Here is a 57,671-nt window from a genome sequence, read left to right as displayed (position 1 = left end):
AGCTGTCCAAGATCCGCTTAGCTCTTGTCCCGGGGATGAAATGTATCCGTAATTTAACGAATACTGATAATGAATTCCGCCTGCTTGATAGGTTTTCGAATCGGAAAGCTGAAAAGTGTCTGGTGCGTTCGGATACATAACTTGAACGGGAGTATGACGATCATTCGTTGTGCCATCACCCAGTTGGCCATAGGAATTATCTCCCCATGCCCAAAGCGTTCCGTCGCTTGTAACCGCCAAATAGTGGCGGCTGCCCGCAGCAATGGCGGTGACCGATCGAAGGCCCTGCACCTGAACCGGAGGGTCTATCCTTCCGTCGGCTCCCAGTTGAGCACCCCACTCCCAGACCGTTCCATCGGCTTTGAGGGCCAAATTATGGCTTTCTCCGCTGGCGATGGCGGTTACCGAATCGAGGCCCTGCACTTGAACCGGAGAGTCTGTCGTGAACCCGCCCTTATCGTCATTCGGCAGATTATCTCCCCATGCCCAGACGGTCCCGTCGTTTCTCAGCGCCAAACTATGGCTGCCTTTAGCTGCAATGGCAATCACCGATTGAAGGCGGGGAACTTGAACCGGTTTTGACGGCTGCCATAAAGGTCCGACTCCGATTTGACCGCGGCTGTTGAATCCCCAAGCCCAGACGGTTCCGTCTTGTTTGAGGGCTAGATTGTGACTATCGCCCGAAGCGATGGCGACGACAGAATGAAGGTTATCATGAAACGAATCCTTTACTTGAACGGGGGTATGCCGGTCTGTCCTGCTCCCGTCGCCGAGCTGGGACCAGTTATTAATCCCCCACGCCCAGACGGTTCCATCACGCCTTAGTGCCAAACTATACCAAGTCCCTGCAGAGATGGCGGCGACCGAACCGAGACGCTGCACTTGAACGGGCGCGGCACGGTTTATCGTGCTCCCGTCGCCGAGCTGGCCGTTGTAATTTTCTCCCCACGCCCAGACGGTTCCATCCCTTTTGAGCGCCAGACTGTGCGAATAACCTGCAGCTAAATAGGTCGCATTCGTGACGCTCACCGCCTGAGCGGGCGTGACGCGGTCCTTCGTACTCCCGTCGCCGAGCTGGCCATACCAATTCTGCCCCCACGCCCAGACCGAACCGTCGCTTTGGAGAGAGAGCGTATGCTCCCCTCCTCCTTCAACCTGCTGAACCGTTTTTTCCGCGGCGGCCGCAGGATGGGATACAGATACGAGACCAAAGAGCAGGCTGATCATACTTATGAACCGATATCGTAATCTCATAATGGTTGCCTCCCAAAACGTTATCCGTTTTCCCGCTAAGGGTTCATAATTCTGACGGTCAGAATCATCATATCGATTGTTTCGATGAGAGAAAGGCAGTCGAGAAGTATATATCGCGATAAGAATTCCACTTGCTCCATGGGCTGAAATTTTCGAGGAGAATTGCACACAGCAACAGGTCATTGCGCCCGAAATGTCCTAAGTTCCATTGAGGATCAGGTGGGCCGGCATCCGATTAGCCAACTTCAAGGGACCTATCCCTGCACTTATGGGATAATCGTGTTCGCCTGAATCAATAGACGATATCGCTCACCATTATCTCACCTCCTTTACCAATGGCATCTGCAGTAATAACGGTCTCCAATTAAATATTCTCACCTCAGCCTAAATATCCTTCTTTTACCAGATTGACACTTTTGATCTAAATCTCCATTTTAAGATAATCTTTCCCTTTTTAAATAGCATCGAAGTGCGGCGGGCGTCATCCAACCGATTTCGACAAAAAAAGGGACTCGATTCTGTCATTTGTCCGGTTCAAAACTTGTCCTTGTTTCATTTACTAGATTGAAAGGAGGTGAGGAAAAGATGTCCTGTATATCATCGGTTACTCGTAGCGTATGTCTTGAAATTGTACCGGACGTATTAACCGGAACGATCGTCAGACAAACCATCAGCTGTGATGCCTGCACTTCAACGACGCCATTTATTGATGAGGAAGGACTTCACTTATTCGCATCCCTGGATGTCACGTACACGGTAGAAATTACGGATACGTTCGAAGTGATGTGTTCTCTGGAAAGCATTACTACGCCGGCAAGTCCTATGAGCCTGAAGATTTCAAAAAAATGAGTTAAGTTGTCAGGCGAAGCCCAGTCCCCTTAAGGGATTGGGCTTCTTTTTACGTTCACCATTCTGCTTTCTCTTAGCTTAGGTTCCGTATTGAGTACACTGATGCCCCGAGTTGCGGACTGTTGGTCACGTAGGTCACGGCTCCGAAACGACGAATACGACAACGTCGTAATCAAGGAGCTCCGGAACAACGACGGACTGAAAGGTCCCGTCTTCACTCACGGCCAGCTCCTGGCCGCTGGACAGCATGAACGCCCGCTTGACTTGAATGTCTTCGGCAAGCCCGACGGAAATTTCCCGGATAGGAACCAAAGATGTGAAAAATCTCCGTCCGCCGGCCAAATTGATCAGATGAACCATCCGGAGCCCCGGCTTGGTGCGAAGCGATACATTCAGGGAGTCGGGCCCTACAATTCGGAGCTGCTCTTCCCCGTGCGCCGCCCAACGGACGGTATTAGCGATCAGCCGGCCCAGATCGGGGAACCCGATTTTCAAATACGACTTATCCAATTGGTTGGGGAAATATGCCACCCTCCCGCCTTTGCCGTTCTCGGACAAAACCACCATCGGATATTCCGGGCCATCCTCCAGTGTATACGACAGTCCCTCAGGAAATACTCGAAACGGAGCAGACAGCTTCAATGGGGAAGCCTGTGCGGAACCGTCGGCTCGAACCGGACAGTATTGACCGTAGATCGGAATCACATCGGCATCGTCGATGCCGCGCAGAATGTCATGATCGCCGGCTATTTTGATATAGGCCTGCTTCAAAACTCCGTCCTGTTCCCCGTTAACTCGCTTACTCTCCCCTATGCTGGCGGCACAAAACAAGTCCCCCAGCAGGAAGTCGCTGCGCCGATTTCCATTTTCGTCATACAGGGAAGTCTCGAAGGTTGCGATCAGATTGCCCCCGCCGTTGACAAAATCCCGAATTCGGCTCGCTTCCTCCTCCGACATGCAGCACAGCGAAGGCAAAATCAAGGTCCGGTATTGACTGAGCTTCTCTCCACTCAGCGTCTTGGCAGAAAGGATGTCGAATGGAATATGCGCATCCAGCAAAGCCTGCTCAGCTCCGCGGATACTCTCCACGTAGCGCTCCATCCCGTTTTCCCGGCCGTAATGAATCAGGGTCTCCTGGGAGAACACAATGGCGGTAGCCGCGCCGGACCGGTCGTGGTCGTAATAGGCTTTATGCCGTTTCAGAAAACCGTATAGCTCCTTGATTGCCTGAAAGCCTCGACTGTCGTTATGCGTTGCGGGAGGCCCTCCCGACAGATTGACCTGCAGCGTGGCCCCGTTGGCGGCGATTTGGGCGAGATAGATTTTCTGCTCGACCGGAGGGACGGCAGTTCTTCTCCAAGGCCAGGCCAAAAAATAGGAGACGACGATCCACACCGGATTATCGCTTATTGTCGTCATGTATCTTGCTTCCTCATCCGGCCAGGTGAGCGAGTGCCAATTCTCCCGGTCGGCTGTTTCATCGATTTTTACGCGCGTCTGCGCCTCGATAATGACCGTATCCTGGTATTTTGAAATTTGCTCCATATCGAGAGAAGAATTCATCGTCCAGCTTGGGTCGCCGAAGCATACGCTGTTGCCGATTACCGGCATGTCCGGGTCCAGCCTTTTGACCATATCGTAAATCCGCTTTGCCGATTGTGTCGTTTTTTCCGTTCGCCATTTCAGAAACGTCCGCCACGCCGGATCATTCCAATCCTTCTTGACGGGGATCTCCAGGCCCGATACCGCCAGGAAATCCGCCCGGCATTTATCGCAGTAGCATATTCCGGAGCCATAAGCTTGAAAACCGTAGCTCGCCCCGCACCAATATAAGCCGTCGATCTCGTAGCGCGAGAGAACCTCTTCAACAAACCGGCTTCCGAGTTCGTGGTGGTACCCGCCCAGCGGACAGCAGGCGTACAGCTGCTCAGCTACTACGTACGGATTGCCGTCGATGTCCCGCGAGCACCATTCCGGATGAGCGTCACCGGCGGTAAGCGGCATAACCCCCAGCTCGATCGAAGGAAGCGCCTTGATTCCATAAGCGTGCAAAGCGGTTATGATCTCCCCGGTAATATCCCGGTTCCCGAGGAACGGGCTCTTGCGCTGCAGCTCGATGTCCGTCTGATAGGTGGTCACATACCCGCCCGAAAAGAAAGTCAGAAAGTTGACGTCAAGCTCGTGCAGGTCCTTCGCAAGACGCCGGGCGTCGAAATCCTTGCAATCGATATCCCGGATCGTTAAATGTATGCCTCGGTTGCGCTCCTGCAGCCAATCCCATTTCCCCATTCTAAGCCACTTCCTTCTCCATTTAATCATTCAATTAAATCGGCGTTAACCTTACTATCCTTTGATTCCGGTCATGGCGATGCCCCGTACAAAGTACTTCTGTCCGGCAAGAAAAATGATAAAGATCGGCAGCAGCGAGCAGACCGACGCCGCCATGATTAGAGTGTAACTCGTTCTGTTTTCGTCCTGGAACGTAAGCAGGCCGAGCGGGATCGTGAATCGCTCCGTATCCGACAGGAAGATGAGCGGGTTCTCATAGTCGTTCCACGACCAGACAAACGAAAAGATCAGGAATGAGACGATGGCCGGCTTAACGAGCGGCAGCGCGATGTGAAAGAAAATTTTGAAATGGCCGGCTCCGTCAATGCGTGCAGATTCGGAAAGCTCGCCGGGCAAAGTCATAAAAAACTGACGCATTAGAAACGTGCCGAAGGCCGAAATCATGCCGGGCAGGATGAGCGCCCAGTGCGTGTTGTAGATGTCGAGATATTTGTAAAAAATGAACCGGGGCACCAGCAGCGTCTGATCGGGAAACATTAATGTGGCTAAGTAAAACAGAAACAGCACATTTTTTCCGTCAAACTGAATTTTTGCAAACGCATAGCCGGCCATCAAGCTGGTTGCAATAACTCCCGCTATCGAAATTACAGTGACTTTAACAGAATTGATATAAAAGTGGTAAAAGGGAATTTCTCCAAACCAAACGTCCCGGTAATTCTGAAACGTAACTTTCGGCGGGATCCATTGGATGGGAAAGCTGAACACATCGGCATCCAGTTTGAACGAGGTCGACAGCATCCATAGGAAAGGCATGACCGTTATGACGGATAACGAGAGCATGATGATGGTCAAGATTGATTTTCCGAGAATGGCCCGCGATGCTTTCGTCATCGTTGGCACTCCTTTCTTCTTATTGTAAATGCACCCATTTCTTCTGCTGTCGCCACTGCCATAAGGTAAGCGCGAAAATCATGACAAACAGTACCCAGGAAATGCTGTTGGCGTAGCCCAGACGATTATAGTTGAATGCCACATTATAGATGTAATAAACGAGCACGGACGTAGACGTTCCCGGGCCGCCCTTGGTCAAAATGTTAACCTGGGCAAAGATCTGGAAGGAACCGATTACCGACGTAATCATCACGAAGAACAATGTCGGCGACATCAGCGGAATCGTGATCGATCGGAATCTCTGCAAGACGCCGGCCCCGTCTACCTCCGCGGCCTCGTAATAATCGCGCGGTATTCCCTGCAGGCCCGCCAGCATGATGACCATATTGTAGCCGACCGATTGCCATATGCTCATGATAATGAGCGAAGGCATCGCCCAGGCCGACGAGCTGATCCATCCCGGCGGATGGCTGATCCCGAGCGACTGGAGAAACATATTGATCGGGCCGTAACTCGGAGAGTACAGCACGGCCCAGACGATCGAGATCGCGACCATGGAGGATATATGCGGCGAATACAGAAGCAGCCGCACGAAGCCTTTAAAATAAATGCTCTCGTTCACGATCACCGCCGCCAGAAGCGACAAGGCGATCGATATGGGAACGCTGACGACGGAGAAATAGAACGTGTTGACGAGCGAATGCAGAAACCATGTATCGGACCACTGCTCGATGAAGTTTTCCAGTCCGGTGAACCGGATTCCGCGCAGGCCGGAAACCAGATTCCATTCGCTGAAGCTCAGGACAAAGGAGAAAATAATCGGGATAAACCGGAATAGAATATATCCGATGAGGCTAACCGACAAAAACAGCCAGCCGTCCAGGTTTTCCCTTCTGAATATGCCTTTGCCGGAGCGGGCTTTCCTCGGTAATTCCGTTCCGATGATCGGATTCGGCTGCAAAGCTGCATCAGCTCCCGACTGTTATTTCTGCGCTTTGGCGATCAGGTCGTCCGCCCGCGTCTTCATTGCTTTCAGAGCATCGTCGACACTCTTCTCCCCCAGGAATACCTTGGTCACTTCCTCGTTGACCGCAGCGGTGATTTCCTTTTTGGCAACAGTAATCGTGGTTTGATCGGACACCAGCGCCGTATTGGGATCGTTGAACACCTTATACACCTGATTGCCGTCAAAAGTCGGAACATTGTATAGCGTATTAAAGACGTTCTTCTTCACCGTCTCGTCGTTGATGACGCCAGGAGGCTGCATGCCTTTCGGCGCCGCTGTAATATCCGGCCGGTCAATCGCGAAAAATTTGACCCATTCAAAGGCTTCCTTTTTGTGCTTGCTATTCTTCGGAATACTGAGATCGCTGTAAGATATCGTCGATGTCGTCTTGGAATTGGCGTCATAGCGCGGCATATTCACGACGCCGATATCAAAGTCGTGTTTGTTCTCGGGAAACGACGAATAGAACGTAACAAACGACGGTCCCATAAACATCGCCGCCTGGCCTTTGAAGAACACAGTGGCGCGATTGGTAGTCGAGTCCAGCTTCTGCGCCGGAAATTCGGCCAGCGGCATGATGGACTTGTCGGTGAACTGCATATCATAGAAAAATTGCAGGCTCCGTTTAAAGTAAGGACTGTCGAAGTTGGATTCCTTATCGCTTTTATAAATTGCGTTCAGCCCCAGCTTCAGGGTGGCCAGCGTCTTCCAGTCGTCGATGACATAGGGGATGAAGCCGTACTGCTTGTTCGGCCCGTCGCCCTTTGTCAGCTTTTTGGCCGTCTCTCTGAAGTCGTCCCAAGTCCAGTCGTCCTTGGGGTACGGAACATGCGCTTCGTCGAACAATTTTTTGTTGTAAAAGATCGCATTGATCTTATTGCCGTACGGCACGCCGTATATTTTCCCGTTAATCGTCTCCAGCTTCGTTACTTCGTCACCGAAAGTTTTGGCATAGTCAATGTGATTATCCTCAAAATATTGATTCAGCGGCTCATACAGGTCGTTGTCGACCCTGGTTCTCAAATCGTCGGGCGACCACTGCGCAATCACGTCAATCGGCTCGCCGGAGGCCAAAAGCGTGTTGACCTTGAGCGGCAGATCGGGTGAATCCGGAATAAGCTTGTATTCCGCTTCAATATTCGGATGCGTCTCATTGAATACCTTGAATGCGCTTTCCATTCCTTCGACGGGCGTCCAGTGATACACTTCGATCTTCACTTTTCCCTGAGGTGATTCCCCCTGTCCGCCGCTTGATTGCGACTTGTTTCCGTCCGCTCCACCGCCGGATGTACATGCCGCGACAAAGACCAGCATCGCTGACGCCAAGACGGCAACCGCTTTTCTAAGCATACGTATTCTCCTCCCGGTAAAATAATTGTTGGAACACGTATTACTGTAAAGCATGATTACACGTTAAAAAATGGACGGTCTTGACTGCGATTTGTAAAAGATTACGGCTATCGGCCGCTCTTCTATTCTAAGCCCCCCGTCGCTCCTGCCTCATGTTGTCTTATTTACCGGACCTTTGCTATATTTTGCTTTTTCAACGAAAATAGAGAGCGTTAGCTCCGCTCCTTGCCTTGGGCGTTCCTGTACTGACTGGGCGTCATGCCCGTTACCTTTTTGAAAAGCTTGCTGAAATAATAAAGGTCCCTGTACCCCACCGATTCTCCGATTTCATAAATCAGGCTGTCCGTCGACCGAATCAGCGACTTCGCGTGCCGGATACGGATGCCGATCAGATAATCGATGAAGTTCTCGTCCGTTTCCCGTTTGAACACGTGGCTCAAATAATTGGCAGACAGATGAACATGGTCCGCAACCGTTTGCAGCGAAATGTTTTCATTGAAATGCTCGTGGATAAACTGTTTGGCTTTTGTGATCATCGTATGACAATCCAGCAGGCGCATTCGTTCGGCCGTATTTTTAACCTGCAATATCCAATCGGCATAGTCCTGCAGCTTAAGAAACTTGTCGGGCGGAATCACCGCCCAGTCCGGATCCTTCGGGGATACGTCTTTCCGCTTCATCAGCGCCTGGAACATAAAATAGATCGATGAACAGAAGCCCTGAATGCTCATCTTCGTAATTTGGGTACAACGAAGCAGACTCCGTCCCATCGTCTCCAGCAGATCAATGATTTTGTCCAGATCGTCAAAAACGAAAGCCTGCTCCAGAGCGGCGAATTCCTGATCAAACGCGGAGCCCGTCGAAGGCAAGGATGCCGGCAGGCGGCTGAAAAAGATCGTACTGCCCTTGGGAAGAGCAAAGCCGTGCTCCAGCGCTGTGGACGCCTGCCTGTAGCCGATGCGAATATCCGCGTACGTCTTCTGCCCCCCTCCGACTCCAATCGCTATGGAGATGTTGAGATAGGTTTTCAAGGCGGAATGGATCCTTTCTGCCATGTCCCGGATCTTCTCCTCGGGCGTCCCGACGCCGGAAACGGTGTCGTCCGCGTAGATGATCGCAAACTCCAGCGGATTAACGGCGAATACGTAGCCCCATTGAAATTCGTTTACAATTTCCTGCATGATATTGGAAATGGAGTAGCTGATCACATACAGATCGTTCTCTGTATATTTCCGGATGATCTCAATGCTGTCGACTTGTGTCAACAAGCAAAATATATTCCGCTGCGGCAGTACGACGTGCATCAGATCAAGCTGCTCAGCAATGTCTTCATTGCTCTTGAAGTAGCCGAATAAGATTCGGTTAAAAAGCGACTCCCTCAGCGATGGGAGATACGTCTGGTACTGATTCAGGTTCTGCTGCCGACCGGCTCTCTCCGATCTTTCCCGTTCGATTTTTTCCTTTATTTTGTTCAAAATGTCCAGCAGCTGTTCAGGCTCCATGTTTAATTTTAAAATATAATCCTCCGCTCCGAGCTGCATCGCCTCTTTCACATAGTTGAAATCGCCGTATGAGCTGAGAACGACAAATTTTGTTTCAAGCTGTTCCGCTTTCATCGCCTGGATCAGCTCGATCCCGTTAAGAAGAGGCATCTTGATATCCGTAATCATAATGTCGGGCTGCAGCTCTCTGGCAAGCGCCAGCGCCCGTTCGCCGTTCTCCGCTTCGCCTACGACCTCAAACTCGTACTGTTTCCAGGGAATAATCGATTTCACGCCGATGCGGACGAGAATTTCATCGTCGACAATCATGACTGTAATCATGCAAACACCGCCTTATTCTGTAGGGTATACCAGCTTTAAGCGCCGCCGCTGTCCTTTTGAATGGGCAGCACCAGCATAATTTCGGTAAATTGCTGCAGGGAGCTGTTGATCGTAATCCCGAACGGATCCCCGTACGTCAGTTTAACCCGCTCGTTGACATTGCGAATGCCAATTCCGCTGAAGCCAGTTTTATTTTCACAGGGCATGTTCAGCAGCTCGTTTATTTTGTGTGCATCCATGCCGATGCCATCATCCCGCACGATGAAAACCGCCCTGTCGCCGTCTTTGGCGATCCTGATCAAAATGGTGCCGAAGCCCTGTTTGGGCTCGATTCCGTGAAAAATTGCATTTTCCACAAGCGGTTGGAGAAGGAATTTAATGCATTTGCAGGGAAGCAGACTTTCATCCACATCATATTGCACATCGAACTTATCTTTATACCTCATTTTCTGGATGCTGATATAGTCCTTCAAATTTTGAAGCTCTTCTTCGATCGTCAGGTACGGATCGACTTTATTGGTGCTGTTCTGCAGCAGTCTTCCGAGGGCGTCGATCGTTTCTTTAATGTTGTTGGCCTTCTGAATCAACGCCATCCAGCGGATGGAATTGAGCGTGTTAAACAGGAAGTGAGGATTGATTTGCGCCTGGAGCGCTTTATATTCCGCGTCCTTCTTCATGGCCTGCTCCTCCAGAACACTTTGAAACAATTCATGAATCCGCTCGATCATGTAATTGTAGCTGGAGCTCAGAACGCCGATCTCATCTTTGCTGCGTATAGTGGATTTGACCGGCAGACGGTCCTCCCTGATGCTTCTCATCGTCTCGATTAGCTGTTTGACCGGCTTGACGATATTCAGGGACAAGAAATACCAGATCAGTCCGGACAGCAGCAGGCAGACGATAAATACGCTGGCGGTAATTTCAAAGATCATTTTGTTGTCTTTAACGAGTACATGGTATGGAATGGTTTCGATTACCCACCAGTCGTAACGGCTAATATAGTAATAAGCGACTAGCTGCTTAACCCCCGTTCGGTCAAAATCAATCAAGTAGCCGTGTTTGTTTGGCTGGAGTTTGATAAGCTTCAAATTGAGTGCGCTTTCATTTTCTTCGGGCGTTTCAGGCGCATAAACGGTTTTCCCGTGATTATCGATTATAAAAATGCGGCTCGCGCTGTTAACCGTTGAATTTCCGAGCATTTCTTTGAATACGGTGTTGTCGAGACTGATATAAATCATGCCTACATTGTCGTCCATATTGACATCCTTGATCATTCTAGCCATCGAAATCAGAACTTTGTTTTTCTCTCTAGAATTGGTGCTGTCGAAATTGGCGTCATTTCCGATCCAGTAAATTTTTCCGTTCAATTTCTTCACCTCCCTAAACCAGGAGGTCGATTCCAACTGCTTTAAATTTCGCCGGTCGAAATGATTGACCTCCTCGCCATAAAGCAGATTGACTCCGTTCTCCCCGAGCACCTGAATTGAGGAGATGTATGAGAAGTCCCGAGAGTGTATCGAATACAGGGAGAACGCCTCGTTGGCCTTGACCATGGCATAATACGACGCCGGTGTATTCTCTTTAAAGTCGGGCGCCAGAATCTGTTTAATATCGGAGCTGATGTACATATAACTGGAAATTTGCTCGACCTGCTTCAATTCATTCTCGATACTGTTGCGAATATAACCGAGCGATTCGACAATGGAATCGCTTACTTTCGCTTTTACAATATCGACCGAAATCAGATAGGAACTGATGCTGATAACAGCTGTTGGAAATAGCGCCGCCACGATAAAATAGACGAAAATCTTTCTTTGCAGACTTCGATTGATAAACGAAAAAAAGGGCAGAACAGCACCTCCGTTCAGAAAAGTAATAAGCCTTAAATAAATTAAAATCACTAAAAAATCCGGCGATATGACAGCCTTTCCAGAATAAGGGCCGCTTTCAGTTGAATTCTATCACACTTGTTCATTGCCGTTAACCGATTCCAGCGGAATCAGGGTCCTGATTTACGTTCACTCATATACGACGGGCTTATACTTTTGTCAGAGAACAAAAAAGACGGCTGTTGGCCGTCTTTTTCTTTATTTGTTTATCGCATTTTAGGCCGCTTTTCTATCGACACAAAGCACAATGAAAACCTGCGTACAAGCGGCGGCGAACAGGAAAATTTCCGCTGATACCAATTTGGCCATGAGGACGAAAATGCAGAAGAGCGAGATGGAAACCACCCTGCCCACGTTTAACATGCTTTCATAAACGACGACCGATTCGATTCGCAGCTGCCCCTTAAGCGGAAGCCGATCGGCCATCGAAAAATAATACGCCATCATCCCATTTTGCAGCCAAGGATTAAAGAAGCTTTGTACGATCATGAAAAAAACGACCGGCCAACCCGAATATCCGGTCAGCAGAACGGCCGCCGCAAGCGCAATGCCCGCCCCCGAGCTAAGCAGATAACGGGATACGGACGAGCGGGATCCGATTTTCGACTGCATGTAGCTGGATGCAACGGAAATAACCGAAAATAAAATCGTCAGATACCCTACAACATCTTCACGGGTAAAGGATTGATAAAGCAAAATGCTTGGCAGAAAAAACATCATCCCTTCGAGAAGGCCGATGATAAAAAATCCGAGGACCGCTCTTGCCCAAGGCTTATTTTTAGCGGCGAGCAGAAAGGTGTATTTCAGAAAATAACGTTTTTTGCGGGACTGTTTGACGGCAATCCGGAAGCTGCCGAATGCCGTGACAAGAAATACGAGCAGCGCAATCCCGAAAACGATAATATAGCCAGTCGTATTGCGGAAAGAAGCAATGATATTTCCCGATACGGCGGTACCGGTAATGCCCGCCAACGAAAAACAGGCCGTGCTTAAGCTGAGGAACCTTAATCGGTTGGAACTCGTCGTCGCATCGTACAGCAGGACCAAAAATCCGGACCAGTAAAAGCCCATTGCCAAACCGATCGAAACCGCAAAAAGAACATAATAGGCAGAAACATACGTACCGGCGAGTACGATGGATAAATAGAACAGCGAATAAAAACCGATTCCGAGACGGTAGGTCAGCAATCGATCCCGGCGCTTGGCGATTTTTCCCCCGATGACAAAACCTAGCGGAACGAACGTATAACAGATCAAATTATAAACCGCAATGACGGAAAGCTGGTGGGAAAGCCGCCACAAATAAATATTGACGAACACAAAAGACATGGAGCTGCCGAATTGAAAAAAGGAATGAAGAATGATCGTCAGTACCGCTTCTCTTGAAAACTTCCTCTCGAGCGGCGCCTCCTCCGTTCTTCGGGATAGGCTCGCAGATTCCCCGTTAAGCCTTGTTTTCATAGCGTCTCCCAGTTTATAAAGGCCGATTTCGCTTCGCTTTTCCTTCTGACTGTCAGGGTCCGGTAATCCGGGGTTGATCGCTCGGTATTCTCCTCAAGGTCAATGTCATGGGATGAGGATACAATCCGCACATTTCGTTTCACCTTAAGGGTAAACGAATCGGCTAATCCTGGAAGCTTATAACCGGACAGCTTGGAGAAATCCAGGAGGCAGCCGGATGGACCGGGCTGTAAAAATACGCCCCAGCGGTAAACCAATTGGCTGAAGCCCTCGGCGGTGTTGGCGGACAGCATGGTATCGAATCGGCGCTGGTACGGCAGCAAAAATTCGACCCAACGGCGGACCGTTTCCCCGTTCTTTTCCGGGTTCGGGTGAAGGAGATTGGGCCAATGCATGCCGCAGATCGGACCTTCAAGCTCCCCCTTTACCTCCGGGGCGATTTGATTCCAATTGCACAAATCCGATCCCCGGTTAACGGTGATCAGATCGCCGTCGATTCCGAACAGCTCCGATTCCGGTTGTTTTGATTTCTGCATCATCTGGAATGGAGTGGACATATATTTCACGCCGAATTGTTCCAGCAGTCCGGCAAGCCCGTCTTCAGCTCCGAACCGGTGATAAAATGCCGTTGGCACGAAGGATTCGGGAAAAGAACCAAGATCGTTTTCCTGAAGCAGCGCGGCAAAGGTCCGAAGGTGCCCGAGCACCGTTTCTTTCGGTCTCATGTTTCCGTGTCTGTCATGCCATTCCGCTCGTTCCATGGTGCCGTTTCCCCAATATTCATGGCCGATTCCGTGCAGAACGACTTCTATAAAACGATGTTCTTGCCGCACGATCGCCGCCGCCTCTTCCAATAAGGCGGAAGACTTCCACGGATTGCTCCATTGTCTCCCCAAATGCGTGGCTTCGGGCATCGACTTTAAACAATCGGTTCGATCCCATTCGCTTAAAATAAAAGCGGCCTGCGGGCGCATGTGAAGCCGTTTTCCCAATTCGGCTATCGCTTCATAATCCAGCGGATGATGATTGCGCTCAATTCCGGTACGAAACGGGCCGTTTTCCGCTGAACTGTCCCTCCCTGTCCACCAGCCTACATCGTCGATTACGATTTGGATCGGCAAAGGGATGTTGATTTCGTTCATTTGAAATCTCTCCTCTCGATTTTTAACCCTATGTACGTCCAACGCACTCCCATAGCAGTCGGATGACATCCCGTCAAAATAAGGTTTCAATCATCCTATTTGAATTTTACAATCATTTTACCATCATTCCAAGCGTTTTTTGAAGAATTAATCTCATTATATGAACTTAACGATCAGTTAGATCTAAACATTTTTTTGAGTCAATCAAAATTGTGTGAGCGAATTCCAACTTGGGACAAAAATAGGTGAGCGAAAGGGCGTCATCATTTTCGGCGCACGTGAAAAAACCGGCCTTGCGGCCGGCTGTCGTTCTCGCTCAATGCAATTATAACCGACTTAAACGGTCCTCATCTTCTGCAGCTGCGCCCCAAGACGGTCCAGGTTTTGTTCGTTGGCTTCCGGGGCGAATCTTTTGGCGGCGTTAAATTCAGCGGCAGTTTCAAAAAGCTGGCGGAAGGTCAATCGGGTTTTGCCGCCGAGCTGCTCAATAACGGCCGTTATCTGAAATCGTGGCGCGGAAAGATGCCGAAGCACGATTCGTTCAGGTGCGATTTCGACAAACTCGCTTTTGTTGGGATAATCGACGCCATTCGGTCCGTGCATGACAAACTGCCATGTCCCGCCCGGCCGTAAATCATATTCATGAAACGTACTTGTGAACCCGTTCGGTCCCCACCACTGCGCCAAATGCTCGGGGTTTGTCCACGCCTCGTAAACGAGATCGCGCGGCGCGTCAAAAACACGCGAAGCAACCAATTCGTACGTTTCCGCCGCGCTGCTGTTTCCTGCCTCGTTTTCCGCCATGTCTGTTCCTCCTCGCGGTAAGATGATCGTTTACCTGTTTTCCAGCAGCTCTCCCAGCTTGTCCAGCATCTCCTTGGTGCCGTGCTCTCGCTGGGCCGATGTATCGTGGCCGTCCAGGAAAATGCCCTGCTCCGTGAAAATCAGCTTCGTACCAGCGCCTTCTGACTTAAACTCGACCGTCGTCACGGAAACCGATAGGCGCGTCTCGTCCATATCCAGCGTGTAGGTGTATACGATGCGCTCCTTCGGGACAATGTCTTGGTACCGGGCATCGAAGGTAAATACCGGTCCGCCGGGAGGACCTCCTTGACTTTTTTCCTGACCGCCGACACGGAAGTCGAATGTATCCGGTTTCGAAAACCATTGCGCTTTCAGCTCGGGATCCGACCAGGAGGCAAACACCTGCGGAGGCGAGGCTTTATACACCCGTTCGATAACAAAGGTGTCGGGTATGGCAAATCGTTCGTTCATCTCTTTCAGCTCCCTTGGCTTGGATCGCCGGATTGTCCGTCTACAAGGTCGCCCAGCAAATTCAGGCGGCGTTCCCACGACATCCGGCGTTCGACGATATATTTTTCATGACTCTTTTTCATCATATCCAGCAATTTCGTAAAATCATCCACCGTCACGGGCTGCTTCAACTGCATTAAACGGGAGACATGTTCCAATTCGGATACAATCCTTTGCTCCATCCGAATATTTTCTTTCAGACGGGCGATTTGCAGCGATACAATCTCGAGCGGACTGAAATACCCGCCGTTAAGTACGGACTTCACCTCATCGAGCGATAAACCGAGCTCTTTTAACGATAAAATTTGCTGCAGCCGCGACAAGTCGGCTTCATTGTACAGCCGGTGTCCCGAATCGGAATGCGCCGAAGGCGAGAATAAGCCGATTTGATCGTAAAACCGCAAGGTTCGTATCGTGAGACCTGTCAGCTTAGCAAGCTGTCCCACTTTCCAAAGCTTCATAACCAACTCCTTTTCTGCTGCGCCAGCTCTTTACCGGTAACTATACTATAAAACATGACGTCACGTCAGGTTCAAGCGTTTATGCGCATTTAGTTGATGTTTATTTTCCGCCGCGAGATTGGAAAACGGGCGCCCCCATCCATCTTTTCCGGAACGCCGGCGAATCAAGCCGCCCACGGATAAAGAAAAAGACGGGACTTCCGCCCGCCGCGTGTGATACCGGTCCATCAAGCTGCAATGAGAGGATAAAGGAAGTGTTCGAGAAGCCGAGGGTTACGGGGGGAGAAACGCATCGTACGTAAAGAAAAGCAAATTCCCGGCATGGAGAACAAGGCCGATTTTGATCGCTGTGAATTACGGAACAAGTTCACAAACGGTGCCTCGATTAAGATCCGTCACATTCATTGAACCATACACACCCAGATAGAGTCCGGTTTGATCCCGGTTCGTTCCCAAACTCACATAATAAGCGGGCTGCGACCCGAACGGATGATCGGTTTCAATGACATGAAAATCACTCGTTTTACCAGCCGATCTTATTCGGGTATATGCTAAAGCTCCCCGGACCGGAGGCTGGGCTTGTTCTTTCCGGGCAAAATCGGTAAACACGACGCTTCCCGTTAACTGGGGAATTCCCCTTCCCATATACGGCTGGACGCCTGTTAGCGCAGTTCCGCTAAACTTATCGGGCCTTGAATCCTGATGAAAATAACTCGTTAAAGGCTGAAGACGCAAGACGGAGGTATTGACAGCTTCTTGATAATAAGCGATTGTTTTCTGATCCATAGCCGGATTGGCAGGGCAGCTTCTAGTGATGGAAGTCGGAAAAACGCCTTCCCATCCCCGCCAGCCAAAATTAACCGACCCGTCCAGGCCGTATTCGGATTTCATTTCATAAGCTTTTACAAGTTGAGTCACCGGTATCGGTTTATAATGCACGAACGAAAAAATCGACTCGACCAAATCCTGCCCGACATTTCCCGCATATTTGATCACCTGATGGTAAAACTTTTGAAAGGATATCCCCGGAATATTGCGAACCCCTTTGGCGATGACCGCAAGCGTTTGCTGAATGGGCGCGGGCAGTTCATGAAAACGTGTAGCTGCAGGCGGGTCAAGGATAAACGTATGCTGCATGACATCGATTTCAATGATTTTACCGGCGATTTCCATATCGTCCTGGCTCAATCGAAAGGGGTCATAGCCGGATCCGCCGTCTCCGGTCGTTAACACCAGCTTTCCCGATTCCGGTGAAAAGTTCAGGCTGTTCACCCCATTATGATTGAAAAAGGGCCTTCTCAAGTTCAGCAGTGTCCGTCTTCGTTGAGGCTGACCGTTCGATCGTAAAATCCATTCCTCGACGGTATCGATATGATCATATCGAGTCTCTCGATCGGTCCACTTGAGGTTTAAGGTGGCGGGGTCGCACGGGTCAGGCTGAAAAGGTTCGGAAAGCGCGCCCGGGCCTTGTGTTCCGGCAACCGAATAATGAAGATAAAACAGGCCGTTATAATAAAATTCCGGATGAAACGCCAGCCCCAGCAGTCCCCGTTCATCATATCCTCCGCCGACGGCGCCAAGCTTTAGGATTCGCGGGCGAATATCCAAAAAAGGTTTGATCGCTCCGCCGTTTCCGATATAAAAGATTTCCCCGACCTGCGTGGCCATAAATAATCGTTCGACGGAGTCGCCCGGAAGGATCGTTGTTTTCAATACAGTCGGCAAATTGATGCTGTTTACAATGGGCCGCAGCCTAACTTTAACGGTAGTCAACGAACGATACGCCCCTTTCTTCTTGTATTCTTGTACAAGAATATGACGGGTGCGTTCCTATTAGTACCCGTCCGATTTGGGCAGGGAATCTAAGCAGACACTGTCTCTGGCCGGAACAGCCTTCGGAGGACACGTACGAATAAGGGGGACGGAAGCTTCCTCCCGTCCCCCTGTCAGCCGGTTATTGCCCTGCGTTACGCTTCTGATAAGCGTCGGTCATTTCCTGGCTCATCTTGATCATATCCGGGTTGTTTTTCAGCTGGTTCACGAAGCTGTCCCAAGCGGTGATCGGCTCCCGGCCAATGATGATCTTCGTCTTCAGATCCTGCACCTGCTTCTCGATTTCGGGAAGCGCCCTGACGGCGGTATCCGAGTTCAGGCCGGTGCTGATATCCGCGACGCTCGACTTGGCCCGCTCGTCCTGAATTTTTGTATAAAGTTCGTTGACCTCTTTCGGGAAGAAAATCTTCGTCGAGCTGGCATACGGATCGGCCACGTAGACGATCTGGTTGAAGGTCGGGCCGTTGTCCTTCTGCAGCTGCTCCTCGTCGATCACCTTCTCGCCGTTCACGACCTTGTAGTCGGTGCCTTCGAAGCCGTACTGCTGGTACTGGAACACGTCGTCGTTCATCCAGGTGTCCATCATTTTCAGGATGCGCTTCATCTTCGCTTCCGGCACGCTCTTCGGGATCGCCATCAGCCCCGAGAAGCCCGGCCCCTTCGGGTTGTAGCCGTTGATGCTCGTCAGCGGGTAGAAGTCGATCTGCTTGAAATTCGGGTCGACGGTCTTCAGCTTGTTGTAATGGTCGGAGCTGGTGCCGGACTTATCGACGAGAATGCCCGCCTTGCCCGAATCGAACAGATCCTGGGACTGCGTCAGCTTCATCGATGCGACGTCCTCCGGAATGAGATTCTCCTTGTACACCTTCGCCAGGTACTCGAGCGCCGTGCGGGTTTCCGGCAGCAGCGCGGTATAGACCAGCTTGCCGTCCTGCAGCTTCCACTCGCCGTCGACGCCGGTAAAGCTTTGCTCCACCTGTCCGAGCGAGCCCATGTCGGTCGGATTGATATAGGCGGTCAGCCCGACGGTATCGTTCTTGCCGTTTCCGTCCGGATCCTTGTCCGTGAACACCTTCATGACGTTGTACAGCTCGTCGGTCGTCGTCGGCACCTGCAGACCCAGCTTATCGAGCCAGTCCTTGCGGATAATGAAGAAGGAATCCGCTTCGGACGGCCGCGGGCGCGGAACGCCGTAGTTTTTGCCGTCGGCCATCTTGGTCAGGTCCCAGGCGGTCTGCGAAATTTTCGAAGTCAAGTTCGGATAATCCTTGATGTACGGGCCGATATCCCAGAACGCGCCCTGCGCCACCGCGCTGCGGAACACCGACGAGAACGGATCGTTGATGAAGATGAGGTCGGGAATGTCGCCGGAAGCCAGCGTGACGTTCAGCTTGTCCGTATAATTGTTGCCCGACACCCAGTTGATTTTCATTTTTGAATTGGTCGCCTTCTCGATCGCCTGTTTGATTTTGTTGTCGTCCGTCGGCGCCGTCGGGGTCAGCAGAATCGCCATAATGCTGACCTCCAGAGGCTTCTCGGATGCGCCGCCTGCGTTCGAGCCGCCCGCGCTCCCGCTGTCCGCGTTCTGGCCGCCGCCGGATGAGCCGCCGCATGCCGTCAGCAGCAGCAGAAGCGACAGCAGCGCGGCAGCCGCCGCGAAGGCTCCTCTTGCCTTTTTCGTTCTTTCGTTCATGTCCTGGTCCTCCCTTTTTTATGTTCGTTCGAGACTACTTCAGACGGTAACCGCTCGGAAGCTTGCAAACAATCGGATTCTTTTGCGGGCGGCGTTTCGCCCGGATAAGACTTTGTTGCGCGAGTAAGACATCGATGGGCGGCCGCTTCAGGTGCGGTTCAGCTCGCGGTAATGACTTGGCGTAATGCCCTCGTATTTCTTGAATATCCGGTTGAAGTACGAGTGCTGATACCCCACCTTCTCCGCCACGTTATTGATCTTCAGCTCGCTTTCGCGCAGCAGCGATTTGGCCTGATCGATCCGGATCTGCGTCAAATAATCGATGAAATTGATGCCCATCACCTGCTTGAACGCCCGGCTGAGCGTGTAAGGGCTCGTACCGAACTGCTCGGCGCAGGAGTCCAGCGAAAGCGCATCCATATAGCGCGACTCCAAATAATGAACGACTTTTTCGACCATCTGCTTCAAACGGAACTCTTGGCGGTTGATCAGCTCCTGCACGAAGACGGCGACCACCTTGACCTCGAACCAGCGAAGCATCTGCTCCGGCTCGCGGATTTGCGCAAGCTGATCGAACAGGTTTACGCCGCCGAACAGCTGCACCGGATTCATGCCGGACTGCAGCACCGTGTAGCGGATCGCGGCGAGCAGCTGCAGCATCCCCTGCTGGACGAACAGCTCGGTCGCGCCGCCCTGCGAGAGCTCCTTCATAAACTGCCCGATCAGCTCCACCGCTTCCTGCTCGAGTCCGGTGCGAATAGCGTGAATAATTTCTTTTTCCAGTGAAAAAGGATAGCTGCATTCCATCGTGCTCGCCCCCGAGGGTTGTCCCGCTTTCATAATCTGCAAATCGTCGGACAGATCCCGAAACAGGAGCGCCTGCTGGGTTTCCTCGAAGATGCGGGGAATCATCTGGACGGCGTCCGTCGATTTGCTGATGGAGGCGGTCACCTGCATTTTGAGCAGCCGCTTCAAGGTTTGGACGGCGTTCGTGCAGAAAGCGTCCAGATCCTCCGCCAGCCACCCTGCCGGGTGATCGGCGGGGAACGACAGAAGCAGGCCGACCGAGAAGTTGTGAAAATTGATGACGCTCGCCTGCTCGTACTGCTCGCGCGTCAGCTCCTCGATGATGTTCGCGGCTGCGAAGGTAACCAGGTCCTCGTCGCCCGAGGAGAACCGTCCCTGAAGGCTGGAGAAGCCGTTCAGCTGAAACAGCAGCGAAATAAACTGCCGGTCCTCCGCATGCCAGCCGTACATTTTCATCTTCTCGCGGATGTCGTTTTCCGGATACGACAGGAAGTGGCCCTGGACCAGCTGCAGGAAGAAGCCCTCTCGCAGGAGAGGCAGCTGCTCATCCAGCTTCGTGCGCATCGATTCCCGTTCCCGCGACAGGTCGGCCAGCTGCTTCTCGAACAGGCCGAACTCGTCCTCGTCTCCTTCGTTTCTGCTGCCCGTCAAATTGCGCACCAGCCGTTCGATCGGTACATAAATGCGGTTGGAGACGAGCCAGGACAGGATTAGTGCGAGCAGCAGGCCCGAAAGGCTGATATAGACGATCCATTTGGACATCGTGACGACGGGGGCCGTAATCGCCGTGAGCGGCACCGCCGAAATGTAGTTCCACGTTTTGCCGAGCCGCGAGAGATGCCCGTAGGAAACGGAATACGTTTTGCTGTCGTAGGTGAACAGGAAGGACCCGGCGGATCGCTGCTGCTTTCCGATCTCCTGCCGAAGTGCCTCGTCGAGCGGCGATTTGCCGTCTCCGGTGCCGCTGCCCGACAGCACCCAGCTGCCGTCCGCGGCGTCGACGATCGTTTCGCCTTCGTTGTACGGGTTCAGCGTGCCGAAGAGCTGCATCAGCCGCTTCGTGTCGATGCTCGCCACGAGTACGCCGAACGGCTCGATGCTGCCGCCGGGCAGCTTGTTCACCAACGACAGCGCGGAGCCGGAATCCGCGCCGCCGGACGGCGCGTTCGTCCAGAAGACGGCCCTTTTGCCCGGGGCCATCAGCGACTCGTAAGATTTGATTTCACCCGGAACGGTCAAGTATTGATATTCCGACTTGTCGAATACGAGCGGCTTCGGCTTGTCGAGGTACAGCTGCACCCTGCCTATCAGCGGATGCGAGCTTTCCATAATGAGCAGCATCCGGTACAGCTCCTGCACCTGCTCGAACTGCTTGGATACGTTAAGGTGATTTAAATTATCGTCAAACGAAGGCTCGAATGCCCAGTGGGAGAAGGTCAGCTCCAAATAAGCCAGTTGATCGTCGATATTGGCGGCGCGCTCCCGGATCTGGTTTTGGTGAAGCCGCTGCAGCTCCCCCTCCAGCTTGTTCCCGGACACCAGATAAATACTCGCCCCGATAATCATCCCCGGAATGCTGGCGATCAGCAGAATCAGCACCAGACTTTTGCGAAAAAAACGCCGGTTGTATTTGTATTTCGCCATATCCCGGAACCAAAGCTTAATCGATCCGACCACGATTCTCCCTACCTTTCCAAGAGGATGCCTTATGGATTCGTCGCATTCGCCGCAAGCGGCCTATCTTTTCGCAGCAGCCGGCGTCCGCTTACCCTTTGACGGAACCGACCATAGCGCCTTTCGCAAAATGCTTCTGCAGGAACGGATAGACGCACAAAATCGGAATCGTGGCGGTGACGACGGCCGCCATCATCAGCGTCTCCGAAGGCGGCGTGGCCATGAACGAATCGGCCTGCAGCTCGGTGTTGTCGGCGTTCAGCAGCATGTTCTGCAGCATGACCTGGATCGGCCACTTCGCGGCGTCGTTCAGGTAGATCAGCGCGTTGAAAAACTGGTTCCAGTAGCCGACCGCGTAAAACAGGCCGAACGCGGCAAGCGAAGGGAGCGACAGCGGCAGGATGATCCGGATCCAGATCGACAAATCGTTGCAGCCGTCGATCGCCGCCGATTCCTCCAGCTCGGCCGGGATGCTGTCGAAGAAGCCCTTCATCAGGATGACGTTCCAGCCGCTCGCCAGCGCCGGAATGATCAGCGACCAGAGACTGTTGATCAGATGCAGCTGGCGCACGAGCATATAATGCGGAATCATGCCCGGGTTGAACAGGATCGTCAGCAGAATGAGCAGCAGAAACAGATTGCGGCCGCGCAGCCGCTTGCGCGAAAGCGCGTAGGCGAGCGATGCCGTCACCACCAGGCTGCACGCGGTGCCTACGACCGCCAAATACGTGCTGACGCCGAGCGACCGCGCGAACGCCTCGGTGGACAGCAGATACTTGTAGGAAGCGAGCGACCAGGTATGCGGGAACAGAATAAAGGATCTGCGGACATATTCGGCCGGATCCGTAAAGGACACGACCACCACGTAATAGATCGGAAAAATCGTCACGATGCCGATCAGGCCAAGCAGCAGCAGATTCAGGGCGGTAAAGACTCGATCTCCAAAGCTGACTCTCATAGCGGCTTCGCCTCCTTAGTAAATGCCGTCCTCGCCCATTTTTTTGGCAAGGCGGTTCGCCCCTACGACGAGGACCAGGCCGACGACGGACTTGAACAGGCCGGCCGCCGTGCTGTAGCTGAACTGCGCCTGCTGTATGCCGACCCGGTAAACGTACGTGTCGAACACCTCGGCCACCTGCGAAACCGCGCCGTTGTACATCAGGAACACCTGCTCGAAGCCGACGTCCATCATGTGACCGAGCCGCAAAATGAGCAGAATGACGATCACGTTGCGGATCGCCGGCAGCGTTATGCTCCACATCTGGCGAATGCGGCCGGCGCCGTCGATTTTCGCCGCTTCGTAAATCTGCGGATCGATGCCCGCCATGGCGGCCAGGAACAGGATCGTACCCCATCCGCATTCCTTCCAGATCGACTGCACCGTCAGCATGATCCAAAACAGGTGCGGATTCGTTAAAATGTCGATTTTGCCGGCGCCCGACGCCTCCAGTATTTTGTTGACGAGGCCGCTCCCTTTGGCGAACAGCAGAAACGTCAGGCTGGAGATGATGACCCAGGACAGAAAGTGCGGCATGTAAATCACGGTCTGAACCGCCCGCTTGTAAAACATGCTCCGCACTTCGTTCAGCAGCAGCGAGAGCAGAATCGGCAGCGGAAAGAAAAAGACCAGGTTCAGCAGGTTGATCGCCATCGTGTTGCGAAACAGCAGCATGAAGTCCGGGTTCGCGAAGAAGCGGTGGAAATTTTCGAAGCCGACCCAGGGGCTGCCCGAGATGCCCGCGAACGGCGAATAATTTTGGAGCGCGATCACGATGCCCCACATCGGTACGTACTTGAACACTAGAAAAAAGGCAAGTCCCGGGAGCGCAAGCATGTACAAATATTTGTCGCGCCGGATGTCGAGCGCGAGCCGGCGCAGCCAGTCGGCCCGGCCGCCCGTCTTCTTTCCCGTGCCGGGAGTTAAAACCGCAGGTTGTTCATTCATCAATTGGGCCAGCTCCTCTCTGTCGCGGACCGGTCTTACGGCATGGACGCGGCAATCGAAATTGCCCGCTGCGGCCGGCCGCGGGCGGCAGCCGGAAACGCTGCCAGTCAAACATCGCAAAGCTCCTCCTCGTTCTCGGCTGCCGCGCCCCCCCTTCCCGGCACCGGCTGATAAGCCGCAGCCGGCGGGGTCTGGACGGGGCAGCATGTTTTTAACTATACCTCGCGGGGCGTTTCCCCAAAATCATACTCTTTTGCCGGGCGGTTCCGGCCCGGGTTGCACTTCGTTGCATGGCTTGCACTTTTTTGCAACGCTGTAATACAGCCGCGCCAGGGTTTGCCGCTGACCCGTCTCCTCGGCTTAAGCCTTATCGTACGCACGGCAGGCTGTACGGCGCCTGTTTCTCACCCGGCCGCGCAATCGGCGGTGCAGCCAACGCGTCACGCGTTCGGCTGAGTACCGGCGAATTTCGTCTCAAGTGCCTCCGTTCCGTGCCGGTCGTAGAAGAACGGACCTTTCGCCCAAACGCACGCGAGATGCATCAGCAGCTCCGCGGTCATCCGCTCCCGGACGGCTGCGTGTTCATCCTCGCCGTAAAGGTTGTTCCATTCGTGCGGGTCGTCGGATAAACGGTACAGCTCCCCGCGGAAACTGCCGACCCGTTGGATGGCGTCTTCGATGGCGCCCGGCAAATAGAGGATCAGCTTCCAGTCCTTCTTCCGCCACATCAGCGCGGGAGCCGAATGGATCGATACTGGTCCCGAAGCGCCTTTGCCGTGAAATTCGCAAAACGTTCCGGCGCGCCGCTCCTCGCCGAGCAGATCGAGACCGGGCAGCCGCGGATCGCGGGGAAGCCCGGCGACCTTCGCCAGCGTCGGCACCAGATCGACGAGCTCGGCCGGACGATCGTCAAGCGTCCCGCGCCGGTCCGCCGGAATCCGCGAGCCGGCCAAAATCATCGGCACCCGGACACTGCTGTCGTACAGGCAGTATTTGCTGAAACGGTACTGCCGCTCGCCCAGCATCTCGCCATGGTCGGACACGAACACGATGAGCGCGTCGTCCAGCCTTCCCTGCCGCTCAAGCCTCTCCAGCGCCCGGCCGAAATAATGATCCAGCCAGGAGCAGTTCGCCCAGTAGCGCAGCGTCGTCCTTCTTCGCTCCTCCGGCGTCATTCGCTGCCAGATTCGTTTCTTGTCCAAATACTGCCGCCGGCTCGAATCGCTCACCTCGTCGGTCGCGGCCAGATGCGTATCCCGCTCATCGTCCCATGGAGGCTGCGGCAGATCGGGAATGTCGCGGATATCGTATAAATCCTCAAATTCCTTCGGCACGTTAAACCCGGCATGCGGCTTCAAAAACGACAAATACAGAAACAGCGGCCGCCCGGGGTCCAGTCCCCCGTCGAGAAAGGACAGGCACTGCTCCGCCACCCAGCCGTCGCGGTGCAGATGCATCGGCACCTCGCTCGTGCAGCCGATGTACCCGTTCGCATTTTCTTCGCCGCCGCCGTAATGCTTCGTCTCCTCGCTGTACAGCCTGAGCCCTTCCGGCTCGACATCGTCCATCATGACGGCTCCCCGCTCGTAATGGCCGCTGTTTCGGGCGAGCCCGACCGCCCGCACATCGAAACCGCGCGTTGACGGTTCGGCGGTGCGCTCGCCGTGATTCCAGTGCGTTTTGCCGAAGCCCGCCGTCTGGTAGCCCGCCTTGCGCATCAGCTCCGGCAGCGGGTCGGACGGAAGCAGCGACTCCTCGTACAGTCCGCCGTGGTTTGTCCGCACTCCAAGCTGGGACGGATAGTACCCGAACATCATCGAGCTCCGGCTCGGCACGCACATCGGCGCCTGACAGACCGCTTCGCTGAACGCGATCCCCTGCTCCGCCAGCTTGTCGAGCGTCGGGGTTTTGATGTGCCGGTTGAAGCGGTCGATGCAGTCCCAGCGCTGCTGGTCGGTCATAAAAAAGATTATATTGGGCTTCGATGCTTCCACTTTCGTCATCTCCTTAACCTCAGCATCCTTCACAAGCAGGACAGCCGGACCGCAGCCGTTAGGTTCCGCAGCCGCAGCGCGGCTCCTTCGGCGGCCGGTGCCGGATTTGATATCGACCGTTGCTGTGCCCTTCAGGCTGGTCGTCGCCTGCCGAAGTGAGTGTACACCCTGACGTACGATATTGATCCGATTACGTCAGGCCTCCGCTTCTTCCGGGTCTACCTTGCGCTGGCCCGATTTGCGCGGCGCGGCCGGTTCAATGACCGGCGTCCGCTCGCCGGCTTCGGTCATGCGGCGGACGAGCCGCTCCCGCAGCCGGTCGGCGACGGCCCGGTGCGAATCGAGCCCCGCCAGATTGGTCAGCTCGTACGGATCCGCATCCAGATCGTACAGAAATTCCTCCGCGTAGCGCGCGGCTCCCGCCTCGGTGCGGCCATCGGCGTCCGGAGCCTTGACGCTGTATTTCCATCGCCGCGTGCGGATCGCCCGGCCCAGCTGGCTTTCGCTGATCTGCACGAATACCTCCTCCGGCCAAGCCGCCTCCTCGCCCTTCAGCAGCCGCAGTACCGAGCGCCCCTGCATATGGGCGGGAACGGCAATGCCGGCGGCGTCCAGCAGCGTCGGCGGCAGATCGACCAGACTGACCAGCTCGGTCACCCGGCCGCCGCGCTCGAAGCCCGGACCGCAGACCGCCGCGGGAATCCGGATCGAGCTGTCGTGGCAGGACCTTTTGTACTCGCCGTTGCGGGTCTTGAAATGATTGCCGTGGTCGGAGGTGAACAAAATAATCGTATCCTTCGCCAAAGACAGGCTTTTCAGCGCATCCATGATCCGGCCGAGTCCTTCGTCCAGCCGCTTCACCATGCCATAATATCCGCCCAAATGCTGATGGGCCGTCCCTCCGAGGGCGGCCAGATCGGGCGGGACGTACCTGCCGTGGTAGCGGTCGCGGTACACATCCGGCGCCGGATAATCATCCCTATGATTCTGGTGATGCGGCTCAATGAACGACAGAAACAGAAAAAACGGCTTGTTCCTCCGCTTGGCGATATAGCGAATGGCGGCGTCGGTCATGGCGTCCGACCGGTAGCCGGGCAGCTCGACGGGCCGGTTGGCGTTATCGTACAGCAGCGTGCGGTACGCATCCGACGTGTGCTCGAGCGCATCGGAGGCCAGCCAGCAGGTGTACCCGCCTCTCAGCGGCTCCGGCACCGGCTCGGTACGGGTCGCGGCCAGATGCCATTTGCCGATGTAGCCGGTCTCGTACCCGGCGCCGTTAAAATAATGCGCCAGCGTCGGGAGCTCCTCCCGCAGCGCGATTCCGTTGCGGTAGCAGCCTGAGGCGGTCGCATACAGCCCCGTCTGCATGCAGGAGCGGGCCGGTCCGCACACCGGCTGGCAGGTGAACGTATGGAACAGATGCGTGCCCTCGGCCGCCATCCGGTCAAAATGCGGCGTCAGCCCGAGCGGATTACCGTGAGCGCCGGTCGTATCCCAGCGCTGCTGATCGGTGAAGAACACGATCACATTCGGTTGAGATTTCGCCATTGTCTTACTCCCTTCCGGTCCCGAATCCTACCCCACCATAGCCCATGCGCCTTTTGCACACAATCGTATTCTTTTGTAGCCGCGGTTCTCCATCCGCATGACCCGGCTTTTCCGGGCGTACTTTATTGCACCGTTAGGACATCCTTGCTTCCCCTTTTCCGATATTGCGCGACAAGCAAGCCAAAAAAGCCCCAAGCTAAGGCCGGGAGCCATATAAGGAGCCGTTCGTTCGTGACCGGGCGGACTGAAGCCAGCAATAGAACCATCGGATCCAAAAGCTTTCGCAGCCGGCCCCGGATTTGTAAGAATCGAAAGCGAATGGCTGTCGAATAACAAAGCCCCTTGACGCAGCCGGCGTCCGAAGACGCCCTGCGCAAGGGGCTTAAGCAGAAGAAGCATAACGTGCCGTTTTCCAAGTGACGGTTTTAAATTTTGAAAATCTTAACTAACTGCTGCAGCTCGCCCATCATGCTGTTGAGCGACTTCACGGAAGCGGTAATATCCTCCATAATCGCGGCCTGTTCCTCCGAGGATCCGGCGATCGTCTGGGCTTTACCGGCGGAATCTCTGGCGATACCGACCATGTTTTCGATAGAGGAGGTAATCTCCTCGGTTCCGGCCGACAGCTCCTCGGTCGTCGCGGAAACCTCCTGCGTCTGGGCGGAAACCTGCCGCATCGAGGCGAGTATCGTATCGAATGTGGTGCCGGCGACCTGGATGTTTGCGATGCCTTCCTCGATCTCGAGCACGTTCGTCTGCATAGCGTCCATGGCATTGGAAGACGTCGTCTGGATGGAGTGAATCAGCTCCGCAATGGTGGCGACGGACTGCTTCGTCTGCTCGGCCAGCTTTTTCACTTCGTTGGCGACGACGGCAAAGCCCTTTCCGTGCTCTCCGGCTCTGGCCGCCTCGATCGAGGCGTTCAAGGAAAGAAGCGCCGTCTGGTTGGAAATGTCCGAGATGACGTGCACGATCTTCCCGATTTCTTCGGAATGGCTGTACAGCTCGCCGATCACGCCCGACGTCCGGTTCGCGGACTGGCCGATGACATTCATCTGGCGGATCGCCTTCTTGATTTCGGTAAAGCCGTCCTCCACTTCCCTGGCGACTTCCCCGGCCTGGTCCGATACGGTCTCCGCCGCTTCGGCGATGCGCTGCACGCCCGAGGCCATCTCTTCCATTGCGCTGGCGGACTGCTCCGCGCCCTGCATTTGAATTTCCGTGCCTTGCGACATTTCCTGAATCGCGGAGGAAATCTCTTCGGAAGAGGCCGCGGACTGCTCCGCCGATTCCAGCAGCTCCCCGGAAGCGCCGGCGACCTGATCGATCGTCCGGTTAATTTGCTGCACGATGCCGGAGAGCGAGTCGATCATGTTGTTTACGCTGCCGCAGATTTGACCGATCTCGTCGCCCGACTTCACTTCCAGCCGGCTGCGCAAATTGCCGTCCGAAACCTCCTTGAGCGCGGCGGAGACGGATACGATTGGTTTCGAAACCAGACGGATCAGCATAATGGCGACCAGCGCGACTAGAAGAACAATGCCGATCAGCAGCCATACGCTCATCATCGTCGCTTTGTTCACATTGGCGTAAATTTCAGCGGTCGGAACGGTGATCAGCAGCTTCCAGCTCGTCTCGGGTATCGTTTGAAAGTACGTGATCACTTCTTTGCCGTTTTCACCCGTATAGGTAACGGAGCCTTCGGTATCGGCCAATATCGTTTTGAAGGCGTTCTGCAAGCTGTCGTTCACGGCATAATCGGTCACCTTCTTGCCGATCCGCGAGGAGTCGGGATAGGTGTAGTAGTCGCCCTGGCCGGAGATGATGTATCCGTAGCCCGTCCGGTTCAGCTTGATACGGTCGGTCAGCTGCGAAAAAGTCCCCGGCGAGGCCGAAGCGGAGATCATGCCCGCCACGTTCCCCGAATCGTCGAGAAAGGGAACGCCCATTGGCAGCACGTATGTTTTTGTCTTTTGGCTTAACACCATATCGGAGATGGCAGGCTTCTTCGTTGCCATCGCCTTCTTAAAATAATCCCGGTTGGCCACGTCGAACGCGGCGTTGCTGACATCGATCCCTTTGCCGTCGGGGTGAATCAGAATGTAATTATCGATTTGGCTGTCGCTTTCGTTCAGCAGCCGCAAAGGCGGCAGGACGACCTTGGGATCGAACGATTTGAATTCGGGATGCTGCTTGACGAGCTCTTCGATCGCGGACAATTTCATCTGCATCCAATCGCTGATTCGTGCAATACTCAGCTCTTCGATCATTTTGGCGTTCTGCTGATTGTCGGTTTTGGTCACACTGCCGAAGTAATTCACGTAAAAAAGGCAGGAAGCGGCGAGCGGCGCGATGCAGAGCACCAGAATGACGGCGGACCATTTTGTCCGGATGGATAATTGCGAAAGCTTCAACTTGGATATTCTGCTGGACATAACATTCCCCCTAAATTCAATTTCGTTTTTGTTATTATTTCGGTCGGAATTTGAAATTAATGAATAGCTGCAGCTTGAATTATCGCGAAAGATACGCCTTGTTTCGTGCTGCCTTTTTTATGGATTTCCGATGCAGAAAAAAAAAAGTACTTGGTCCATCGACCAAATACTTTGCCAAACGGCTGATATCAAATATGTGCTGTCCGAACCATATCCGCTACCATTTTGGATTCCAAGGATACGGGCAGCTTCGATGGTTTAATTTTGTCCGAATCTGCACCAGACAGCCGCAATATTTGCAGGTGCCTGCAAGCGTGTATCCCGAGCAGTTCATACAGAGGGAGAGCCTTTTGCGGCTCGTTTCCTCGTCAGCCAGTTCCATATGTCTCGACTCGGTTAACATTTCCAGCATCCGTTCGAGCTTTTCCGGGGTCACCTGAATCGTTTCCGAGCAATCCCTGCACGGGCCGCGGTCCGTCATCTCAGGACAAAGTCAGCGCGACAACGGACATCGGCGGAATTTGCGCCTCGAAACCGTCTGCATGCAGCTTTGCGCCGTTGAACGGCACAGGCGATACTTGATCCGGGTCATCAAATGTATTGTGACTGTTCATGGAGGAGGCCTTCAGCACTCTTCCCGAAATTTGTTTGCCGGCAAAGCCGCCTGTGCGGAAGTCCACCTCCGCGTGGCTTCCGGGGTCCGTATTGCAAAGCGTAATATTCAGCCTGCCTTCCGCATCGACGGAAGCCGAAGCGCTGACCTGGGGAACCGCCTCCTCGCCGCATCGGTAGGCTGCAGACTGCAGCTCGATCGGCTGCAGTACCGCGTCCTGATGGACCTTGAACATTTCGAATACATGGTACGTCGGCGTCAAGATCAGCTTCTCCCCTTCCGTCAGAATGACGGCCTGAAGGACGTTGATCGTCTGCGCGAGATTGGCCATTCTTACGCGGTCGCAGTGATTGTTGAAAATGTTCAGGCTGATCGCCGCCGACACCGCATCCCGCATCGTGTTTTGCTGATACAGGAAGCCGGGATTCGTTCCGGGCTCGACATCGAACCAGGTGCCCCATTCGTCGATAATCAACGCCACCTTCTTATCGGGATCGTATTTGTCCATGATCGCCGAATGCTTTTCCACCAGCTCTTCCGTAAAATAAGCCGCTTTCATGATGGCGAACCATTCGCTCTCTTCGAAATCGACGGCCTGTCCCCGGACCGCTTGCGGATCACGCAAATAAATCCGGTTGCCGTCCGCGCCTTCGACGATGATGCTGTGATCTTTAACCCGCGTATAATAGTGCAGCGCCAAACCGTCCATAAAAGGGCCGGCTTCCCTCATGAGCACTTCCGTCCAATGGTAGTCGTCCCCCCTGGGGCCGGCGGCGATTTTATAAATGGCGTTTTCGCCGTAATCCCTTACGTACGTGCTGTACCGCCGGTAAAGATCGGCATAATATTCCGCCCGCATCCGGCCGCCGCAGCCCCAGTTCTCGTTCCCTACGCCAAAATAAGTGAGCTTCCACGGCTTTTCTTTTCCGTTCGCTTTTCGCCAATCGGCCATGGGAGATTCGCCGTCCATGGTCATATATTCGACCCACTGCTGCATCTCGTAGACCGTTCCGCTTCCGACGTTCCCGCAAATATATGGCTCCGTGTCCAGCTGCTCGCACAGATCGAAAAATTCGTGGGTGCCGAAATGATTGTTTTCGACCACGCCGCCCCAATGCGTGTTAATCATCCGGGCTCTGCCCTCCTTCGGCCCGATGCCGTCCTTCCAGTGGTACTCGTCGGCAAAGCAGCCACCCGGCCAGCGCAGAACCGGAATCTTCAATTCTTTCAGAGCTTGAACGATATCGCTCCGAATACCGCGCATATTCGCAATCGGAGAGTCCTCCCCGACCCAAAAGCCCTCGTAAATGCAGCGGCCCAAATGCTCGGCGAAATGGCCGTAAATGTTGCGGTCCACCTTATGCTTCGCAGCTTCGGTATGGATTGTGATCGTCGTCTTCATCTGATCAACCTCCGGAAATTATTGGTATCCAAACAAGTAACAATTCGATGTAAGGGTTATTTATCCCTTCACGCCGCCTGTCGCAAGGCCCGAAATAAACGCCTTCTGATTCAGCAGGAACAAAACGATGATCGGGATAATCGCCAGCACGGCTCCCGAGATCAGCATGTCGTAATTGTTGCCGTAGGGCGTCATCAGGGCGGATAGACCGATCGGAATCGTAAACATCGTGTTGGTCCGCAGTACGATGAGCGGCCAAATGAAGCTGTTCCAGTTCTGCATGGCAAGCAGGATGCCCATCGCTCCGAAAGCCGGCCGCATTAATGGGGCCATGACTCGGAAAAAGATCCCGAATTCGGTGCATCCGTCCATCCTTCCCGCATCCATGAAATCCTTGGAAATGCCGGACACATACTGCCGGAAGAAAAAGACGGCCATAGGCGAAACGACAAAAGGAAGAATGACGCCGGAATACGTATTGATGATGCCCATATTCACGATCAGCTTATATAACGGGAGCATCAAAATTTCCAGCGGCACCATCATGACAAACAATACGAACGTAAAAATGAGATTTTTCCCCTTGAAGACGTACGCGCCAAGTCCATAGCCCACCAAGGACGAAAGGAACAACGAACACACGGTATAAAGCCCGGTAATCAGCAGGCTGTTGCGGTACCAATACAGGTAAACGCTTTTGTCCGAAAAGAGCAGCTTGTAGTTGTCCAGGCTCATCATGCCGGGAATCAACCGGAGGTCCATCCCGTTTCGGAACAGCTCCCGAGAGTCCTTGAACGATGCCATAAACATGTAATAAAGCGGAAACAGCACAATGAAGCAAACGAGGATGAAAAACGTTATGATGACCGCCGTCGTCAACTTTTTTCGAACCGCCTCACTCATTCTAGTCGCCGTCCTTTTTAAAGAGTCCGAACAGCTTCAGCTGAATCAGGTTGATGGCGAGCACGATCGTCAGCAGCACAATGCCGATCGCCGAGCCCATGCCAAGGTCGTTCCGCTGAAAAGCCTGCTGGTAAATGTACCGCACGATGGTGAGGCCGATATCGCCCGGCATGCCTTCGTTCCAGAAGACGTAGCTTTCCCCGAACATCCGGTAGCCTTCGAAAATGCCGATCGTCAGCGTGTAGATCACGATGGGCTTTAACAGCGGCAGCGTAATGCTGGAAAACTTGGTCCAGCCGCTTGCCCCGTCGATTTCCGCGGACTCGTACAATTCCTCCGGAATGCTCTGCAGCCCGGCCAGATAATAAACCATATTGATGCCCGCGGCTCTCCAGGTGCCCAAAATGACCATCAGCATCATGCCCGTGCCATAGTTCAGCATCCAATTTTGCGGCGGAATCCCGAGTTTGCCGAGTACGGCGTTGATCAAGGCGGTGTCCGATTCGCCGAACATCAGCCGGAACGAAACGCCCGCTACAATGACGGAGGTCAGCGCAGGAATAAAGATCACCGACTTGAAAAACGTTCTTCCCTTCGTCAATTTGGAATTCAGCAACACGGCAAACAGGATGGGAACCGGGATCAACAGCATCAGCGATAAAATCGTATAGATCGTGTTGGTCTTCAGCGCGTTGTAAAAATGCACGTCAAACAGCCGTTTATAATTGTCCAGCCCGATAAAATTTGAGCTGTTCAGCCCTTGAACCTCTTGAAAGCTCATGATGGCCGTCGAGCAAGCAGGATATAGAAAGAAGACGAGAAAGGCCAGAATAAAGGGCGACACAAACAAATACGGAGCCAGCTTTTCCGAGTACAAAGCTTTTTTAAGACCGAACCTCGGGTTCAATCCGCGATCACCTCCATCGGCACGGCGGCAGCCAAAACCGATTCCATCTCATGTTTCGGCGCCGCCGTTATGACATCAAATCAGGAGCGGCTGGATTACTTCTGCTTGCGCAGCTCGTCGGCAGCCGATTTTAACGCCTGCTCCGGAGTCTGCGACTGGTCCTTCAATGCTTTGAACATCACGTTGGAATTGACAAGATCCTGCGCTGCCGAGCTCAGCTCGCCCATATTGGGCGATTTGATTTCATCCTTGAGTTCCAAAAGAACATTGAAGACCTTCTCGTTGCCGAAGTAAGGATCGGGCTTCTGAAGCTCCGGCGAATCCCAGACGTCCCAACGGATCGGATCAAATTGAAGCTCCTGCCAAATCCGGATGCCCGATTCCTTCGTCAGCTTCGCATAAGCCAAAAACTGCTTGGCGACCTCCTGGTTCTTGCTCTGCTTCGTGACCGCGGTGCCCGTTCCTCCCATGCCGGCCGACCTCACATCGCCCTGCTCCCAAACAGGCATCGGGCGGACCACCATTTTTCCTTTCAAGTCCGGCATGTAAGCCAGGAACCGGCTCATATACCACATCGGCATGATAAGCGAAGCCGCTCCCCCTTTGTTCATGAAGGTGAAGAACTCTTCCGCACCGGTATTGCCCCCCGGCATCGGTATGGCGATTTTGTCCTTGTCGATCATATCCTTCATTGCCTGCAGCGTCTTGATGTTCGTTTCATTGTCCAGGATGACGTCGCCGTTCTTATCCAAATAATCGGAGCCTCTTTGCACGATCATCGGCCAGAACGGACGCTGATTGGTCACCTCGAAGGCGGTCATCGGCTTGCCCGTAGCCGCGACAACCTTCTTCCCCGCCGCGATATAATCGTCCCACGTTTTGATCGCGTCCGGGTTCACTCCCGCTTTGTCCAGCAGCTCCTTATTGTAATACACGACGGTGGCGCCAACGTGGAAATCGATCCCGTAATATTTTCCGTCCTTGCTGTAAATATCGAATCTCGATTGGATGAACTTATCCTTCTCGGGCTCGATAATATCGTTCAATTCCACCAGCTGAATATCGCCTTTAAGAAAGTTCTGAAAATAGTTGATGTTAATATCGGCAAGATCGGGAGCGCCTACGCCGGATTGAAGAGCGATGAGCAGTTTATTGTGCATTTCCGCGTTAGGGTACGTGTCAACAGTCAGCTCGATGGGCTCGTCGGGATGGCTTTTGTTCCATAGATCAGCCGTTTTTTCGTAATAATTTTTGTGCAGGTCCTGGAATGTCCATAGCGATAACTTGACCGGCTTCTTGGCATTCGAATCGCCGCCGCCGGATGAATTTGTACCGCCGGAACTGCAGCCCGACAATACGGCAGACAGCAGGAACAAAGCGGTAACCACGATCAGCGAAGCTCTTTTCATGCGTTCTCATTCCCCCTCACAATAAGTGGTTTTATGGCAGATGAACGGTTAACGTTCACCTACTTCGATGATAAAAAAACGAGCACCGTGCCGGGACTCCAATTTTTTATCATCCGCTACAACTTATTGATCGGCTCAATTGTTTTGCATGCCTGCTCGTATTCCTGGGGTGTCATACCGGTAACCTCCTTGAAGACTTTAAAGAAGTAGTTGTAGTGATTAAAGCCGGCCCGGCTTACGATCTCCTTCAGCTTATAATCGCCTTGCTCGATATCCAGCTTGGCATGCTCAATCCGGACATGGTTCAAGTACTCGGCAAATCCCATCCGGCACTCTTCCTTGAACAGCCTGCTGAAATGAGAGCTGCTGACCCCGGCATAATCGGCGACATCCTTTAGCGAGACGTCGGTACGATAGTTGCGGTGGATAAACGCGATCGCTTTTTGAATGCTGCCGCTGAACGGCCCGTCCCATTTCATTCGCCTCAGCGCGGCAATCAGCTTGTGGAACAGATTCAGGATCCAGGATCTGATATCCGTCAGCGTTTCATATTTCTGAATCCGATTAAAGGGGATTTCTTCCGTCGTATACACTTCGGAGATATCCATACCGGTCTCTTTGCAAATCTTGCCCGCCATGTTTATTAATTCCGCGCAGATGATTTGGGTGGATTTGCTGCTTATTCTTTTCTGTGAAATGTTGTCAAACAGCTTATTGACGAGGCTGCTCGCGGTCTCCTCGTCCAAATTTCGCAAGGCGGCGTATATGGCCTTTTCCTCCTTGATATCCAGGCAGTAAAATCCGTCTTCCTGCTCGCTGCAAGTGCTTTCAATAAAAATGCTGTTTTTGCCTGCATAAAACTTGTCCTTCAAGACGGACTTGGCCTCGTTGTATGCAAGAGGCAGCTGCAGCACATCGTTCCACACCTTGCTGACGCCCGAGCAAACTGTAATATTCAAGTATTTCTTGATTTCCGACCGGATCCGGTTCAGCAGCTCGTAGATCCGGTTGTACAAATACATCCTGCTTTTGATTTGGCCGGCAGCGAAAATAATCGCGAATTTCCCTTTCTCCGCATGCACGACCCACGATGGCTCCCAATCGCGTACAAGTTGTCCGGATATATCAAGAAAGGTTTGGATGAGCACGTTCATCTCTTTGGGAGTGAATTTTTCTTCAATGAGCCGGAAATCGTCGATTTCGATGACCGTTACCATCAGGGCTGCGGTATCCAGCCGGATATCATAGTCGCTAAATGTCTTCAGTATTTCCTGCCGATCCGTCATGCTCCCTTCAAGCAGCCTTCTCAGAAACTGCTGAACGAGCGCCGCCTTGCCGGCCGTTAGCTCGTGATACAGCTCATTTTGCCTTTCGCGATGACATTTGGAGGCGAGGATGGAGTTTTCCGCCGCTTTCAAAACCTCAAGCAGCAGCGACGCATCCATCCGGTGCTTCAGCACGTAATCCATCGCTCCCCGTTTCAGGCTTTGACGAACATAATCAAAATCATCATAAGCGCTTAAGGCGATCAAACGGATATCCGGATATTGCCGCTCCATATATTCGATAAGTCCGATGCCGTCCATGATCGGCATATTCATATCGGTGATAACGACATCGGGCAGCTCTTGTTCGATGACCTGAATTGCATCCATTCCGTTGCTTGCTTCCCCTGAAATCGTAAAGCCGTGGCATTCCCACTCCATCATCGTTTTCAGGCTTGTCCTGGAAACGGCATTGTCGTCAACGATCAGCACCTTCAGCATAAAGACCGCCACTCTCCTCGCTTACGATCGGAATTGAGATTTCCACTGCCGTATACAGACCGGGAACGCTTTGTATGGATACACCGTATTGATTTCCAAAATACAGCTTGATCCGCTCATCCACATTCCGGATTCCAATCCCGCTAAGCCCGGAACGATGATGGCCGCTTGCTCCCGTCTGCAAAGCATCGATCAAAACATCGTCCATTCCGACTCCGTTATCGGTGACCGTAATGGTTAAGTCGTCTCCGGCCCTGTAACCTTTGATCACGATCAGACCCTGGCCGCCTGCTGGCTCCAGCCCGTGCAGCAGGCAATTTTCCACAATGGGCTGCAGGATGAATTTCAGGATGCGGGCATCCAAAATTTCATCTTCAATTTCATAATGAACCTTGAACTTGCCATAATACCGGTAATCCATAATGTTCAAATAGTCCTTGACATATTCGATCTCATCGCGGATGCTGATCAGCGCGCTTCCTTTTCCCATACATCCGTGGAGCAGGTGGATTAAGGACGAAATTAAGCCGGAAATATTATCGGCTTTCTGGATTTGGGCTAGCCACCGGACCGTGTTTAACGAATTGGATAAAAAATGGGGATTGATCTGCGCCTGCAGCGTTTTCAGCTCGGCGAGCCGCTTCAGCTTTTCCTTCTGTTTGACCTCTTCGATCAAATCGCTAAGCTCGCCGGCCATATGATTAAAATTCATCGCCGCCTTCCCCAGCTCGTCGCTGCTGTCGTCCTCGATCCGGATTGCCAGATTGCCGCGCCTGACGTTGTTCATCGAAATGACCAGCTTCCTTAAAGGCGTGGAGATGCTTCTCGACACGCGGGAGGAAAGGAACAGGGCAAGCAAAAAGCAAACGACGCCTAAGACCATAATCGAAATGCCGATTCTGATCGATTCATCGTTCAGGTAGGAGTACGGAATGCTGCTGACCACATACCAGTCGGCGCCGGGAATGTACGAAAAGGCGAACAGGCGGTGCCGGCCGGAAGCGGCGCCGTTGAAGGAGAATATGGCTTTCTCGCGGTTCCTTTTGAGCGCTTGGATCAGCTCCTGATCGGGGTAAGGCTTCGCCGGCTTCATATTCGGGTTCCGGCTGGAAATCACCGTTCCGCCGCCGTTTACGATAAACATTTCCGAACCGGTTCCCATACTGATGTCTTTATACTTCCGGAGAATATATTTCTCGTCGATTCTCATGATCACGAATCCGAATGGAATGCCTCGAAACGATTTAAAGCTTCTGGTCAGCAATATTCCGGTATCTCCGTAGTTATCTCTGCGATAATTCCAATCGCTTATATGGTCTTCACTGTCCATACCGGCGATTGTCCATAGGGGAACGCCGTTATTCGCCGAGTCCTGTTTGAAAATATCGTTTAACACGTCCAGCTTCAGATTGAATTTAAAGTTGACGTCACCGTAAGCGATCAATTTTTTCTTATCCTGCGTATAGATCAGAACGTCCGAAACACTGTTAAGAAACGAAAATTTCTTGGCCAGCATGCTTTGCATTTGCAGCTCCGCCACGTTCTTCTCCCATTCGTTCATCGTATCGAAGCCGGACAGCGTATTTTGCACGATATCCGAGAAAGCGATGTCAACGCTGTCGTTTTCGAGCTTGTCCAATTCGTTTTCAATATTTTCGCGAACCTGGTTCATCAGCTGGATCGAAGTCGTGCTTATTTTCGATTTGATCGCTTCGCTTGAAGTATCGTAAGCAAAAATACTCGTAACCAATAAGGGAACAAGTGAAAACACGGCAAAGGAAATGACCAGCCGGTTTTGGATTTTAATTTTTCGCAGAAAACGATTTAAACTGCCACCCATCCTATCAGCATCCCTCGTTAAAATGCACCATCTTAAAAATATGATCCTTCCATACGACATATGAATTAGGAATGTACCGTTTCCGCTATATTCGCTCACGGTGTAAATCGGGACCGTTTCGAAAGGGAAGATTTGGTTTCTTTAAATGTAATCGCTTTCAACAAGATGCGTCAATGTTTTCATGATCCCAAAAGCCTTTGCAGGCCGAAACGAATCCATCGATATTCCTCCGTCGCTTTCGCTAAGACGATGTCGTTCAAGTAAAAAAGCCGCTATATGTGCGGCTCCGTTAAGCGAATAATGTTGGTTGTTCTGCCCTTCTCTATCCTATTCTATCCATTCCCTGCATCTGCAAAGCTGTTCAACCGAAAGCCCGCATGGGCTTTTCTCCTATGGCAATAACGTTAGCATTCAAGCGAGCCTAACTTGTCCATCGCTGCTCAATTTTCATAAACTTCCATATCCCGTAAGAGACCGCCCAGGACAGGACGAATACCGTCACCATGACATACCCCAAAATGCCAAAATCCAAATTTTGCACCCAGTCCCAGAACCCGCCCGACAATCCGAGCTCCGGCGTGATCACCTGCACCAGTTCGATCATTCCGATGACCAGCGCCGCGACAACGGAAATTCCGGTCACGCTCATATTGTAATAGACTTTGCGCAGCGGCGTCCGGAACGCCCAGCGGTAAGCCGTCGTCATAAAGACGCCGTCCGCCGTATCGAGCAGGCTCATGCCGGAGGCAAACAGAAGCGGAAGAGCCAAAATTCCCGTTACCGGAATGGCGCTATGAGCCGCCCCTGCCGAAATGGCCAGCAGCGCAATCTCGCTTGCGGTGTCGAACCCGAGACCGAATAAAAATCCGATCGGATAAACATGCCAGCTTTTGCTGACGAATTTAAACAGCGGATTCAGAAAACGTGCGATGAGCCCCCGCGACTGAAGCAGTTCCTCAAGCCGGTTGTCATCGTGATGCTTGTGACGCATAGCGCGGAATACTTTATAAATTTGGATGAACACCAATAAATTGAGCACGCCGATCAGAACCAGAAACACGCCGGATACCGACGCCCCGATGAGGCCGCCGATCGTTTGCAATTCCGGAAGGTTGGCCGACGCCCATTTGGCCGCGATTGCGGTAATGACGGCCATGATGCATACGACCGATGAATGCCCGAGCGAGAAGAAAAACCCGACGCCCATTGCAGATTTTTTCTGTTGAACCAGCTTGCGCACGGTGTTGTCGATCGCCGCAATATGGTCGGCGTCGAATGCGTGCCGCATGCCCAGCGTATAGGCGAGAATTCCCAGCTCAAGCAGAACGGGAAACTTAGGAAGCGAGACCAGCAATAAAATGATTCCCGCAATATGCAGCGCAATCACAGCCGCCGCATAGCCTGTCCAGCGTCCTTGAATTTTCCCGGCTTTCTCGTTCATGCCATGTCTCTCCCATCTGCTTATGAAAAATGATAAGTATCGGTTACCGCTATTCGTGCTCCTTAATATCAATGTGCGTGACGGAAAGCTCCGTATAAAGAATACCCTTCAAAACTCGGATGTGATCGCTGAGCTCTCTCAGCCGCCGCATTTCGCCTCTGACGACGAGAATTTCCAGACACTGGTGGTGATTCAAGTGAATATGCATGGTCGATATAATTTGGTGATGATAATCGTGCTGCAATTCGGTGAGCGAAATCGGAAGCTCGCTGACATGGTGATCATAAACCATCACGATCGTTCCTGCGACCATTTGCGACTCCGGAAATTGAGACGGCTGAAGAAGCGATTTTCGGATGAGATCGCGAATCGCTTCAGAACGATTATGATAGCCTTGATTGTGGATCATCGTATCGAATTGCGCCAGTAACTCGTTCGGAATCGAAACGCCGAAACGAGCCAATTCGTCATTTTGCATCATTGCCCTCCTCTCGTAGCACTTTTAGGTATAATCGTAACACAAATCGATTTTGAATGACATGTTTATTTCCGTCAGCAGCCTAAAAAATTTTGCCGTTCGGGGATTGCGGCTGATCCCTGGTTTCAACGGTCCTGTTACGTCTGCGGCATCAAGTTCGGCGATTTTCTATAATAAAGATTGATCGGAGAAACAATAAAATCTTATCACTCGTCCGGCTTGTTCCCATGATAAGATGGGGGTAATGCTACGGATCGGAAGTGTATACTAACATGGCTTTCTCCTGGAAGCGCAATCTGTTTGTTTTATGGATCGGCTCCTTCTTTGTCAGCTCCGCCTACTCTGTCTCCATCCCGTTCCTCCCTATTTTTCTGCACGAACAGCTTGGCGTTCAGAACCATCTCGAGACCTGGACCGGCGTCACCTTCGCAGTGACGTTCCTCTCCTCCGCCTTAATCGCTCCGTTCTGGGGCTCGCTGGCCGACCGTTACGGGCGGAAGCCGATGATGATCCGGGCGGGCATCTGTCTGACCATCACCTATCTGCTTTATTTTCTCGTGCAGAACCCTTACGAACTGATCGCAGTCCGCATCGTGGAAGGGCTGCTTGCGGGATATATACCGGCCACAGTGGCTCTGGTTGCGACCAATACGCCGGAGAACCATGCCGGCTACGCGCTTGGCCTATTATCCACCTCCACCGCCGCGGGGGGCATAATCGGTCCGCTTGTCGGCGGCTTGGTGAGTCAATGGCTTGGCAACCGCGAAGCCTTTCTCATCTCCTCCGGACTTGTATTTATCGCCTTCTTCATTGCAATCCTCTGGGTCAATGAGCTGAAAATAAGCCCTGCCTCCGTAAAGCGGAATGTGAGCGGCGATTTGAAAGAGGCCGCTTCCAATCGCGGGCTGATGATTCTGCTCGGCATCATGCTGGCGGTCTCCGCCTCCGTCATGATTATCGAGCCTCTGCTGACGACTTATGTCCTGAAGCTGGGGGCTGACCCGAAAAAAGCCTCGCTGAGCTCGGGCATTATTTTCTCGGCGGTCGGAATCGCCACTTTAATCGCGGCTCCGCTCTGGGGGAAAATCGGGGTGCGAATCGGGTACGGGAAGGTTCTGTTCATCGGATTGATCGGCGGAGGCATCGGAAATTTGCTGCAAATCGCCTTTCATGATCTGGTCAGCTTCGGGGTGCTGCGGTTTATATACGGCTTCTTCTTCGCAGCCGTTTATCCGTCGCTCAGCGCACTCATCGTCCGGGCGACCGACCCCGGCTTCCGCGGACGCGCCTTCAGCCTCAATCAGGCGTCTACCCAGTTGGGCACGATGCTCGGTCCGGTGGCCGGCGGCTTTCTGGCCAATTTGTTTTCCATCTACGCCGTCTTCCTCATTAACGGCGCCAGCATGCTCATCATCTCCTTGGTCATTCGCAAGCGCAAATTCGCCGCCCGGACGGAATCGACGGCCAACGCCGATCCGGTGTTAACGGGGAACGAAAACAAGGCCGCGACCTGATGCCGCGGCCTTGTTTGGCCTCCCGCTCTCCATATTCTGCAAATAGCCGAATGATTTAAGTTACCAAATCCGCGCTGATAATGGCGGATAACGGCCTCCATTTCACTTTACGACTTCACGGTCTGTGCCGATCTCGGAGGCCGATCATACGTCTTTAGGTCGGCGGCTCTTTCGCGGCGTTACCCGGCAGCTCCCGCAGCAGGCCTCCGCCTGCAAGATGGCCCACTCCTTCCCGGCACAAACCGAGCGGCTCCCAACGGCAGCTGCGGCATAACCGGCCGATATCATCGGGCTTTACGCGCATCGCGACTTGTGTGCACACGTCCGACCAGCGGATGCGGGCACCGATGCGCAGACCGGCCAACGCCAAAATATCCTCATCCTTCCGATAAACGCTATCGTTCTCGCAATGCGGAACCTGATCATCCGGAAAGGCTGCGCAAATATCGTCGGGTCCTTCAATCAGCTCCAGCTCCGTCTCCGGCTGCGTCCGAAGCGTCTCATAGATCGTCGTCATATTCGCACAGAAGCCGTCGGAATAGCCTTTGCCCCGGTAGCCGAGCAGGCAGAGCAGATGATGGCCTCGCAATCGGATCGTCATCGCGGAAACAGCCCCTTTCATTTTTGTTAACCAAACCTGCCTTTTAAGGTTAACATATGGGCAAATAGGACGGCAATCATGTTTTAATAAAGATGGCTCGGCACCTGCTGCCATTCGATTTCCCGTGTGACGATCACGTCCTCCCTTTTCTGTAATATAGAGGCGTATGCCCGGTAACGGACTTGAACACTCTGCCAAAATGCGTAACGCTGCCGAAACCTGCCTTTTTGGAAATCAGGCGGACCTTCATCGAGGATTGCTCCAGCAGCTTTTTCGCTTCTTTAATCCTGACGCTGTTGACATACTCCACGAACGTAAATCCCGTTGCTTCTTTAAAAAAGCGGCTTAAATAATAGGGGCTGACGTAAAATTTGTCGGCTACACCATGAAGCGACAGCTCCTGCATATAATGGCTGTTAATATAACGGACCACCTCCGAAATTCTTTCATGCATGGGACTTGGGGATTCCGCCGGCTCAGAGCCGGTCGGTTTCACATGCCGGCAGCACATAATGAGCAGCTGCAAAACCAAAGTCTGCGCATACATCTCGAAGCCCGGCTTTTGATCCTCAATTTCCTGAATAATACCTTGCGAAAGCGCTTCAATGGATAGCCTGTCGTAAGGGGAACATTTTATAATGAGGTACTCCCTCTCGAACAGCGGCTGCAAAATTTCGTTACACGAAGCGTTCATGGAGACCATATGACGCTCATGAATGTTCACGACGAGCCGCTCGTGCTTCGGCATGGCCGTATTGGTCGTCCGATGCAAAATATTCGGCGCGATAATGATGACATCTCCCTCGCTGACAACCGTCGTCCGATCCTTTATAAAAAACTCCCGTTTGCCGGACATTAAATAGAAAATTTCGTACGTACTGTGAAAATGGCTGGACGGCATATGGTGACTTAACGCCTTCCGGTGAGACACGGAGAATGTCCCTTGAGCGTTTTCGAAATGAATCCCTCCCATTTTTCGCCTCCGCCTTTCAATCGGTTTGCTTTTATTATACGCTCCCGCTTCATTGCGGCAAGATATAAGAAGATTTCGGCGTTTTCGGCAAAAACCGTACATCTTCCGATGCTAATCTAATCTTAAGCGAAGGAGGAATGAACCCATGAATGCTTCGGAATCCAATAAAGCAGCCTTACGCGAAGCGCTGACTCCCATTCAATGGGCGGAAAAGGCATACGAAGCGCTGATGTCCAAATTCGAGCCGGAAATGCTTCCGCCGGACCGCTTTCACTATCATCAGGGCGTCTTTCTGTCGGGGATGGAGAAATGCTGGCGGCAAACCGGGAAGCCGGAATACTTGAACTATATCAAGAGGTGGGTGGACAGCCAAATTCTTGCCGACGGCAGCATCAAAAAGCATAAGTCCGACGAGCTGGATGATATTCAGCCCGGCGTGCTTCTCTTCAACCTGTATGAGCAAACAAAGGACGAACGGTACAAAAATGCGCTGTACACGCTTGTTTCGTTGTTGAAGACCTGGCCGACCAATGCTTCGGGCGGGTTCTGGCATAAGGGTCATTACCCGAATCAAATGTGGCTGGACGGCTTATACATGGCCGGGCCGATCGCCGCTCAGTTCGCCAAAACGTTCGGAGAAAGCGAATATTTTGACCGGATGGCCGATCAGGCGATATTGATGGCGGAGCATACCCATGACCCGAACACCGGCTTGATGTACCACGGGTGGGACGAAACGAAAACGGCGAAATGGGCTGACCCCGTTACAGGCTTGGCTCCGGAGTTTTGGGGTCGCGCGATCGGCTGGTACCCTGTCGCTCTGCTGGAAATGTTCGAATATTTTCCCGAAAACCATAAACATAAAGCGAAGTTGACAAGCATCCTGCAGAACCTGCTCATTTCTTTGACGAAGTACCAGGATGACGCCACCGGATTATGGTATCAGGTTGTCGACAAAGGGGACCGCCCGGATAATTGGCTGGAAAATTCCTGTACTTCCTTGTACGTTCATGCCATTGCCAAAGCGGTGCGACTGGGCTATTTGGACGCCAAGTATCTGAAATATGCATGGAAGGGCTACCAGGGCGTGGTCGATACACTGAAGTTCGACGAAAACGGCCATGTCGTCATCGGCCAAATTTGCATCGGAACCGGAATCGGAGACTACGCCCACTACATTGCCCGTCCTACGAGCGAAAATGATCTGCACGGCGCAGGCGCCTTCGTTCTAATGTGCGTGGAAATGAGTCTGGCGCAAAAAGCGCAGCAAATATAAACCGAGATGCTGCGAGAGGCGGAAAAAGCGGTTGTACGAGAGCGGCGTCTCGTTCAACCGTTTTTCATATGTGCTGCCAAGTCCGGTTCCGTTTGCTATTCAGATCAGCGGAAATGTCTTTTTCTTAAGTCGATGACATGTCACGATCCAGATTGTTCCGGGCCGATCTATACCGTCTTTGTCGTTTCCTTCACAGTCCGGGTGCCTAGCCACAGACCCTCTTGACACAGGGGATCGTTTCCATTTAATATGTGTATATACACCATTTAAAAAGGAAGAGATGAATGTCTGGCTCGAATCTTCTTGACGTGCATCACTGTTTGTGTGCGGCCCTTCGGCGCGCTGATCGCATGATTACCCAGTTCTATGATGCGATCATTTCTCCGGGCGGTTTGCGTGCCACGCAGTTTACCCTTCTGGCGACGATTGCAGAGGCAGCTCCGCTCCCTATCAACCACCTGGCAGATCTGATGGGAATGGATCGTACAACCTTGACGCGCAATCTGAGCCCGTTGAGCAAGCAGGGATGGGTACGGATTGAGGTAGGCGAAGATCACCGGATCCGGGTTGTGACGCTCACCAAGGAGGGTCGACGAATACTAGCACAGGCCCAGCCCCTCTGGCAGCAAGCGCAGAGCCAGGTGCTTGACCGGCTCGGCCCGCAGCATGTCGAGGCGCTGCTCGCTGAGCTCTCATCGATATCGATGCGGAATCATTAAAATTTTTTTGCATATTTAAGTGTATATACACCTATAAAGGAGGATGTCTATGAATGCCCAACTCGCTTTTCCGATCAGTACAGGTGCCGCCTTGCTGTCCTTCACGCTTATCGTAATCTGGTATGTGATTCCCGGCTTGTCGAAGCGGCCGCGCGAAGAGGCGCTGCTCCCGCTCGTCCTGCTGAATACGTTTCGGTTCATGGGTCTGATGTTTCTGTTTCCTCAGGTGACGGGAGGGCCGCTCCCGCCGGACTTTGCCGTCCCTGCCGCTTATGGCGATCTCCTCACCGCGGTCTTGGCCATCATTGCCGCCATTGCGCTCCGGCTCCGGTCAGGATTGGCTCTTCCGCTCGTCTGGCTGTTCAATCTTGTAGGGTTCCTTGATTTGTTGTTCGCTACTTTCAAGGGAGTGACGCTTGATTTTCCGTCTTTTCAGGTAGGCGTGACCTGGATCATACCGACCTTGTACGTGCCGCTTTTGATGGTGGCCCATGTCTCCATCTTCTGGCTTCTGCTGCGGACTTCGAAATCTGTTCGGGCCGAAACCGTTTAACAAAGCACGAAGGGGATGCCGCGCGGCATCCCCTTTGCTGTTGATCGAGCGTACACTTCACTTGGCCGAAAGATGTCTATTCGTCGTGCCAGGGTGATTGAGGTGACCTGAATATTGCCGAGGAGTTTTTCAGGCTCGTAGAGGAGCCGATCATGTCCTTGCGCCTGTAAGCACCGAGTATCAGTCCGACAGCGGCTAACTCCGCGATTGTCCCCGGGCTCCAATCCAAAATCGGCAGCCGTATGCCTGTTATCGGCATAAATCCTGCACACATCAGCAAGTTCCATCCAAATTGAATGCCCAGTACGGCGGTTAAACCAATCATAAGTTTTTTGGCATAGCTATCTTGAAGACTGCAGCCTATGTGAGCAATTCTTACGATGAACAGTAGAACCAATACTGCGATCGCAATACCGAATACCCAACCAAAACTGTACACCAAATAAGAGTAAATCAGCTCGTTATAGCTATACGGAAGCCGCCGATTCACGACGCCAAAGCCCTGCCCCCACATGCTGCCTAATTGGATAGCCTCCATGGAACGCAATGTCAAAAAGCCGGATCCAAGGGCATCCGCATTCGGGTTTAAAAACCCGGTTATCCGCATCCACCGGAAATGAAACTGCGACGGCTGAAGCGTAATTAACATCCAAAGAAGGAATGCCGCGGCGCCGAATCCGGCAGTCAGGAGCAATCTTTTCCCAATAACCATAAGCAGGACTGCCAAACTAAAACCGTAAATAACAAAATCGCTTAATGCATCCGCTTTAACATAAAGTATGGCCGGAATAATGATCAAAACGGCAACATTCTTTATCATCCGCTTAAGTCTCCCATGTATATTTGAAGGCTCTAGTTTCTGTCCTTGCAAAATTCCGGAGACGGATATTACAAGTAAATACGGAGAAAGCGCATAAACATTATAGCCCAAGTCGTCTGCTTTGAACCATTGCGCGACCCCGTTTAGCCGCGTACCACTCAACAGCGGGGTTCCCATAACCAGGAGTGTCACTCCGTACAATAACCATGTGTATTTCAGCAGCTTACGATAGTCGACAAAATAAATCGCGATCATAACCGCGATTCCAATCAAAAGAAAAAGAAGCTTCTGTTCCACCACTAATTTGTCGTTCAATGAGTAGTTTAGTGCAAACAACGCAACGCCCCCGATGACAATCATTGCCGACAAAAGAGAAATGATGCTCCATTCAACTTTAGGCTTATGTACGGCGTGAAGCTGCCTGCCGACTTCATCGGGATTCCCCATCAGCTTAATCGACTCGATTATTGCCTCCTCTTCAGTCTTACCTTCCTGATCGATTTTTTCCGTTATCAGCTCCTGGAGATGACTCTGCAGTTCTTGCCTGATTTCCTCATGAATTTCTGTAGCTTTTACATGCGAGCAAACTTGATCAAGATAAGAGCGAAGATTAGGATACTCCAAATTTTTATTCACCCCTGCCCCTCCCCAATCACGCGGTCGACGGCCGTTCGAAACAACGACCATTCGCGCTGTTTCTCTCCAAGCTGATTGCGCCCTTCTTTTGTAATCCGGTAATATTTTCTCTTGCGGCCGCCTTCTTCGATCCAATAGGATTCTACATAACGTTCGGCTTCGAGTGTATGTAGGATCGGATAAAGCGTACCTTCTTTAAACGTGAAGATGCCGTTCGACCGCCGCTCGATCTCTTTTGTCATTTCATAGCCATACATGTCTTTGTTCTCAAGCAGGGTCAAAATTAAGATGACTGTACTGCCCTTCATCAGCTCTTTGTTAATTTTCATGCCTGCCTCCTCATACCAAGAATAACAATGCATTGATTATCTATGTATTAATATAGACAAATGGCAGCCGTTTTACAAGAAATATTATATATCGTCTAAAGGCGCAAAGTTCAAAATTGTGCGATCATCAATAATCGGCCCATCTTTCAGAGTACACCTCGGAACATCGTTTACCGTGCGATTTAAATTTGTGAGAAGGAGGGTTGATATTGCTTTTTATTTGAACGATAGATGGATAAAAAAAAGAGGAACCTCCATCAGGCTCCTCTCTTTCGCAGCTCTGCCTATCAATCAAGTCTACACGGATCCGATCGGATAGGATTTTTTGTCCTCGGTCAACGGGCTTTCGCTGATGAGGCCGAGCGAACGCGCGGTTGAAGTGTGAAGGGTATGAATAAGCTCCGGTTTCTTCGACAGTGATTCGCCATAGGAAGGGATCATTTCTTTCAATTTCGGTCCCCACGCTTTCAGATGCTTCGGGAAGCATTTTTGGATCACCTCGAGCATGACGGAAACGGCGGTGGAAGCACCCGGCGAAGCGCCGAGCAAAGCGGCGATCGAGCCGTCGGCCGCGCTGATGACTTCCGTTCCAAATTGAAGCGTTCCTCTGCCGGCAGCCGTATCTTTAATAATTTGCACCCGCTGGCCGGCTACCAGTAAGTCCCAATCGTCGCTTTTTGCGTCCGGAACAAACTCCCGTAATTCCTCCATGCGCTGTTCCTTCGATAATAAGACCTGCTTGATCAGATACGTTGTCAATGAAACGTTGTTTACGCCTGCCGCCATCATCGTGACGAGATTATGCGGTTTGACCGAAGTCAACAAATCAAACATCGACCCGTTTTTTAAGAACTTCGGCGAGAAGCCGGCAAACGGTCCGAAGAACAGCGATTCTTTCTTATCGATAAAACGGGTATCCAGATGCGGTACGGACATCGGAGGAGCGCCGACCGGAGCTTTGCCGTATACCTTTGCATGATGCCACGCTACAATCTCCGGATTTTTACAAACCATAAACAGACCGCTTACCGGAAATCCGCCGATCCCTTTTCCTTCGGGAATGCCGGATTTTTGCAGCAGATGAAGGCTTCCGCCGCCGCCGCCGATAAAGACGAATTTTGCGGTATGGCTTTGGACGGAACCGCTGTTCACATCCCTCACTTTCAATTCCCATGAGCCGTCGGCGGTGCGTTTGATATCATCCACTTGGTGCTTAAATCGGATGTCGACGTTCTTTTTCTGTAAATGGGCAAACAAAATGCGCGTTAACGCGCCGAAGTTGACATCCGTTCCCGATTCGATTCTTGTTGCCGCGATCGGTTTATTCATTGTCCGGTTGTTCATCATGAGCGGAATCCATTCCTTCAATTTTCCGGGATCAGCAGAAAATTCCATCCCTTCGAATAAAGGATGGGTGGACAACGCTTCAAACCGTTTTTGCAGAAAGGTCACATCCTCCTGACCTTGAACAAAGCTCATGTGAGGCAATGGCGTTATAAAGTCGCGCGGGTTGCGGATCAGATTGCTGTTGACCAAATAAGACCAAAACTGCCTGGAAACCTGATACTCTTCATTCACTTTTACCGCTTTGCTGATATCTATTGATCCGTCCGGTTTCTCAACGGTATAGTTTAGCTCACATAGCGATGAATGGCCTGTTCCCGCGTTGTTCCATTCGTTCGAGCTTTCCTCTCCTGCACTTGCAAGCCGCTCAAACACGGTAATTTTCCAGTCCGGCACTAATTCTTTCAGCAGCGAACCTAAAGTCGCGCTCATGATTCCGGCACCAATTAGAATAACGTCTGTACTCGTCTGTCTGTTGCTCATTTTTACCGTCCTTATACCCTAAGATTTGCAGAAAGGATGCAGGCACACACCTTCGCATGCGCTGCAGCTAGCAGGACGCGGCACGGTCCGCACCTTTTCTGGAACAAAAACACTGTCAACCATATTCTATTATTATATGATAGTTATTAGCGATTTGAAAGCCAGTAATGATGTAAAAGATCGTCCGCCGGCGCTCCGGGAAAAGATCCGCCGCTTCTGTACGGCATAAAAAAAATCAGCCCTCATTCAAAAGACTGATTTGTTTCTGCCTGCTCCGATGATGTGTCAAAGGCAAATCGTCATGTTACAGCAGCCGAAGCGCTTGAATAATTTCTTCCGGACTTTGCCGCTGCATAAAACTCGGATTTACATAAGCGGAACGGATAGTGGCATTTTCATCGATCATAAAGGTAGCCGGAACCGGAAGAATCCATTTTGATGTATGATTATATTCCGCCAAATCGAGGCCGAAGCTTTCCATCACTTCCTTTGCTCCCTGCGGGACATCGAAGAGAAGATTATATTTGGCGGTCACTATACCGTGCGGATCGCTGAGAACCTGGAATTCGAGTCCTTCCTTTTCCTGAAACGATAAGGAATGATCCGGCTTCTGCGGGCTGATTGCGATTAATTGCGCCCCTTGAGCTTGGATTTCCGGCAAAAGCTGCTGGTACGCCTTCAATTGAATATTGCAGAACGGACACCAGCCGCCGCGATAAAAAATTAAGACGACCGGTCCTTTGGCAAGCTCGTCGTACAAGACGATGTCCTGGCCCAATGCGTTGGACAGTTTGAAATCCTTTGCTTTTTGGCCGACAGTTAAGCCGGAAGCGATGCCTGACTTCTGCAGCTCCTCAATCATTTGACCGAACTTGATCTGCGCCTCTAAAGGCGAGTTTGCTTGAAACTGCTGTGCTGCCGCTTTCAACTGCTCGTTCATGCTCGTCATCTTGTAGGCCCTCCAAATAGGTATAGGATGATATAGATGCCTTTTTAGCTTAACCGCTGAACCGAAAGAACTTCTGTAAATGACTTTACTATTCCAAACAATTCGAACGGGATAAAAAAAGGCCTCTATTTGACATCGGTCCATTTGTAGGACAAGATTTATAGAGAGGCACGAACTGGAGAGCACTTTTTTTGAAAAGCATCGTGTGGAGGAAATGGAATGAATAAATTATGGTATCTGTCTCAAATCAGCATCTTTGAAGAAATGACCCGAGAAGAACTGAAAGCGATCGACGTGCTGAATACCATAACTCATTTCAATTGGATTCCGGCAAATGCCTTGGTTCAAACGCCGGATACCGCACCCGAAGGGCTTTCTTTCGTAAAAGAAGGCAAGCTTAGAGTTTACAAGCTGAATAACAGCGGCAAGCAGTTTACACTCGGCATTTTGACCCGGGGATATGTTCGGAGAAATCAATTCCTTATCGTTAGGAACGCAAAATGTGTACATTGAAGCGATGGAGTCGACACTGGTTTGCTCCATGTCCGAAGCCCAATTTGAACGGTTAATCGTAAGCAGGCCGGATTTGGCCCTGAAGTTTTTAAAAGCGGTCAGCGAGCGGTTAAAGGAACGCGACGAGCAGCTGGAGCAGCTGGCCTTTAACGGACTCCGGGGACGCATCCTACATTTGTTGTCGACGCTCAGCGCCAAATTCGGCATTATTGAAGACGGCTATGCGCTGATCGATCTCCCGCTGACGCACCAAGAGATAGCCAACATGCTTGGCGCAACTCGCGAGGCCGTCAGCGGCATCATGAGCGCGCTTGTTAAAGAAGGAATCGTCAAAACGTCGCGTAAATCCGTTCAATTGGCGGTCACGATGCTGGAAGAGTCGAAATGAAAAAGGGAATACCGAAGGCATCCCGAAATTGCATGACGCTTGCCGGCGTCTGGGCATCGCGTCTTCCCCGCTTACACGACCTCGTCCCTCCTGCGAAGCATGACATACAGGCAGAGACAGCAAACGGAACACAGCAGCGCCATAGCCGCGATAAAAACGTAGCCGGCCTGCAGACCGACAATCCGGCTGTCTGCCGGGCCGAGCCGTTCAAATAATCGGCGGACGAAATCGATCAGATAGCCGTTTCCTAAATTGCCGAGGACGGTTGCGATTCCCATTAACGTGACGGTGAAGGTAATGGCCGTTTCCGTCCCCTTTGGGTACCGTTTTGCGATCATCGCCATGACGGTCGGATAGATCGGAGCAATGCCGGCGCCCGCGACGGCGAACAAAACGGCGCCCGGCTCACCGATAAGAATAGCGGTCAGGCTGCACGCTCCCGAAAAAGCGGCGAACAGCATAACAGACACGGTATATCCGATTTTATCGGTGACAGGGCCGAGCAGCAGCCTCGCCAGCGTGAAGAAAAGGAAAAATAGCGAAAGCATGCCCGAGGCCTTCGGTATCGTCCAATCGTAGGCTTTCTCCAGAAAATTCACCAGCCAGCTTCCGACCGCCATCTCGGAGACGACGCCGAACGACAAAATCGCCACGATCATCCAGGCGATCGGATCGCGGACCAAAATCCGGAGAGAAATACGATCTTCGCGGCTATGCTCCTGCACTGGAAATTTCCCGAACAGCGAAGGAATAACCGGCAGTACGGATAATGACAGCGTCAGCAGGTACATCCCCCGCCAGCCCAGCTCACTCCCGAACAGCTTCCATCCCATCATCGCCGCCGCGATGACCGGGGCAACCGTCGAACTAAGCCCGTAGAAGAAATGGGACAGATTCATCATCGTCCCCGTATTTTTGGTGAAAATACGGGCCGCCATGATCGCGAGCCCGATCTCGAGCATGCCGTTACCGATATACATCAGGAAGTAGGATGCCGACAATAGTGCATAATTTACCGACAAATAAATGAGCACGCCGGAAACCGCCATCGAGCCGAAGGCCGTTATGCCCGTCCATTTGATTCCGATCCGTCCGGCAAGTGCCGAGGTGAAGGTGCAGGCCACCAGATAGCCGAGCGAATTAAGCGCGAGCAGCAAGCCGAGCTGCTTCTCGTTCAGGCTGAAATCCGCCTGCATCAGCGGAATGGCGGGACCCTTGATGTTCTCGGAAAATCCAAAAATAAGGAATCCTCCGAAAACGACACTCAACAAGAGAAGGTAGTTAAAGTTGATCCGTTTTGCCAATCGAAATTGCTCCTCCATGACGTCGACGTTGCTTCGCGCTTGCCGCTCGCCCGTTCGTGAGCGGCACATTCAGTTTAACGGGAACGACGCACAATGAAAAGACCGAATTTTCCGGTCATCCGCATGTTACCCGGACCATGCCTGGCAATATCAAACGACCGGGTATCAAAATAAAAAAATCTCATCCTGATTGAGTGGACGAGATTTCACATACTCAAGGATATCTTGAGCAGCCGTGACGGATGACGATGCATTTTTCCATGTATGTATCTATTCCTGTTCCAATAACCCCGCCGTTTCCTGGGAAGCCATTTGTTTTTGTGCGTTTATCACACCGCTGTGCTTATGGCCGATATCATGAACCTCGCTGCGTTCGTGGGGGTGATCAAGGCTTCGTTCCTTGCCGCCGCTTTGTTTCGACTCCTGCATACCATCCTCCGCTTCCTTCGGCGCAACCGTTATGGCAACACCTCAATATTCCTTTTTCCTGCGAAACATCCTGAAGATGGCCACGATGACGATCAGCCATAAGGCGAAGCTGAGCAGGGACAGCAGCGGAAAACCGAGCGAAAATCCGGCGAACGGGTTAAACAGCGAGCCGAGAATCGTGCCGAGCGCCAGACCTCCGAATATACCGCCGAAAAATCCGCCGAAGCCCGTTCGCGGAGCGGGAGTCGTCCGCGGGGCTGCCGGATTGCGAGCCGCATTATCCGGTCTGGCCGGCGCCGTGCGCCCGGGTCCGATTCCGGGATTATAGCTTCGCCGCGGCGACCGGATCGCGCCTCGCCGGAACGGCTCTATCGTATTTTTCTGCTCGACCGCCCTTTGTTTTTCATACGATTGCGCTGGATTCGGGCCGGCGGATGTTTGTGCTGTCGAAATCCCGATCGCCAAAGGGAACAGCAGAATGAGCACCAAAATGATTCTCATTTGTCGAATTGCACCTCCATCTCCTAGCGTTCCCTTCCGCCGGCGGAACATGCACATGAACCGGCACAGATGGCGCACTGCGGCCGGCTTTTGCTCCAGCTGCCGTTTGCCCGGCATGCGCTCCCCCCTTCCTCCCAAGGCATAACGAAAAAACCACCGCATACCGGGGTATACGATGGTTTCAGCGTTACATTTGAACGAAATCGGACTGCTGCACAATTTAAAATGTTCTGCGCGCGCCGCGCTGATTATTCGATATTGCCTTCCGCAACAAAGTTAGCGATATACTCCGTAATCGCGTGATCTTCTTCGGCCGCAAGCCCGCTGATTCCCACGCAGCCGATCAAGGCTCCGGATTTGTTTTTAAGCGGGTGGCCTCCCGGAAGCGCCGTCAATGCCGGATCGCAGTAATAACTGATTTCCAGCTTGTCCCGCTGCAGCCGGGCCAGAAAAGCATCCGTGGGAATACCGATTCGAATGGCCGTATATGCCTTCTGCTGCGATATCGCAATGCTGCGCAGAGGAGCGCCTTCCATCCTGTCGAAAGTAAGCAGATTGCCGTGCTCATCGCCGACCGCAATACAGATGGGGCGGCCGTAATCGCGCGCCGCTTTGTCCTTCCCCAATTCAATGATTTTCCTTGCATTCTCTAGTGAAAGCGCCATCAAAAATCAGCCTCCTGTTGTTTCTGCGATTCATTTTCCGCTGGCAGGCGATAAGCTCCAACGGGAAATCCGTTTTTTCTATCGTTATGATATCACGAAACGAGCGGAAGCAGGGAAAAAAATCGGATTTCGCGTCGCCGTGGCAATCCGATTTCAAGCGGCTGCTTCGTTCAGGCTAGTGAAGACGGTCCGGAAGCCTCACCATTCGCGTACGGATGAAGCAATGCGTACACGGCACGCAGGCAGGGGACGTTGATGCGGTGCTTCTCGCCTAACCGGACGGCGTATCCTTGCAGGTTTTCCAGCTCCAGAGGCAGGCCGCCGGCGAGATCCCGGTACATGGACGAAGTCATCGTTTTCGGGACGGCCGCGAATCTCCCCCTAATTTTCGTATTGATGTCTTCCTGGAACGTAATTCCTTCTGCACGGGCAAGCCGGGTCAGCTCAGCCAGCATGTCCTCCATAAAAAGCGCCGCCTCTCGATCGGCCAAAATATCGCCAAGCGGCTTGCGCGCGGCGGACGTCATGCCGCTGAGCACGGTCAGAAACAAATATTTTTCCCACATGTCCCGTTTGATATCGTCGCTAAGCGTTACTTTAAAATCGCATGGCTCCAGCGTCTGCATCAGCTGAGACGCAGCCGGCTTGTTTTCCGCGGACAGCGCGCCGAATACGATTTCCTGCATCGGACTCGTCTGTACGATTTGCCCTTCGCGGTCGAGCGTCGATTCGATGTAGTTCAAGCCGCCCAGCACGGCAGAGCCGCCATAACGTTCCAGCAGCCGATCGACGGGTTCGATCCCGTTCAACAGCGAGACGACCTTCGCCCCTTGCGATACCCAGACATCCAATGCCGGAAACGCGCCTTCCAGCTGGTACGCTTTGACAGCTGCGACGATGAAATCCGGACGCTCCGCATCCTCCGCCTTTGTAATCAGCTTCGGCCGAACCGTAAAGTCGCCGTGTACGCTCTTGACGCGAAGACCGTTCTCCTCGATTTGCCGATAGCGCTTTTCCCGGACGAAAAAAGTGACCGGAACGCCGGCACGGACCATTTTTCCGCCGAAATACCCGCCGACGGCACCGGCTCCAACGATTACGATATTCATGTCTATCCCCTCCCGATGACTATATTATACCTTCATCGGATATCGTGCGATAGAAATAGAAATGAAACCTGCTATCACATCGGGTGATAGCTGAACTCCGCTTCAACCGGCAGCGAAAAAGCCGCTCCCTTCCCAAACGGAAGTGAACGGCAGGATAACTACTTAACCAAGGAGCTTTTACCCGGCGGATTCAACCGTTACGAGACCAAGCAGATTGTCGACGTCGGCCGGCTCCACCCAGCCGGTTCGACGCTGCAAAGCGTTCGCCGTACCGGCTGCCGCGGCCAGCCGCAGGCAGTCCTCCGGTCCGCGTCCGTCCGCAAGGGCAGCGGCCATGCCGGCTAGAAACGCATCGCCGGAGCCGACGGTATTGACGACGGGAACGGCGGGGATCCGGATGCGGTAACGGCTGCCCTCCCACAGCGCCAAAGCTCCGCTGCCGCCCAGCGAAACGACGGTCCGGGAAATCCGGTTTCCGCAGAAGTCCTCCAAAGCGCGAAAATAATCCTCTTCCCCGCCCCCAGCCTTGCCCAGCAGCGCAATCGCTTCCTCCTCATTGGGCTTGATGAGGCAGGGACCCGCCTCCAGTCCGCAGCGCAGCGCTTCTCCGCTCGTATCGAGGAAGACGAACGCACCCTCCGCTTTCGCAATGCGGATCAGATCCGCATAAATATCCAGCGGCACACCGGCCGGGAGGCTGCCGCTGAAGCAGACGACCCGAGACCGGGCGGCCAGCCCGGCCAGCTTTCGTTTCAGCTCGCCGATCTGCTCCTCCGTTATAGACGGTCCCGGCTCCAGCAGCTCGCTTGAAGTCGCGGCCGATTCGTCAATGATGTTGAGACATATCCTTGATTCCCCATCGACATGCACAAAATCGTGCGGGATGCCGCTCTGCTTCAGCGTATTTTCGATATATTGGCCGTTATAGCCCCCGACAAAACCGGCAGCCATGACGGGAAATCCCAACTGCTTGATGACTCTTGCCACGTTAAGCCCTTTGCCTCCGGCATCGACGGACATGTTCGACACGCGAGTGACTTGACCGATCGGGAACCGGGGCAAATAATAGGTTTTATCGATTGCGGCGTTCAAGGTTACGGTCGTAATCATCGCCTGGCCTCCTCTACTTCCAATCGAAAGCTTTGCCGGTGCACCCGAGCATCGTCATTTTGGCGATTGCCGCTTCTTTGACCGCCTGCTTGGCGGGAATCATATATTTGCGCGGGTCGTTCTCGTCCGGATGCTCGGCAAACACCTGCTTGATCATGTCGGAGAACACGATCCGGATTTCGGTGGCGATGTTCATCTTCGCCATGCCGAGCGAAACGCAGCGCTTCACCTGCTCCTCGGGAATGCCGGAGCCGCCGTGCAGTACGAGCGGAACGGACACCTGTTCGGCGATGCGGCGAATCCGGTCGAAATCGATGTTCGGCTCGCCTTTGTACATACCGTGGGCGGTGCCGATGGCAGGCGCAAGCGTCGGAACGCCGGTCAGATCGACAAATCGCGCGCATTCCTCCGGGTCGGCCATCAGTGCGTCATGCTCCGCGACGACAATGTCGTCCTCCACGCCGCCCACTTTGCCAAGCTCGGCTTCCACGTTGACGCCGCCCGCGGCCTGCGCGATTTCGACAACCTTCTGCGTCCGTTTCACATTCTCGTCGAACGGAAGCATCGACGCGTCGATCATGACGGACGTATAACCGGCACGTATACATCTGACGATCATGTTGAAGTCGGTGCAGTGATCGAGATGCAGCGCGATCGGAATGCCCGACCTGTCCGCCGCCACGGAAGCGGCTGCGGCGATATAATCGGGACCGAGGTGTTTAACGGTACCCGTCGTGGACTGCAAAATGAGCGGGGACCGCGTTTCCTCCGCCGCTTCCACGACCGCCTGCAGCATTTCGAGCGTATGTACGTTAAACGCGCCGATTCCGTACCCGCCCGCTCTAGCCGATTCAAGAAGCGGCGTCGATGAAACTAGTGGCATAATCACACTCCCCCTAATCCGTATGCTCGTTTATATTTTAACAACCTGCGTCAAATTTTTCGGGGAATCCGGATCGACGTTCCGCTGAAGTGCCGTATAATAACCGAGATATTGAAGCGCGGGCAGGTACAGCACGCTCCTCGCCTCATCAGACA

General features: G+C 52.8%; 49 protein-coding genes (2 of these 49 cut by a window edge). 6 read left to right on the top strand and 43 right to left on the bottom strand.

Translation table 11 applies throughout. The annotated features are described in order from the left end of the window. The 29 genes from PD282_RS13425 to nikR form a co-directional block, all read right to left on the bottom strand. Nucleotides 1–1,254: the 5' portion of an RCC1 domain-containing protein gene (locus PD282_RS13425; RefSeq protein WP_274651185.1), read on the bottom strand. 261 nt of this gene lie to the left of the window's left edge; the window shows 1,254 of its 1,515 coding nt (coding positions 1–1,254); its start codon is at nt 1,252–1,254; the stop codon falls past the left edge of the window. Nucleotides 1,255–2,238: 984 nt separating this feature from the next. After that, a complete protein-coding gene (locus PD282_RS13420; RefSeq protein WP_274651184.1) occupies nt 2,239–4,392 on the bottom strand; it encodes an alpha-amylase family protein in 2,154 nt (717 codons plus the stop codon). Between the two features lie 54 nt (nt 4,393–4,446). Further along, nucleotides 4,447–5,283, bottom strand: coding sequence for a carbohydrate ABC transporter permease (locus tag PD282_RS13415; RefSeq protein ID WP_274651183.1), 837 nt, complete (start codon nt 5,281–5,283; stop codon nt 4,447–4,449). Between the two features lie 19 nt (nt 5,284–5,302). Then, complete coding sequence (locus PD282_RS13410; protein ID WP_274651182.1) at nt 5,303–6,244, bottom strand: carbohydrate ABC transporter permease; 942 nt, start codon at nt 6,242–6,244, stop codon at nt 5,303–5,305. Nucleotides 6,245–6,265: 21 nt separating this feature from the next. Next, on the bottom strand, nt 6,266–7,639 hold the full coding sequence (locus tag PD282_RS13405; RefSeq protein ID WP_274651181.1) for an ABC transporter substrate-binding protein: 1,374 nt from the start codon (nt 7,637–7,639) through the stop codon (nt 6,266–6,268). Between the two features lie 212 nt (nt 7,640–7,851). After that, complete coding sequence (locus PD282_RS13400; RefSeq protein ID WP_274651180.1) at nt 7,852–9,462, bottom strand: response regulator transcription factor; 1,611 nt, start codon at nt 9,460–9,462, stop codon at nt 7,852–7,854. Nucleotides 9,463–9,497: 35 nt separating this feature from the next. Next, complete coding sequence (locus tag PD282_RS13395) at nt 9,498–11,363, bottom strand: cache domain-containing sensor histidine kinase (protein ID WP_274651179.1); 1,866 nt, start codon at nt 11,361–11,363, stop codon at nt 9,498–9,500. A 204-nt stretch (nt 11,364–11,567) separates the two neighbouring features. Beyond that, entirely contained in the window at nt 11,568–12,812 is a 1,245-nt protein-coding gene (locus tag PD282_RS13390) for an MFS transporter (protein ID WP_274651178.1), read from the bottom strand. Further along, nucleotides 12,809–13,954, bottom strand: coding sequence for a hypothetical protein (locus tag PD282_RS13385; RefSeq protein WP_274651177.1), 1,146 nt, complete (start codon nt 13,952–13,954; stop codon nt 12,809–12,811). Before PD282_RS13385 ends, PD282_RS13390 begins: the two co-directional genes overlap by 4 nt. A 336-nt stretch (nt 13,955–14,290) precedes the next feature. Further along, nucleotides 14,291–14,758, bottom strand: a complete 468-nt coding sequence (locus tag PD282_RS13380) for an SRPBCC family protein (protein ID WP_274651176.1) — start codon at nt 14,756–14,758, stop codon at nt 14,291–14,293. Nucleotides 14,759–14,788: 30 nt separating this feature from the next. Next, nucleotides 14,789–15,229, bottom strand: a complete 441-nt coding sequence (locus PD282_RS13375) for an SRPBCC family protein (RefSeq protein WP_274651175.1) — start codon at nt 15,227–15,229, stop codon at nt 14,789–14,791. Between the two features lie 5 nt (nt 15,230–15,234). Then, on the bottom strand, nt 15,235–15,729 hold the full coding sequence (locus PD282_RS13370) for a MerR family transcriptional regulator (RefSeq protein ID WP_274651174.1): 495 nt from the start codon (nt 15,727–15,729) through the stop codon (nt 15,235–15,237). Nucleotides 15,730–16,083: 354 nt separating this feature from the next. Then, nucleotides 16,084–17,502 carry a PQQ-dependent sugar dehydrogenase gene (locus tag PD282_RS13365; RefSeq protein ID WP_274651173.1) on the bottom strand — a complete coding sequence of 473 codons (1,419 nt, stop codon included), beginning with the start codon at nt 17,500–17,502 and terminating at the stop codon, nt 16,084–16,086. 181 nt (nt 17,503–17,683) lie between these two features. After that, nucleotides 17,684–19,255 (bottom strand): extracellular solute-binding protein, encoded by a 1,572-nt coding sequence (locus tag PD282_RS13360; protein ID WP_274651172.1) that lies wholly within the window; start codon nt 19,253–19,255, stop codon nt 17,684–17,686. Between the two features lie 147 nt (nt 19,256–19,402). Continuing rightward, nucleotides 19,403–21,739, bottom strand: coding sequence for an AraC family transcriptional regulator (locus tag PD282_RS13355; RefSeq protein ID WP_274651171.1), 2,337 nt, complete (start codon nt 21,737–21,739; stop codon nt 19,403–19,405). A gap of 88 nt (nt 21,740–21,827) precedes the next feature. Then, nucleotides 21,828–22,694 (bottom strand): carbohydrate ABC transporter permease, encoded by an 867-nt coding sequence (locus PD282_RS13350; RefSeq protein WP_274651170.1) that lies wholly within the window; start codon nt 22,692–22,694, stop codon nt 21,828–21,830. Between the two features lie 15 nt (nt 22,695–22,709). Next, nucleotides 22,710–23,681 carry an ABC transporter permease gene (locus tag PD282_RS13345; protein ID WP_420832357.1) on the bottom strand — a complete coding sequence of 324 codons (972 nt, stop codon included), beginning with the start codon at nt 23,679–23,681 and terminating at the stop codon, nt 22,710–22,712. 440 nt (nt 23,682–24,121) lie between these two features. Beyond that, entirely contained in the window at nt 24,122–25,675 is a 1,554-nt protein-coding gene (locus tag PD282_RS13340) for a sulfatase family protein (RefSeq protein WP_274651168.1), read from the bottom strand. A gap of 195 nt (nt 25,676–25,870) precedes the next feature. Then, nucleotides 25,871–27,223: a sulfatase family protein gene (locus PD282_RS13335; protein ID WP_274651167.1), complete on the bottom strand. Its 1,353-nt coding sequence runs from the start codon at nt 27,221–27,223 to the stop codon at nt 25,871–25,873. A 425-nt stretch (nt 27,224–27,648) separates the two neighbouring features. Next, complete coding sequence (locus PD282_RS13330; protein ID WP_274651166.1) at nt 27,649–29,658, bottom strand: methyl-accepting chemotaxis protein; 2,010 nt, start codon at nt 29,656–29,658, stop codon at nt 27,649–27,651. 217 nt (nt 29,659–29,875) lie between these two features. Next, nucleotides 29,876–30,139, bottom strand: a complete 264-nt coding sequence (locus PD282_RS27450; RefSeq protein WP_420832292.1) for a DUF6171 family protein — start codon at nt 30,137–30,139, stop codon at nt 29,876–29,878. 1 nt (nt 30,140) lies between these two features. Then, the gene (locus PD282_RS13325; RefSeq protein ID WP_274651165.1) at nt 30,141–31,673 is read right to left on the bottom strand and encodes an alpha-N-arabinofuranosidase; all 1,533 of its coding nucleotides are present in this window, start codon (nt 31,671–31,673) and stop codon (nt 30,141–30,143) included. 60 nt (nt 31,674–31,733) lie between these two features. After that, entirely contained in the window at nt 31,734–32,576 is an 843-nt protein-coding gene (locus tag PD282_RS13320) for a carbohydrate ABC transporter permease (protein WP_274651164.1), read from the bottom strand. 1 nt (nt 32,577) lies between these two features. Then, nucleotides 32,578–33,483 carry a carbohydrate ABC transporter permease gene (locus PD282_RS13315; RefSeq protein WP_274651163.1) on the bottom strand — a complete coding sequence of 302 codons (906 nt, stop codon included), beginning with the start codon at nt 33,481–33,483 and terminating at the stop codon, nt 32,578–32,580. Nucleotides 33,484–33,578: 95 nt separating this feature from the next. After that, nucleotides 33,579–34,892 (bottom strand): ABC transporter substrate-binding protein, encoded by a 1,314-nt coding sequence (locus PD282_RS13310; RefSeq protein ID WP_274651162.1) that lies wholly within the window; start codon nt 34,890–34,892, stop codon nt 33,579–33,581. A 116-nt stretch (nt 34,893–35,008) separates the two neighbouring features. Continuing rightward, complete coding sequence (locus PD282_RS13305; RefSeq protein WP_274651161.1) at nt 35,009–36,658, bottom strand: response regulator transcription factor; 1,650 nt, start codon at nt 36,656–36,658, stop codon at nt 35,009–35,011. After that, nucleotides 36,636–38,498, bottom strand: coding sequence for a cache domain-containing sensor histidine kinase (locus tag PD282_RS13300; RefSeq protein WP_274651160.1), 1,863 nt, complete (start codon nt 38,496–38,498; stop codon nt 36,636–36,638). The genes PD282_RS13305 and PD282_RS13300 overlap by 23 nt, the downstream gene beginning before the upstream one ends. 421 nt (nt 38,499–38,919) lie before the next feature. After that, on the bottom strand, nt 38,920–39,939 hold the full coding sequence (locus PD282_RS13295) for a HoxN/HupN/NixA family nickel/cobalt transporter (protein WP_274651159.1): 1,020 nt from the start codon (nt 39,937–39,939) through the stop codon (nt 38,920–38,922). A 49-nt stretch (nt 39,940–39,988) separates the two neighbouring features. Further along, the gene (gene nikR / locus PD282_RS13290) at nt 39,989–40,420 is read right to left on the bottom strand and encodes a nickel-responsive transcriptional regulator NikR (RefSeq protein WP_274651158.1); all 432 of its coding nucleotides are present in this window, start codon (nt 40,418–40,420) and stop codon (nt 39,989–39,991) included. Between the two features lie 269 nt (nt 40,421–40,689). On the opposite strand from nikR, the gene PD282_RS13285 reads away from it, so the two are divergent. Further along, the gene (locus tag PD282_RS13285) at nt 40,690–41,931 is read left to right on the top strand and encodes an MFS transporter (protein ID WP_274651157.1); all 1,242 of its coding nucleotides are present in this window, start codon (nt 40,690–40,692) and stop codon (nt 41,929–41,931) included. Nucleotides 41,932–42,085: 154 nt separating this feature from the next. Here the strand turns inward: PD282_RS13285 and PD282_RS13280 are convergent, their stop codons facing one another. Together PD282_RS13280 and PD282_RS13275 are read right to left on the bottom strand one after the other, a co-directional pair. Then, complete coding sequence (locus tag PD282_RS13280; RefSeq protein WP_274651156.1) at nt 42,086–42,532, bottom strand: DUF1284 domain-containing protein; 447 nt, start codon at nt 42,530–42,532, stop codon at nt 42,086–42,088. 133 nt (nt 42,533–42,665) lie between these two features. Further along, nucleotides 42,666–43,505, bottom strand: a complete 840-nt coding sequence (locus PD282_RS13275) for an AraC family transcriptional regulator (RefSeq protein ID WP_274651155.1) — start codon at nt 43,503–43,505, stop codon at nt 42,666–42,668. Between the two features lie 145 nt (nt 43,506–43,650). Here PD282_RS13275 and PD282_RS13270 point away from each other — a divergent pair, with 145 nt between their 5' ends. The 3 genes from PD282_RS13270 to PD282_RS13260 all read left to right on the top strand — a co-directional run bounded on the left by PD282_RS13270 (nt 43,651) and on the right by PD282_RS13260 (nt 46,053). Next, complete coding sequence (locus PD282_RS13270; RefSeq protein ID WP_274651154.1) at nt 43,651–44,781, top strand: glycoside hydrolase family 88/105 protein; 1,131 nt, start codon at nt 43,651–43,653, stop codon at nt 44,779–44,781. A 284-nt stretch (nt 44,782–45,065) separates the two neighbouring features. Then, nucleotides 45,066–45,500, top strand: a complete 435-nt coding sequence (locus PD282_RS13265; RefSeq protein WP_274651153.1) for a MarR family winged helix-turn-helix transcriptional regulator — start codon at nt 45,066–45,068, stop codon at nt 45,498–45,500. 49 nt (nt 45,501–45,549) lie between these two features. Then, entirely contained in the window at nt 45,550–46,053 is a 504-nt protein-coding gene (locus PD282_RS13260; protein ID WP_274651152.1) for a hypothetical protein, read from the top strand. 76 nt (nt 46,054–46,129) lie between these two features. Here the strand turns inward: PD282_RS13260 and PD282_RS13255 are convergent, their stop codons facing one another. From PD282_RS13255 to PD282_RS13240, 4 genes are all read right to left on the bottom strand, one after another. Further along, nucleotides 46,130–47,509, bottom strand: a complete 1,380-nt coding sequence (locus tag PD282_RS13255; RefSeq protein WP_274651151.1) for an FtsW/RodA/SpoVE family cell cycle protein — start codon at nt 47,507–47,509, stop codon at nt 46,130–46,132. Further along, nucleotides 47,506–47,838: a PadR family transcriptional regulator gene (locus PD282_RS13250; protein ID WP_274651150.1), complete on the bottom strand. Its 333-nt coding sequence runs from the start codon at nt 47,836–47,838 to the stop codon at nt 47,506–47,508. The genes PD282_RS13255 and PD282_RS13250 overlap by 4 nt, the downstream gene beginning before the upstream one ends. A gap of 297 nt (nt 47,839–48,135) precedes the next feature. Next, nucleotides 48,136–49,665, bottom strand: a complete 1,530-nt coding sequence (locus PD282_RS13245) for a malate:quinone oxidoreductase (protein ID WP_274651149.1) — start codon at nt 49,663–49,665, stop codon at nt 48,136–48,138. 304 nt (nt 49,666–49,969) lie between these two features. Then, nucleotides 49,970–50,758: a peroxiredoxin-like family protein gene (locus PD282_RS13240; protein ID WP_274651148.1), complete on the bottom strand. Its 789-nt coding sequence runs from the start codon at nt 50,756–50,758 to the stop codon at nt 49,970–49,972. 75 nt (nt 50,759–50,833) lie between these two features. On the opposite strand from PD282_RS13240, the gene PD282_RS13235 reads away from it, so the two are divergent. Further along, a complete protein-coding gene (locus PD282_RS13235) occupies nt 50,834–51,127 on the top strand; it encodes a cyclic nucleotide-binding domain-containing protein (protein ID WP_274651147.1) in 294 nt (97 codons plus the stop codon). Further along, nucleotides 51,117–51,515, top strand: a complete 399-nt coding sequence (locus PD282_RS13230) for a Crp/Fnr family transcriptional regulator (RefSeq protein WP_274651146.1) — start codon at nt 51,117–51,119, stop codon at nt 51,513–51,515. The genes PD282_RS13235 and PD282_RS13230 overlap by 11 nt, the downstream gene beginning before the upstream one ends. Before the next feature lie 71 nt (nt 51,516–51,586). Here PD282_RS13230 and PD282_RS13225 read toward each other — a convergent pair whose 3' ends face one another. The 8 genes from PD282_RS13225 to PD282_RS13190 form a co-directional block, all read right to left on the bottom strand. Continuing rightward, nucleotides 51,587–52,837, bottom strand: a complete 1,251-nt coding sequence (locus PD282_RS13225) for an MFS transporter (RefSeq protein WP_274651145.1) — start codon at nt 52,835–52,837, stop codon at nt 51,587–51,589. 252 nt (nt 52,838–53,089) lie between these two features. After that, entirely contained in the window at nt 53,090–53,248 is a 159-nt protein-coding gene (locus PD282_RS13220; protein WP_274651144.1) for a hypothetical protein, read from the bottom strand. Between the two features lie 42 nt (nt 53,249–53,290). After that, the gene (locus tag PD282_RS13215; RefSeq protein ID WP_274651143.1) at nt 53,291–53,749 is read right to left on the bottom strand and encodes a hypothetical protein; all 459 of its coding nucleotides are present in this window, start codon (nt 53,747–53,749) and stop codon (nt 53,291–53,293) included. 248 nt (nt 53,750–53,997) lie between these two features. Beyond that, entirely contained in the window at nt 53,998–54,414 is a 417-nt protein-coding gene (locus PD282_RS13210; protein ID WP_274651142.1) for a GlcG/HbpS family heme-binding protein, read from the bottom strand. 170 nt (nt 54,415–54,584) lie between these two features. Further along, complete coding sequence (locus PD282_RS13205; protein ID WP_274651141.1) at nt 54,585–55,523, bottom strand: ketopantoate reductase family protein; 939 nt, start codon at nt 55,521–55,523, stop codon at nt 54,585–54,587. Between the two features lie 177 nt (nt 55,524–55,700). Then, on the bottom strand, nt 55,701–56,633 hold the full coding sequence (pfkB, locus tag PD282_RS13200) for a 1-phosphofructokinase (RefSeq protein ID WP_274651140.1): 933 nt from the start codon (nt 56,631–56,633) through the stop codon (nt 55,701–55,703). A gap of 13 nt (nt 56,634–56,646) precedes the next feature. Next, nucleotides 56,647–57,516 carry a class II fructose-1,6-bisphosphate aldolase gene (gene fba / locus PD282_RS13195; protein ID WP_274651139.1) on the bottom strand — a complete coding sequence of 290 codons (870 nt, stop codon included), beginning with the start codon at nt 57,514–57,516 and terminating at the stop codon, nt 56,647–56,649. 30 nt (nt 57,517–57,546) lie between these two features. Continuing rightward, nucleotides 57,547–57,671 carry the final stretch of an SIS domain-containing protein gene (locus tag PD282_RS13190; protein ID WP_274651138.1) on the bottom strand. It continues 931 nt past the right edge of the window, so 125 of the gene's 1,056 nt are visible here — the last part of the coding sequence; its start codon lies off the right edge, out of view; the stop codon is at nt 57,547–57,549.

Source organism: Paenibacillus humicola, from assembly GCF_028826105.1.
Lineage (GTDB): Bacteria > Bacillota > Bacilli > Paenibacillales > Paenibacillaceae > Paenibacillus_Z > Paenibacillus_Z humicola.
This window is presented reverse-complemented; position numbering and strand designations above follow the sequence as displayed.

What these genes read in the sequence shown, in the direction of transcription:
- PD282_RS13420 (WP_274651184.1), bottom strand. Translation starts at nt 4,392, where the DNA reads ATGGGGAAATGGGATTGGCTGCAGGAGCGCAACCGAGGCATACATTTA.
- PD282_RS13415 (WP_274651183.1), bottom strand. Translation starts at nt 5,283, where the DNA reads ATGACGAAAGCATCGCGGGCCATTCTCGGAAAATCAATCTTGACCATC.
- PD282_RS13405 (WP_274651181.1), bottom strand. Translation starts at nt 7,639, where the DNA reads ATGCTTAGAAAAGCGGTTGCCGTCTTGGCGTCAGCGATGCTGGTCTTT.
- PD282_RS13400 (WP_274651180.1), bottom strand. Translation starts at nt 9,462, where the DNA reads ATGATTACAGTCATGATTGTCGACGATGAAATTCTCGTCCGCATCGGC.
- PD282_RS13390 (WP_274651178.1), bottom strand. Translation starts at nt 12,812, where the DNA reads ATGAAAACAAGGCTTAACGGGGAATCTGCGAGCCTATCCCGAAGAACG.
- PD282_RS13385 (WP_274651177.1), bottom strand. Translation starts at nt 13,954, where the DNA reads ATGAACGAAATCAACATCCCTTTGCCGATCCAAATCGTAATCGACGAT.
- PD282_RS13380 (WP_274651176.1), bottom strand. Translation starts at nt 14,758, where the DNA reads ATGGCGGAAAACGAGGCAGGAAACAGCAGCGCGGCGGAAACGTACGAA.
- PD282_RS13375 (WP_274651175.1), bottom strand. Translation starts at nt 15,229, where the DNA reads ATGAACGAACGATTTGCCATACCCGACACCTTTGTTATCGAACGGGTG.
- PD282_RS13370 (WP_274651174.1), bottom strand. Translation starts at nt 15,729, where the DNA reads ATGAAGCTTTGGAAAGTGGGACAGCTTGCTAAGCTGACAGGTCTCACG.
- PD282_RS13360 (WP_274651172.1), bottom strand. Translation starts at nt 19,255, where the DNA reads ATGAACGAAAGAACGAAAAAGGCAAGAGGAGCCTTCGCGGCGGCTGCC.
- PD282_RS13350 (WP_274651170.1), bottom strand. Translation starts at nt 22,694, where the DNA reads ATGAGAGTCAGCTTTGGAGATCGAGTCTTTACCGCCCTGAATCTGCTG.
- PD282_RS13345 (WP_420832357.1), bottom strand. Translation starts at nt 23,681, where the DNA reads ATGAATGAACAACCTGCGGTTTTAACTCCCGGCACGGGAAAGAAGACG.
- PD282_RS13335 (WP_274651167.1), bottom strand. Translation starts at nt 27,223, where the DNA reads ATGGCGAAATCTCAACCGAATGTGATCGTGTTCTTCACCGATCAGCAG.
- PD282_RS13330 (WP_274651166.1), bottom strand. Translation starts at nt 29,658, where the DNA reads ATGTCCAGCAGAATATCCAAGTTGAAGCTTTCGCAATTATCCATCCGG.
- PD282_RS27450 (WP_420832292.1), bottom strand. Translation starts at nt 30,139, where the DNA reads ATGACGGACCGCGGCCCGTGCAGGGATTGCTCGGAAACGATTCAGGTG.
- PD282_RS13325 (WP_274651165.1), bottom strand. Translation starts at nt 31,673, where the DNA reads ATGAAGACGACGATCACAATCCATACCGAAGCTGCGAAGCATAAGGTG.
- PD282_RS13320 (WP_274651164.1), bottom strand. Translation starts at nt 32,576, where the DNA reads ATGAGTGAGGCGGTTCGAAAAAAGTTGACGACGGCGGTCATCATAACG.
- PD282_RS13310 (WP_274651162.1), bottom strand. Translation starts at nt 34,892, where the DNA reads ATGAAAAGAGCTTCGCTGATCGTGGTTACCGCTTTGTTCCTGCTGTCT.
- PD282_RS13305 (WP_274651161.1), bottom strand. Translation starts at nt 36,658, where the DNA reads ATGCTGAAGGTGCTGATCGTTGACGACAATGCCGTTTCCAGGACAAGC.
- PD282_RS13300 (WP_274651160.1), bottom strand. Translation starts at nt 38,498, where the DNA reads ATGGGTGGCAGTTTAAATCGTTTTCTGCGAAAAATTAAAATCCAAAAC.
- PD282_RS13295 (WP_274651159.1), bottom strand. Translation starts at nt 39,939, where the DNA reads ATGAACGAGAAAGCCGGGAAAATTCAAGGACGCTGGACAGGCTATGCG.
- nikR (WP_274651158.1), bottom strand. Translation starts at nt 40,420, where the DNA reads ATGATGCAAAATGACGAATTGGCTCGTTTCGGCGTTTCGATTCCGAAC.
- PD282_RS13285 (WP_274651157.1), top strand. Translation starts at nt 40,690, where the DNA reads ATGGCTTTCTCCTGGAAGCGCAATCTGTTTGTTTTATGGATCGGCTCC.
- PD282_RS13280 (WP_274651156.1), bottom strand. Translation starts at nt 42,532, where the DNA reads ATGACGATCCGATTGCGAGGCCATCATCTGCTCTGCCTGCTCGGCTAC.
- PD282_RS13275 (WP_274651155.1), bottom strand. Translation starts at nt 43,505, where the DNA reads ATGGGAGGGATTCATTTCGAAAACGCTCAAGGGACATTCTCCGTGTCT.
- PD282_RS13270 (WP_274651154.1), top strand. Translation starts at nt 43,651, where the DNA reads ATGAATGCTTCGGAATCCAATAAAGCAGCCTTACGCGAAGCGCTGACT.
- PD282_RS13265 (WP_274651153.1), top strand. Translation starts at nt 45,066, where the DNA reads ATGTCTGGCTCGAATCTTCTTGACGTGCATCACTGTTTGTGTGCGGCC.
- PD282_RS13260 (WP_274651152.1), top strand. Translation starts at nt 45,550, where the DNA reads ATGAATGCCCAACTCGCTTTTCCGATCAGTACAGGTGCCGCCTTGCTG.
- PD282_RS13250 (WP_274651150.1), bottom strand. Translation starts at nt 47,838, where the DNA reads ATGAAAATTAACAAAGAGCTGATGAAGGGCAGTACAGTCATCTTAATT.
- PD282_RS13245 (WP_274651149.1), bottom strand. Translation starts at nt 49,665, where the DNA reads ATGAGCAACAGACAGACGAGTACAGACGTTATTCTAATTGGTGCCGGA.
- PD282_RS13240 (WP_274651148.1), bottom strand. Translation starts at nt 50,758, where the DNA reads ATGGACCGATGTCAAATAGAGGCCTTTTTTTATCCCGTTCGAATTGTT.
- PD282_RS13235 (WP_274651147.1), top strand. Translation starts at nt 50,834, where the DNA reads ATGAATAAATTATGGTATCTGTCTCAAATCAGCATCTTTGAAGAAATG.
- PD282_RS13225 (WP_274651145.1), bottom strand. Translation starts at nt 52,837, where the DNA reads ATGGAGGAGCAATTTCGATTGGCAAAACGGATCAACTTTAACTACCTT.
- PD282_RS13220 (WP_274651144.1), bottom strand. Translation starts at nt 53,248, where the DNA reads ATGCAGGAGTCGAAACAAAGCGGCGGCAAGGAACGAAGCCTTGATCAC.
- PD282_RS13215 (WP_274651143.1), bottom strand. Translation starts at nt 53,749, where the DNA reads ATGAGAATCATTTTGGTGCTCATTCTGCTGTTCCCTTTGGCGATCGGG.
- PD282_RS13210 (WP_274651142.1), bottom strand. Translation starts at nt 54,414, where the DNA reads ATGGCGCTTTCACTAGAGAATGCAAGGAAAATCATTGAATTGGGGAAG.
- PD282_RS13205 (WP_274651141.1), bottom strand. Translation starts at nt 55,523, where the DNA reads ATGAATATCGTAATCGTTGGAGCCGGTGCCGTCGGCGGGTATTTCGGC.
- pfkB (WP_274651140.1), bottom strand. Translation starts at nt 56,633, where the DNA reads ATGATTACGACCGTAACCTTGAACGCCGCAATCGATAAAACCTATTAT.
- fba (WP_274651139.1), bottom strand. Translation starts at nt 57,516, where the DNA reads ATGCCACTAGTTTCATCGACGCCGCTTCTTGAATCGGCTAGAGCGGGC.